Raw genomic sequence first — 56801 nt, 5'->3', positions numbered from 1 at the left:
GAAAAGGCAGCTCAGTACACCCAGAATAAAGGGCCAGGTACGTTTCAAATGGAATTGCTCAATGCACTCTCACACACAACTGGCGATGATGTGTTAACGCTAGGGAAAATAGGGGGAATGTCACATGACAAAGGCTGATCAACAGCAAATCAAACAGCAATTATCGGTTTATTTTATTATGGGAACAGTGAATACAAGCCGGCAACCGCTTGATGTTTTGAAAGAGGCGATTCAAGGCGGGATCACCATGTTTCAATTTCGAGAAAAGGGTGAGGGAGCCTTGCAAGGAGAAGAGAAGAAACAATTGGCTCGCCAACTTCAAGTACTTTGCCAAGAAGCGAATGTTCCGTTTATTGTAAATGATGATGTGCAGCTAGCGATAGATCTTGATGCAGATGGCGTTCATGTTGGCCAGGAAGATACAAATGCAGAAGACGTCAGACAAAAAATAGGGAATAAAATATTAGGTGTGTCTACGCATAACCTAGATGAAGTAAAACAAGCCATGAAGGACGGCGCAGATTATGTCGGCATGGGCCCAGTTTATCCAACAGAAACGAAAAAGGATACACGCAGTGTCCAAGGAGTATCATTGATCACGGAAGTGCGTCATCATGGTCTTCATATTCCGATTGTTGGCATCGGGGGCATCACATATGGCAATGCAGCACCAGTCATACAAGCAGGGGCAGATGGTATTAGCATCATCAGCGCCATTAGCCAGAGCGCTGATCCTAAAAAAGCAGCAGAAGAATTGAAAGCACTTGTTGCATCAGAAAAAGTATCTCTTTAATCTGGAGGAGACATGGATTGACTCAATTCATGTCTTTTCTGATTTCGGGGAAAATAGACAGGTGTGAAACAATTGTGTACAATCAAATTGTTCGATTATTGTCGAAATGACAGGTAAATAAAGGAGAATGAACAATGGAAGTGCTCGATACGTATTTTCGCCGCTACGATGAAGCTGGAAAAGGGCAAGAACAAATGGATGAATTGCTCGCATTGTTTTCTGACGATGTCATGATTGTCTTAAATGGTGCAGAGAAGCCTGGGATCCAAGCGTTTACACAGTTTTTAAACACATTTTTCCACGTGCATGAAGACATCAAGCATATGTGGGATGGATGGAAAAAAAGAGAAGACGGAAAGTATGAAACGAACTGGGCCGTTTGTGGAAAACTTTCGGATGGTCGTGTTTATACAGCAGAAGGAATTGATATTGCAGAACTGGACGACAAAGGAAAAATCATTTATTTAGAAAACGTTCCGAAAAATCCAGAGTTATTTCAGCGCTATTAAAAAGCCGGCTTCCAGCGTGTAGACAAACCCTCGCATTCGGTGTCAGTCCTGCGCGCCGGTACTCACGAATGTCAAATTCGCTCTGTTCCGGTGCTCGTCCTTCCTAGAATGCAAAGGTTTTCTATCACGCTGAAAAGAAGACAAAGGGCTAAAATCAAGATCATTTTAGCCCTTTGTCAACAATCTGAAAGCCGGCTCACCTGCCGGCTTCTTTTATTTGTCTAAAGAATAAGCCTCGATGGCTTCTTTCACCGAAGTTTCTTTATCAAAAATAAGGTGGCGGCTGTACACTTCACTTAAATGCAGTGGTTCTTGATCTAAGTCATCTACAAGCTCAAAGACATCTAATATAGCTGCTAATTTTTTGGTCGTTTGTCCACCTGCCGCATTATCAAAGGTTTCTTCTAGAAAGCTCTTTTGGATGATATCTTTTACTTTACGATGGTTTTTTGCACGCACCAAAATGATCCGTTCTTCAAATATTTTATCGGGCATACTGCTTGGTGATGAGATGGATTCAAATAATAACTTGGCAGAATATATCTGACGCATCAGTAATGTCACTTCTTTCTTGCAGCTTTTTCATTGTACAAATATGAGTTCCTCAACGTGTGAATTGATTTCCAGTATGTGTATATCATGATAACATATGAGTGATGTGGTGTAGGAGAAATAGATCTATAACGGGGGGATAAGCATGAAGAAAGTGATTGATAATAGAGGAGAAGTGCATGAAATTTTGTTGATCATCGTCACCTTATGCTCTCTTATCACGTGTAGAAAATTGGCCAGGTTAGAAAAGTATAAAAATAAGTTGAAGGGTCAATTTATACCTTACTAAGGAAAAGAAGAACACAAAAAAAGCCGGCTCATCAGCCGGCTTTTCCTTAAGAATCAGTATCCATATGCATCCCTGTATGTGCCTTTACTTGTATTTCCGTAAAGGTGTCTTCATCTGCTTTTTCAGAGGAGAAGATCGTGCCTAAGTAAGCGGCAAGAAATCCGAGTGGGATCGAGATAATTCCAGGGTTCGACAGCGGGATGAGCGGATCTCCTGTAAAGATGGCTGCTCCCGATGGGTCCCAGACGCTTGGGCTGAGCGAGACGATAATCAGTGCGCTCAGCAGTCCTACTAAGCTCCCTGCAATGGCACCTGTAGAATTAAATCGTTTCCAAAAGACAGTGAAGATAATCAATGGTAAATTTGCACTTGCTGCCACTGCGAAGGCAAGTGACACAAGGAAAGCAACGTTTAACGATTGGGCAAATAATGCGAGAATGATAGAAAGAATGGCCACGCCGATGGAAGCAAAGCGTGCCGCTTTTACCTGTTCCCGTTCACTCGCTTTCCCTTTGCGGATGATCTGACTATAAAAGTCATGCGCAAAGGCAGACGCGGCGGATAGGACGAGACCAGTTACCACTGCCAAAATGGTCGCAAAGGCAATAGCGGAAACAAAGGCAAATAACAAATCTCCTCCAAGGGCTTGGGCAAGCAGTGGAGCGGCCATATTTCCTGCTGCATCTGCTGCTGTGATCGCTTCTGTTCCAACAAAGGCAGCAGCACCGAAGCCAAGGAAAACTGTCATTAGATAAAAAATACCGATGATCCACGTAGCGGATAGAACAGATTTACGCGCAGAAATGGCATCCTTCACCGTATAAAACCGGATCAAAATGTGCGGCAAACCTGCTGTCCCAAGCACTAGAGCAAGGTTCAAAGACAGGGTCTCTAAAGGCACATCATATTTATTTCCCGGGTGAAGAAATGCCCCACCGAGCGGGGTCGCTGTTTTCATCTCCTCAAACATCTTCAGCAGGCTAAAATCAAACTTTGCAAATACAAGCAGTGAAATAATCAGTGTCCCAAGCATGAGAAGTACAGCCTTTGTAATCTGTACCCAGCTGGTTGCGATCATGCCACCAAACACGACATAAATGGTCATCAAGACACCTACGATCAGTACCGCAATCCAGTAATCAATGCCAAGAAGCAGCTTGATTAATGCACCTGCCCCAACAAGCTGTGCAATCATATAAAAAGTAGAGACTGTGATTGTGTTAAACGCAGCAACTCCTCGAATGGCAGGACGCTTAAATCGTGCAGCAATCATATCGGCCATCGTATATTTCCCTAGATTTCGAAGCGGTTCGGCTACAACGTAAAGTACGACAAGATACGCTACTAGAAAGCCAATGCTATAGAAAAAGCCATCAAATCCATTTAACGCGATCATTCCAGCGATTCCTAAAAATGATGCGGCAGACATATAGTCCCCAGCGATGGCAAGTCCGTTCTGAAATCCAGTCAGACCTCCACCTGCTGTGTAAAAATCGCTCGCATTGCTCGTTTTTTTCGCAGCAAAATACGTGATGACCAATGTGAGCCCTACGATCGCTATGAATAAAATAAAAGCGGTCATGCTCATTCGTCATCACCTCTCGATTCAATTTTTAAAGCGCTTACATATTTGTCGAACTGAGCTGCTTTCCTCGCATAAAGTCCACATAATACCCAAGTCATCACAAATTGTGTGAGGGCGAATAACCAAGCCCATGAGATCGCGCCAATTGCCGGCTTGTTCAAAAAGGTGAAGTAGGATGTAGCAACCGGAAGTGAAAAGTAAAAGAGAAAAAAGAAAATCGTCATCGGTACGATAAATCTGCGTTTTTCCTCGAGAGGTTTTCGAAAATCCTCTGAAGCGGCAACCTTCTTATAATGAACTTTTTTGTCTGCCATTGTTTCCTCCTTTGTACGAATTAGGGACAAGGTACTCCAATGCATATGAGACGATCTGGCTGTTTATGACAGTATATCATAAAAAAGGCACCCGAAAAGGGTGATGAGCCTGATTAAAACATGACTTTATCTTGAGGTATTGTGTTAAGTCGAGAAGGGGCAAGCATTCTATTATATGAAATATCGGCCTTGGAAGAGTGACATATGGAAAGGTTACTGACCGTCTTGCAGGCGCAAGATGGTATTTTTTGCTTCGTACTGGCTTAGTAATCTATGATAAATTGTTTAGGAAATTAATGGGTTGATCCTGTTGTTAGAGGGGGAAAGGCAAATGGTTAAGGCAATCTCAAGAAATGACCCGTGTTTCTGTGGTAGCGGTAAGAAATATAAAAAGTATCATAAGGACATTCATCCTGAATCAAGGGCTGCACGGCTTATCGAAACACAAAAAAAGTACGAACGAAAAATAGAAGATTATCAAAAATCAACAGGTAATATTCCTCAATGTCAAGAGGGGTGTTATAACTGCTACTATGAGGATTTTTCTATAACTGAAATTGAGTTTGAATTTATTATGCATGAGTTGAAGACTTGGAGCAAAGATCGAGTAGAAAAAATATATGATACTGCTTTGGATCAGTGTGAAACAATTAAAAATGAAAGACCTGACACCTGGAGAAATTTAGAGATATATAAACCGAAAGACGATGGCACAATACTTGCTGAACAAATGAAGAAGCACATGACAGTTAGACTGAATAGCTTTCCTTGTCCACTACTTGATCCAGAAACAAAATTATGTTCAGTTTACGATTCTCGTCCGCTAGTTTGCCGTTCTTATGGTTCAACTCATCATAGAATCAATCAAGCTACTCGTGTTCAGGTATGCGAGTATATACCTCATTCTGTAGAACACGCTGCAATAACTCCTACTGTTGATGCAGTATAATCATTATGATAGCCCAATCAATTTTAATCAGTCACTTGAACAGGCAAACTTATACACTTTAAAAGGATTTAATCTGATTTAAACGAGATAAAAGACAATATTCGTGAAATCGTTTCGCTTGTATAGTTGGCCACACTTTTTCATTCGTGTTTTAGCTCATTTTGGATCTTCCAGGGCAGCTGTTTTGTTCGCATTCTCTCCACACAACAAAAAACTGAAATTCGTTATTTTAACATGAAACTTAAAGGAGGATTTAGACATGGCAACTATTAAAGAACAATATTTAGAGCAGCATACAGAATTTAAACCACCATTTCAAAAGGAAGAAGCAACAATCATTATTCAGGAACAGAGTAGCCAACCGACTTTAGACTTTGCTTTAGCATTGTTGCCGACATTAGGAAAGGTCACACGTATTACGCATTTTAGAAATGGTCAAAAAGTGAGATATTATACGTATGTGGAGACTGTTGCCTATAAATTATTTATTGACCAAGGTTTAGCCAGTAATTATAACGGCGAAGGCAGCCACGCTTTTCAGTCATTTTTAATAAATGTGGGAATTCCAGAAGAAGAGGTTTCTTTCATAACAAAGTCCAATGGTGAAGATGTGGCCGTAATTGAAATAGCTTTATAAAAAGGGTATTTTGAAGTCGAGGATCAAGGAGAAAATCGTATTATGGAATATAAATTAGTACCGGTACACGCCGGCATACCCGAAATGGAATAGTCGCGCGCTATAATCTTTATTGAAACATACAAGGATGGTATGTTAGATAAAGATGATAAAAATTCATTCCAGAGAGGTTTTCAACTGTGCCTTATAGATTTCGGATATAAAATAGTGGAAAAGTGAAAATCAACATAAGAAGCCGTTAATGGCTTCTTTTTTATGTAAAAAGGGTTGTTTTACTAGGAGAAGAATGTGAGGGCTTACCGATCGTCTGCACGCTGCAACACTTTCTATACGCTTACCACTAATTAATGCAGAACCAAAATATTTTCAGGAATTCCAAAAATTTTGTGTTGAAGTCTTATATTAAGAGTAAGCAGGCTCTTACTGGAGCCTGCTTATTTTATTTATTGTTGCTTAACAGTTATTTTTAAGGTATTTTTACAGTATATGCTAAATTAACAAACATAATATTTACGCCTACATCAACTTTCTTATATTTGTTTTTAACTGCCCATGCAACAGCACCAGAAGTTCCAGCAGTAATAGCCGCAGCTGCTCCAGCACCCCATGGTCCGGCAGCAGCAATTCGACTTGTGTACCAACCGATATATCCGGCTGCAAATCCACCTGCTACTATGGCATTCATGCTTCTAACTTTCGGTCCTAATTTGAGGTGTAAACCTACAAAACCTAAAGTCTGCATGTCACCTTTTTTCTCATTCTCTTCAAAGCTAAATTCTTCTGATTTCATTGAAGTCATTAGTAGACTGTCGTGTTCTGAAATTCCCATTTCCATAAGGGTTTCTTTATCAGCTGTAAAATGAATATTTCCATCCTTATCTAATTCGAAGTAATTAGATAGTTTCTCTGCTAATTCCAATTGTTTTTTATCTACACTGACTGGAGGGGTCTCATTATTACCTTGACTGGCATGACTAATCATTGGAGAAGAGAAACCAAATGTAATAGTAAGCACACATAACACTACTAGAAATTTTTTAAACATACGTACCACTCCTATTTGTTTTTTGGGGTAACGCATACATGATATTTCCTTCTATTGGGGTGGAATACTTAGAGGTTAAGGAGAGTAATAAAATGTATTTATTCTTATTCACTTTGATTTATTGTGTAATCACACAGATGTTGAGTTTTTCCTTTGAGATGTCTTTTGGTGTGTACTTGATAGGTTTAGCTTTAATCAAAGGACTTTCTAGTGTGGAAATTAAAGACATCTTTAATTTCAAAAAGACAAGGGACGTGTTCAAAGAAAACAGATTTATAGATTCTTTGATGGAATTGTTTTCTTTGGTAATAGTGTTTATTAATGCATACATAATTGATTATGAACCATTCTCTCCCTTTGAGTTTGTTTATACTTTTTTCTTGCTTGTAATTCTGTACAGGTTCCTATTTTGGGGGATCATAAGAGAGTCAAAAAAATGGTTGCATAAAGAAGCATAGGAGACATGGATTTATAAGAATCACTCACTTTCTTTGATATATTTCCATGCTACCATTTATTTCTTGATAATTGGTAATGTGATGGAAAGTTTCTTTTTGGGTTGCGGTGACCGCAATATAGGTTCTTTTATTAGGGAGGATAATTTATGATGACTGTAATACCAGTATTGATGATGTTAATTGGTGCTTCTTATTTTGCTGTTTATATGAAAAAACGTAAGAATAATAAAGAAAAAGAGATGGGTTATAAAGTTGTTTTTGCCGTTGTTTACTTTTTACTGAGTGTCCCATTCATCAATATGGTCATCACTGGATAATAAAGAACAGGCTAAAGAGCCTGTTTTTTTGTTTCTTAAAAAACATGGCACCTATTTTAAAAACACCACCAAGAGCGTTCATATTCGTTTCTAAGCATCTTTATTTATGCTCGGGTTTTTCATAGTGTGATGCTTCAAGAACGCTTATATGGGATTTAAATGCGTTAACTGCTGTGATAGCATCTAAAAACCGATATGTCTTGTGTCCTACTTGCTTAAAAAGTGTTTGCGTCATGCCGAAAATTTTACATATTAATGGATAAATAGGGTTTTATTAGGAATTCTTGTGCTAACATTTATTAAAAATTGGTTTTCTAGGGGGGGATTGTAGATGGCGTCTATACCGTCTCCAGTTGTAGCGATCAAGATAAATGAATGGTATAAGCATATAAAAAGATTCAATGTTAAAGAGGCCCAGATGCTAAGGAAAGAGGTTAGAAAAGATATCGATGTCATGGAAGAAGATGAACAGGCGGTTCTTTATTTTCAGTTGATGGAGTTTCGTCATCAATTGATGACAGACTATGTGCAGCCTTCTAAAGAACCACTTGAAAAATCGGATTACTTGAAAGCTGTAGAAGGACAAGGAAAAAAGATGTCAGCCATTCTTGAATACTATTTTAATTTTTTTCAAGGCATGTATGAATTCAAAAATGGTGAGTTTATTAGAGCTATTGTGTTCTATAAGCGCTCGGAAAAGCGCCTGGAGCAAGTAGGGGATGAGTTAGAAAGAGCGGAATTTTATTACAAATTATCTGAAGTGTTTTATCACATGAAACAGACACATGTGTCTATGTATTACGTTGGTCTTTCTTATGATACTTATAAGGCGCATAAGAGCAATTCCCTTTATATGATTCGAGAAATTAATTGTCTAACTGTTATGGCAGGTAATTTCATTGATTTTGAATGCAGAGAAAAGGCGCTTCCTCATTTATTGTCAGCTTTAGAAAAATCTAAGGCAATTTCTAATAAGCCAATGATTGTGAAGTCATTATTTAATATTGGGTGTTGTTATAAAGGATTAGGTGATTTTAATAGGGCACTAGCTTATTTTAATCAGGTTATTCTAGAAGGAGAGCCTATTAATGCTACAGAGTTGCTTTTGGTTTTTTATGAATTATCGTTATTTCATTTGAGTCAAAAGGAATTTATTGAGGGTGAAAGATTTTTCAAAAGAGGCTTGGAAGAAGCGAAGAATAGAAAAAATGATCTGTTTTTATCGTTGCTGATGGTATTGGAAATTTTATTTTTAAAAACAGCAAACCTAAGTGAAGTCTTGAGCTCGTTGGAAAAATTAGAGAATGAGAGGGGTTATCCATACAGGGAAGACCTAGCGCTCGAAGCGGCTCGGTACTATAATGAGAATGGGCGTATGGATGAATCTGTAAAAATGTATGAAAAAGTGATGTACGCCCGAAAACAAATCCAAAGGGGCGACTGTTCATATGAATTTTAAAACGGTTCTTACTGGTTTTTTGAGTGCTTCAGCATTGCTAGGTATGATCTCATTATCATCTGTCGATTTTGATGTGAATTCAAGAAATGCTACTTCTCCAGAATCCACTGATCTGACTGTAAGGAATGCTACAGGCAGTAGCGTTACTACTGAGGATTTTGCTGTGAGGAATGGAACCCGTTCTAGTGAAAATCCTGATGTTCGTTTTGGAACACGTGATTCTAGATTATCTACTTGATGAATCAAACAGACCTTTAGGGTCTGTCAGGCTGTCGAGAAAATCTCGACAGCCTTATTTTCTCGGAAAGGTTATCGGTTCAACAAATCAGATCCGAAAGCATGTGCTCCGTGACCTTTTCTTGAAAGCTGCACAAGATCTCAAAAGCACCAAAAGACCCATTCTCACCTAACATCATGATGTGGAAAATAAAAAAGAATGTAGAAAAACATGAGTTTCTCTACATTCTGGACACCCGAAAAGGGTGCTTTCTACCGATAATTTGCAAGAAATGTTTGTCTCGCTTTTTCATACGCTTCCGCATCAAAATGATCTCCGCATTTGTGGATGCACCAAGGCTCTTCTTGCCTCGCAATTCCAACCTCATAGCCCTGCTGGACGAATTCAAAGGACTGCGAAACATCATAAAAATGAAAGCCATCAAAGAGGTCCTCACGCCACTTCACATCATATTGCGTCGCCATGAAAAGACCATCAATCGCCGAAGCGTTCATATAATCTTGCGCTTCTGCCTGTTGACGACCACTTTCAAACGAAAGCAGCTGATAGGTGTTGTGACGATATTCAATGACTTTCCCCCTGCAATCAGAACTCTCCCACCAAATCCCATTGTCAGGCACGCTTTCTGCACCTATGACCCCAATCATCCCAAGTGATGGATGCTGTAAAAAAAGCGGGATCAACTCAAGCAGCATATGCTGTTTGACAATCAAGGTATCTTGATGAAGATAAATTTTAAACTGAGCTGGATGAGTGATGGCTTCATTATAAGCAGAGGTCATACTGGATGCATGTCTAATTGGCAGTACCTCCACATGATATCCATGGGGAGCAGGAAGTGAAGCGAGCTGCCGAAAGCAAGCCTGAAACATGGCCTCATCATTTACACATAAAACAAACAGGATGGTGGGGTTACTCATGAAGCTGAACCGCCTCAACCACATACTGATAGGCGGTAGCGGCCTCATGAAAATCTGAACGAATGCCATGCTTCATGAGTAATTCATGTAAATCAATCATTACGCTCTCATAGGAAGGATGCTGTACGCGAATGGTTTCGAGTTCGCGAATACGGAAGCCTGCTGAATGAAAGAGTGCATGAATTTCATGGAGGGTGAAGAAACGTAAATGAGTTTGATCCATTAATCCTGCATCTGTATAAGTGAATCTGCCGGCTAATAATTCTAAAACGGTTGATATGTGACCGATATTCGGAATGGATGACAGGATGGCTCCTTCTTTTTTAAGGAAAGGTTTGACCTTCTTTAAAACGGCCCACGGGTCCAATAAATGTTCAAGGACATCTCCGAATATAATGCAGTCAAATTGTTCCTGTTCGTAAGGGAGCGTCATCTGTTCAATATTTCCGCATAGCACATGATCTAGCTCTTGCTCAGCCTCTTTTGCTGCACTCTCAAACGATTCAATTCCATAAATGTTCCGGCCCTTTTGTTTCAGGACTTTTCCAAGCTTGCCTGTGCCGCATCCGATATCCAATAAAGACGTCCATTCCTCACGAATACGGCTGACAATGACCGGGTTCACGCCATGATAATACTGATCCTTTTTTTGGTGATAATAGGAAAGGGAATCTGAACTCACGCTCTACCCACCTTTCTGCTTTCTCATTGTTTTCATGCTTAATATATGGGTGGAGAGCTTGGTTTTATAACGAGAGAAGAACAATTTTTATGAATGGTGGCTAAAAAGGGATCATATAAAGAACGGGAAACGGACTGTCCTCCTAATATAGAAAGACAGAACCCCATGAGTGGAAGGGATTGGTATGAAGGGGTGTTCTACTGTAGCGTATCGTCATGAAAGGATTTTTAAAAGGTCAATTGACAAGTCAGAACTTTTAGCCAAAGCAGTCTGAAAGACAAAGGATAACGGCGTTGATTTACGGTTTGTTTATCATCTTCTGATCACCGTTGGATGTTAAAAAAGCTTGTATTTCTTCGATGGCTAGTCCAATTTTTTTCGCTTCCTGAATCAAATAAACCCACTCTTCGTCAACTCTTCTTTTCACTTGCGTATCCATAATATCCTCCAGTTCAATAAGACATATTCATCTGCAACCAATGACTTGAACAAACCGTCTAGTAACTGTACGTGTGGATGAAAACAGCGCAAAATAGATTTTGTCGAAAAATGATGACATTTAACCTATTTTGTAAAATCTATCACCTACCACGTTCCTAAAAAAATGACTAAAAAACCCATAAATATTGATTTCTTACTTCTAATAATAAACAATTGTAAAGTCAGTTAAAAGATTATAAATTAAAATAATGAAAAAGACCTAAATCATTTGGCTTATATAAACCAATTAGGTTGACATTTGCCATCGAGTAGAACAAATTTCATCTGTGCAGGACGTACATATTGTTCGTTTGGGAAGTTCTTCTCAAGATGGTATTCTAAAAGAAACAGAAACCACCAAGAAGGAATGAAGAAAGACATGTATAGCCTTTTTCAAAAGTATCAAGAAGTTGTCATGTATCTTGTGATGGGTGTGTGTACAACCATTGTCAACATAGTCAGCTTCTACTTATTCGTTGAGATGTTTTCCATGGATTATAAAACAGCTACAGTTGTTTCATGGGTATTTGCTGTTCTCTTTGCTTATATCACCAATAAGAAGTATGTCTTCAAACAAAAGGCTCGTGATACGAAAAGCCTTATTCGTGAGCTTTCTTCATTTTTTAGTGTTCGTCTCATGTCTCTAGGTGTAGATCTAGGGCTGATGATTTTATTTGTGACCCAAATGGCGCTCAATGAAACTGTCGCAAAAATTCTTGTCAACTTTGTGATTGTGGTCGTGAATTATGTCGCCAGTAAATGGTTCGTCTTCAAGAAAACAAAAGAAGATGCGATTTAACACATGAAAAAAGATAGGTGATGTGAAATGAGCAGCAGGCCAGACGAATTATATGATGTCATATATCAACAAACAGAAAAGCAGCATGAACAAGTGCTGAGGCTAGTCAAAGAAATGACCGCACATCCTGAAGCGTTTTCGGAACAAGAAAAGGAAAAGATCAACCGAATGGACATTGCGCTTCAAACAGCAACGGACATTTTGGAAAACTTAATGACACCTGACACGCAAATGACCATTGTTTTAAGACAAGGGAGAATTCATGTTGACCTGACGAAAGCGTAAAAGAAGCAGCCAATTGTGAAAGCGGCTGCTTTTTATTATGCATCGCTTGTTTCCCGCAGTTGCTTTGGAGACATGCCGATTTTCTTTCGAAAGACTTTATTCAAGTAATTCGCATTTCTGTAGCCGCACTGTATGGCGATTTCTTCAATCGAGTATTTTGTTGTTTTCAGTAACGTTTCCGCCTTTTCTAACCGAATATTGGTTAGATAGTGAATAGGTGTGAAGCCAGTGGCCTTTTTGAATTCCCTCGTAAAATGACTTTTGGATAAACGTGCCGCAGCTGCCATATCGTCCGGGCCAATTTCCTCGTGAAAATGATGGCTGGCAAACAAGGCCGCTTGAACGATGGGCTCGGGCCATTTCTCCATTTGTCCCTCAAGCTTTGGCAAATATGAATACAGTTCCATGACAAATTGATAAGCAAGGCTAGACCCCTCAAATGGATTGGTAATCCGTCTTTCACTGGCTTCATCATAAATGGTCTTGAGCAGGCGGATCGGTCTGGAATTCGGATGAAAACGCATGACCTGCTTTCCTTGGTCAATAAATTGGTCAAAGCAAAGATCGCAGGCTTCCCCGTAAAGCGTTAAATAGAGAAATTCCCAATGCTCACTGTCTTCTGGAAAATAATATTGGTAGGCACTTGGGCTTTTCACGAGAAAGGCCTGACCCGGCAATACTTTGAAACGTTTCTCTCCGATTTCAATCATGCCATGTCCAGACAGTGTGAGCTGAAAGATGCACTTGCCCTGATCCTTCCGCTCCACGCCATTCCAGCTATATAACGAAGAAGATTGAACTTCCCAGCCAACAGACCAGATTTGTGCTGGCAATGTCACATCAGAATGGTGAAAACGAAATGCAAATGCTTCTTTCTTCAAATTGGAAACCCTCCTTCACAGCAAAAAACAACCTTTTTCTATTTAGAATCATGTTACACCTCATATCACATCGTACCATTCACAGCAAAAAAAGGGTATTTTTTAACGATTTTTTTACCATTGAACTGATGCTGCTGGGACAACTAAAATAAAAAGTATCAGAAGAGAAAAGGGGAATGGATATGATCGATACGTTACGTGCGGCATTTCACCAGCAATTTGGAGATAGAGAAGAACTTCGCTATTTTTTTGCCCCAGGAAGAGTGAACTTGATTGGTGAACATACAGATTACAATGGAGGACATGTGTTTCCATGCGCGCTTACTCTCGGGACGTATGCTGCTTGTGCAAAGCGGTCAGATGGTCGCGTGAGAATGTATTCCTTGAACTTTGATCGTGATGGTGTGAAAGAATTCAATCTTTTTGAAATCGCTTACGTAGAATCGGACGGCTGGGCAAATTATCCGAAGGGTGTGTTCAAACAGTTTATAGAAGCAGGAATGAAGATAGAAGAAGGCTTTGACATTGTGTACAGCGGCAATATTCCAAATGGCGCAGGTCTGTCTTCCTCTGCCTCCATAGAGCTTGTCACCGCTGTTCTCATCAATGAATGGTATTCATTCAGCGTTTCAAATGTCCGTCTTGCCCTTCTTTCACAGCGTGCAGAGAATGAATTTATTGGTGTCAATTGCGGGATCATGGATCAGTTTTCGATTGCCCTTGGAAAAGAAGATCACGCCATTTTGCTCAATTGTGACACCCTTGCCTTTGAATATAGTCCGTTTCGGCAAGAGGGGCTAGCGCTTGTGATTGCGAATACAAACAAAAAGCGGGCGCTGGCTGACTCCAAATACAATGAACGCCGGTCAGAGTGTCAATCTGCTTTAAACGACCTTAGAAAAGAAATCGACATTGCGCATTTATGTGAGCTCACTGCGGAAAAATTTGCACAGCATGCCCACTTGATTATAGAGGACACGTGCCGTAAACGTGCAAGACATGTGGTGACGGAAAACGAGCGGACCATGAAAGCAGTAAATTTTCTGAAAGATGATAAAATGGAAGAACTAGGTGCTCTCATGAAGGCCTCTCACCTTTCTTTAAAGAATGATTATGAAGTGACTGGACTTGAACTAGATGCACTTGCTGAAGCTGCTTGGCTTCATCCTGGGACGATAGGCTCTCGTATGACAGGTGCAGGCTTTGGTGGCTGCACGATCAGCATTGTGAAAGAAGAGCTGCTGGACTCATTTATAGAAGAAACAGGTGCGATTTATCAGGAGAAAACAGGTATTCAAGCCTCTTTTTACACAGCTGGAATTGGAGGCGGCGCAAGAGAACTCACAAAGGGGGAAGTGTGATGACAATTTTAGTTTGTGGAGGAGCAGGGTACATAGGCAGTCATGCGGTGGCGGCTCTTCTAGCGAAAGGCGAACGAGTAGTGGTAGTAGATAATTTGCAGACAGGCCACAAAGAAGCTGTTTTGGAAGGAGCTGTCTTAGAGGAGGGTGATTTACGAGATCACGCCTTTTTAAGACAGGTGTTCAAATCGCATCAAATAGAAGCGGTCATGCACTTTGCGGCAGATTCACTCGTCGGGGAGAGTGTGACAGATCCGCTTAAGTACTATGACAACAACGTCGGCGGAGCAACTGCTTTACTACATGTCATGAATGAATTTGATGTGAAACACATCGTCTTTTCTTCAACTGCTGCTGCATACGGTGAACCGAAGCGGGTGCCGATCGTTGAAACGGATGAAACGAACCCAACGAATCCTTATGGAGAAACGAAACTAGCGATTGAAAAAATGCTGAAGTGGTCTGAGCAAGCGTATGGAATAGAGTACGTGGTACTTCGCTACTTTAATGTAGCTGGTGCCCATACAGAAGGACTTGTCGGAGAGGATCATCAGCCTGAGACGCATCTCATTCCAATTATTCTGCAAGTTGCTTTAGGAAAACGGGATCAAATGATGATTTATGGTGATGATTATGAGACAGAGGATGGCACATGTATTAGAGATTACATTCATGTGATGGATTTAGTAGAGGCACACATCTTAGCTGTTGACCGGCTGCGTGCTGGAAAAGGCAGTGCGACCTACAACTTAGGGAATGGAACAGGGTTCTCCGTGAAGCAGGTCGTAGAAGCTGTTAGAAAAGTCACGGGGCATACCATCCCGGCACAAGTGGCAAAAAGACGCGCGGGAGATCCAGCAAAGCTGATTGCTTCTTCTGAAAAAGCACTGCAAGAATTGGGATGGACACCTCAAAATGCTGACCTTCACACGATCATTCAGAGTGCGTGGGATTGGTTTCAGAAGCATCCAGATGGTTACCAAAGTGAATAAAACGTAAAGGCAGGCAAGAGAGGGGACAGAGGGAATGGCGATTGATATTTTTGAAAAGCTGGAACAGCTGATTCAATATGGGATCAATAAAGAGCTAATGACATCACTAGATATCGAATATACGAGAAATCGACTGCTTGAGGTACTCAGGCTCGATGAAGCGGAAGCAAGAACAGTCTCAGGAGAAGAAGACCTTGAAAACATCTTAATGCCGATGCTCGATTGGGCAGTAGAAACAGGACTTATTCCTGAGGGGACGGATACGTATCGTGATTTACTAGATGCGAAAATCATGGGCTGCTTGGTGGCACCTCCAAGTGTCATCAATGCGAAGTTTGAGGAAAAACGTCAGCAGGGAGGACCGAAGGCAGCTACAAGCTGGTTCTATGAGATGCAACAGCATGCCCACTACATTCATACAGGCAGGATCGCCAAAAATGTACAGTGGTTTACACCAACAGATGATGGTGTGCTGGAGATCACCATTAATCTATCGAAGCCGGAAAAGGACCCCAAAGCCATCGCTGAAAGGAAGAAGCTCAGTCAAAAGCAATACCCTCTTTGTCTCCTTTGTAAAGAAAACGTTGGGTTCGAGGGGCGGATCAACCATCCAGCGAGACAGAATCACCGGATTATTCCTGTGACACTCTCAGATGAATCGTGGTTTCTGCAATTTTCACCTTATGTGTATTACAACGAGCACTGTATAGTGTTCAAAGGCAAACATGAGCCAATGAGCATCACCAAAAAGACCTTTGAACGACTGCTTTCCTTCATATCTATATACCCGCACTATTTCATTGGATCGAACGCCGACCTTCCGATTGTTGGAGGCAGTATATTAAGTCATGACCATTTTCAGGGCGGTGCGCATGAATTTCCGATGGCGAAAGCAGAGATGGAAGAAGTCTTTTCTCTCAAAGCCTTTCCAAATGTGCGAGCTGGCATTGTGAAATGGCCGATGTCTGTGATCCGCCTTCGAAGCAGTGAGCGGAAGTCGCTCGCAGACGCAGCAGACTTTATCTTACATGAGTGGAAACTGTATTCAGATGAAGAGGTGGGGGTCATCGCTCATACAGGAGAGACACCTCACAACACCATTACACCTATTGCGAGGCGCCACGGGGATGACTATGAATTAGATTTAGTGCTTCGTAATAACCGTACAAACAAGCAGCACCCGGACGGCATTTTCCATCCGCACGAAGAAGTCCACCATATTAAAAAAGAGAATATCGGATTAATTGAAGTCATGGGCCTTGCTGTGCTTCCTGGTAGATTAGCAGAGGAAATAAGCCAATTAAAAGAGGCTTTGCTATCTGAAAGTCCACTTGAAGAAATCAAAGCCCGTCCTGCTATCATGAAGCACGAGGCTTGGGCGAAGCGGCTGCTTGAAGAGAACACCTTTACAGAGGACAATACCGAAACCATTTTACAAAAAGAAATTGGCTTTATTTTTTCTCGAATTCTCTCGCAGGCAGGTGTGTTTAAAAGAACTGAGCAAGGGAAAACAGCTTTTAACCGTTTTATTCAAACACTTCAAACAGGCAGGTGATTAGATGATTGAACAAGTAAGAGAATTAATGGAAGAAAAGCAGCTTGATGGTGTTTTGATTCAAAAGCGAAATAACTTCTCCTGGCTGACAGGCGGAAGAAGGAATCATATTGTGTTAAATACGCCAGAGGGCGTGTGCCAGCTGCTCGTCTTAAAAGACGACCTCGTCCTCATTGTGAATCAAATGGAAGAAAAGCGGATCATTGAAGAGGAAATGGCATACGTCGATCATCCGTTTCAAGTGGTCACAATGGATTGGTATGAGGATGAGACCCCATACATTCAAGAACTCACAAAAGGTAAACGAATTGGGACGGACATTCAAATGGATGGATTCGAATGGATCGAACCGGATTTGTCGCATGTTCGCTCGATCCTAACTGCCTCACAGCTCAGACAATATGAAACACTGTGTCATGAAACAGCGGTCATTGTAGAAAGTGTCTGTCAAGAAATCGTTCCAGGGCAGACCGAGCACGAGATTGCTTCGCTTGTTGCTCAAAGAGCCATTACACAAGGGATGACGATAGAAGTCCTGCTTGTGGCAACGGATGACCGGATCCATCAATACCGTCACCCGATTCCAACAGATAAAGCTCTTCAAAAGCACGCGCTTGTTGTTCTCTGCGCGGAGCGGCACGGGCTCGTTGCGAATGTCACAAGGTCTGTTTACTTTGGTCAGCTTCCGAAGGAGCTTGAAGAGAATAAAGAGCGTCTAGCACGAATTGACACGGTCATGAATGCCGCCACACGTCCTGGGGGAACATTAGGAGATGTTCTGAAAGCAGGTATTGCTCAGTACGAAAAAGAGGGCTTCCCTGATAGCTGGAAAAAGCTTCATCAAGGGGGAAAGACGGGATTTGTATCTAGGGAAATCATTGCTGTTCCCTCATCGAAGGAAGAAATTCAGCTTCATCAAGTGTTTACATGGAACCCTTCATTGCCTGGACTGAAATCAGAGGATACGATTGTTGTAGAAAAAGAGGGCAACCGATTTTTAACGTATACAGGCAAGTGGACGTACATGGACATTGAACATGAAGGGAAGATCTATAGACGACCTGACATCTTAGTGAGAGATGAATAAATGCAGAGTGCCGGCGCTGAGCCGGTTTTTTGCTGGAAGTCTTTAGCGAGATTCCACTAATTCAGCATCATTACCAATTCTTACAGCGTATACACAGAGGATCGATACTTTCTTTTCTTGTGAACTTGCGTTAAAATGAGTAAGGTTTTTGTTAAATGTAGGGATACCTATTTTGAAATTGTTTACCTAGATAAAATTTCATTAAGTTAAATTGAAATTTGACCAAACTTTTTTATTGTGGTAAACCTAAATTTGACAAAGTTCTTGATTGTTTGTCCTTTGCCTTCAACTCTCAACTTTTCAAAATCCTAGAAATTTATTGTGTGTGCAATAATATAAATTTATGTCGAATTTATGACATTTTAATAGAAATCTGTTGAAAAATAAATGAACTTTTGAAAAAAGGGAAGCTAACTGTAACAGATTTTGATAGCATTACAAAGGGAAGAAAAGTTTTCGAAGGCAGATGGCTTTTCACAATTATTCAGCAATTTATACATTATCTAAGGAAGGATGGTGATCTTCTTGTTCAGAGCCATTAAACCTATGCTTTTATTAGCGATGCTCGTGAGTGTTTTTGTATTAGGAGGTTGCAGCAATATCGCTGTTTTAGATCCTAAAGGACCTGTCGCAGCACAACAAAAAGACTTAATCCTTTTATCCATCGGATTCATGCTCTTTATCGTTGGTGCGGTATTTGTACTGTTTACCATCATTTTGGTTAAATACCGCGAGCGTAAGGACGTTGGAAACGCCTCTTATAACCCAGAAATACACGGGAATACGCTTCTAGAAGTTGTCTGGACAGTGATCCCAATATTAATCGTTGCTGCCCTTTCAGTTCCAACTGTAAAAACAATTTACTCTTTGGAAGAGGCACCTCAAGCAACAAGCCATAAAGATCCTCTTGTCGTTTATGCTACAGCTGTTGATTGGAAATGGATCTTTAGCTATCCAGAGGAAAATATTGAGACAGTGAACTACTTAAACATTCCAAAAGATCAGCCGGTTTTATTCAAAATCACTTCTGCTGATACAATGGCATCACTATGGATTCCTCAGCTAGGCGGGGAGAAGTATGCGATGGCTGGAATGGAGATGGAACAATATCTTCAAGCTGATCAAGTTGGCACATATGAAGGAAGAAACGCCAACTTCACAGGCGAGGGCTTTGCTCAGCAAAAATTCAAAGTCAATGCGATGACGCAGTCTGACTATGATAAATGGGTAAGCAAAACGAAAAAAGAAGCACCAAAGTTAACGAAGAAAACGTATGACTACTTGATGCTTCCTGATGCTGCAGATGTGCAGACATTCTCATCAACACATTTATCCTTTGCGAAGCATGGAGAGGATTCTGAATACGCACTCCAAGCACGCAAACGTTTAGGTTACAAATCAGTTTCTCCGCATTCCAAAACAGATCCTTTCGAGAATGTGAAGAACTATAAAAGAAAACTAGATAATGAATAAACTGACTAAGGAAAGGAGGAGGCCGTTATGCATTTGAAATGGGATGAGTTTTTTGTAACTGGAGACCCATTAATTCTTGGTGCGCAAATATCTATCGCTCTTACTTCCATTGCTATCGTGTTTGTTTTAACCTACTTTAAAAAGTGGAAATGGCTCTGGAAAGAATGGCTAACATCAGTTGATCATAAAAAGCTTGGGATCATGTATATCCTTGCTGCTGTGATTATGTTCTTCCGCGGTGGGGTAGACGGACTGATGATGCGCGCACAGCTGGCGCTTCCTAATAATACGTTTTTAGATTCCAACCACTATAATGAAATTTTCACAACGCATGGTACGATCATGATTCTATTCATGGCGATGCCATTTTTAATTGGTTTAATCAACGTCGTTGTACCTCTTCAAATTGGTGCACGTGACGTTGCATTCCCTTATTTGAACAACCTGAGCTTCTGGACATTTATGGTCGGAGCGATGCTGTTCAACATTTCCTTCGTCATTGGAGGATCACCAAGTGCAGGCTGGACGAGTTACATGCCGCTCGCCGGAAATGATTTCTCACCAGGACCTGGACAGAACTATTACTTGCTCGGGCTCCAAATTGCAGGTATTGGTACACTTATGACTGGTATTAACTTCATGGTGACCATTTTAAAAATGCGTACAAAAGGTATGACGCTTATGCGTATGCCAATGTTTACATGGACAACGTTGATCACGTCTGTCATCATCGTATTCGCATTCCCTGTACTAACAGTTGCTTTAGCACTTATGACATTTGATCGTTTATTCGGTTCTGCATTCTTTACACTCGAAGCAGGCGGTATGCCAATGCTTTGGGCGAACCTTTTCTGGATTTGGGGACATCCTGAGGTATATATCGTGATCCTGCCGGCTTTCGGTATTTTCTCAGAAATCTTTGCGACGTTCTCAAGAAAACAGTTGTTTGGTTACAAAGCGATGGTTGTATCGATTGTGGCAATCTCTGTTCTTAGTTTCCTTGTGTGGGTTCACCACTTCTTTACAATGGGGAACAGTGCAGCGGTTAACTCATTTTTCTCGATTACAACAATGGCAATTTCTGTACCAACAGGTGTGAAAATCTTTAACTGGCTCTTTACGATGTATCGAGGCCGTATCAGCTTTACTTCACCAATGCTTTGGGCACTTGGTTTCATCCCGAACTTCGTTATCGGTGGTGTCACTGGGGTTATGCTTGCGATGGCAGCTGCGGATTACCAGTACCATAACACGTACTTCCTTGTATCCCATTTCCACTATGTATTAATCGCAGGTACTGTATTTGCATGTTTTGCTGGTCTTGTTTTCTGGTATCCAAAAATGTTTGGTTACAAGTTAAACGAAAGAATCGGCAAATGGTTCTTCTGGGTATTCATGATCGGATTTAACATCTGTTTCTTCCCGCAGTACTTCTTAGGACTGCAAGGAATGCCAAGACGTATTTATACGTATGGACCAGAAGATGGCTGGACTGCACTAAACTTTATTTCAACAATTGGTGCATTTATGATGGGTGTCGGATTCATCATCCTGTGCTACAACATTTACTACAGCTGGAGACACGCGAAACGTGAAGTGTCTGGCGACAGCTGGGGAGAGGGACGTACTCTTGACTGGGCGACATCTTCTGCAATTCCGCCGCATTATAACTTTGCAGCACTTCCAGAAGTGACAACACCAGATGCATTCCATCATTGGAAGCAAAACAATGTAGACGTTCATCCTGAAAAAGAATTCAAGAAAATTCACATGCCGCACAATTCAGGCAGACCACTTATCATGTCTGCATTCTTCGGACTTGGTGCATTCGGCCTTGTATTTGAATGGTACTGGATTGGCGTTATTGGTTTAATCGGTGTATTCGCAACAATGATTTTACGCTCATTTGAATATGACGATGGCTACTATATTCCTGTTGAAGAAGTGATTGAAACAGAGAAAAAGAATAAGGAGGCGCAGAAGTAATGGGACATAATGATAGCAGCTATGCAAATGCACCGCTTGAATATCAGTCTGAAACGGGACGTTTAAACATCCTTGGTTTCTGGATATTCCTTGGCGCGGAAATCGTGTTATTCTCAACACTTTTTGCGACCTACTTTGTTCTTCATGGCAGAACAGCTGGCGGCGTTTTACCAGCTGAGCTGTTTGATATGAAGCTTGTATTGATCATGACATTCCTGCTATTGGTTAGTTCATTTACATGCGGGATTGCCGTTCATGAAATGCGCCGTGGAAGTACAAAAGGGGTTGTCATTTGGACGATCCTCACACTGCTTCTAGGTGCAGGCTTCGTTGGGTTTGAGATTTACGAGTTCTTCCATTATGTACATGAGGGTGCGAGCATTCATACAAGTGCGTATTGGTCTGCATTCTTTGTACTCTTAGGAACTCACGGATTACACGTATCCATCGGTATCTTCTGGATTACCGGGGTCTTGTTCCAAATTAAAAAACGTGGATTAACTCCACAAACAGCATCGAAGATTTTTATCTCAAGTCTATACTGGCATTTCCTTGATGTTGTATGGATTTTCATCTTCACAGCTGTTTACTTGATCGGATTAGGGGGGCTTTTGTGATATGGCTGGAAAAACACATTCCTCAGCAGAGCACGAACACTTCCCTTGGAAACACGTAGTTGGCTTCATCCTATCCATCGTGCTAACCATCTTAGCATTCTGGATTGCCATTGGAGCTGAAATTGGCAGTTCTGCAAAACTATGGATTATCTTTGGTTTTGCCTTCATTCAAGCGTTCTTGCAGCTATTCATGTTTATGCACATGACAGAAAGCGAGAACGGAACTGTTCAAGTCGGAAATACATTGTTTGGTCTGTTTTGTGCGATTATCTTCGTTATCGGATCTGTTTGGATCTTTGCGGCTCACTACAGCCACGGAGAGAACAGCAAAGACGGTTATTCACCTTCTGCACCAAAGCAATCTGAGCATTCAGAGAAATAATAAAAAACCACTCATCTCTCAAAGGTGAGTGGTTTTTATCATGATGTTGTGTTATTTATCTGGTGCTGCTGAATCTTTTGCGAATGAATGGAAGTCCATAAATGAGGAACGCTGCAATGTGTGCCAAAATGACATTAATGGCAAAGAATGCGATCATGAAGGTATGTCCTGCTGGAGATAAACTGCTTGTCATGTAAAGACCGAAGAAAATCCACATAATCATAATGGGTGGAATAGAAGCTAGTGCAATTTTTCTGTTTTCAAGCCATAAAAACAGGGGTGTAGCCGTTGCAATACATAGGTACGCAAAGAACATATCCATCGTATCCAACTCCTTTGTAAGTTGATGTTCAATTCAAATGAGAGGTCAGGATGCAATTGTGTCTGTTTTTAGGAGATATTGTGAACATTTTGTTACAAGTATTATACCACAATTGACTTTGAAGTAAACTCAATAATTGGAAAATGGGCCTTATTCCGTAGAAAGTGGCTTTTTCCTTTTCACTCCGTACAGCTTATGCTGGCTTAATAATTGCTTGTCATATCGCCACATAGGTCATTGAATTTTCCCCTTAATATCTGTAAAATAATCTTTTTAAAGGACTCATGATCGGTTGAATGGTAAGAGTATAGAGGGATTTTTTCCTATTGTTAGGATGAAAAGTATTTCATTTTTTGAAAAATGGTTGGAACCTTTCGGATGTATCTTCCGTCATATTTAAGGTGAGTTGCTTTTGTGAAAAATTCAATCTAATATAAATAAGGGCTTTTATGTTTTGTAATAAGGGTGGTTAGTTCATGAACAAGCAGAATACATCTCCGTACTATCAAGGGGATTTAATTTTTATATTTTTAGCCTTCTTTGCCATCAGTGTCATTGCAATTTATGCTGCGGGTCAATTTGGGCAATATGGATCTAATGCATGGACCAGACAGATCATTTACTACATGGTCGGAGTCATATTTATTGTAGCCATAAATTACTTTGATTTGGAGCAATTAGAGAAGCTAAGTCTCTATATTTTTATAGGCGGCATCCTGTTGTTACTTTTTCTGAAAGTTGCTCCTGCAAAAATTGGAAGTCATGATTTTGCTCCAATTAAAAATGGTGCAAAAAGCTGGTTTGTGATACCAGGGGTTGGAACACTTCAGCCTTCAGAGTTCATGAAAATTGGTTTGATTATGATGCTCGCGTCTGTCATTGGAAAGTCTACACCTAGGGGAAAAAGGACATTAGAAGATGATATTATTCTATTATTAAAAATTGCCGGTGTAGCAGCTGTTCCAGTTGGACTGATTTTCTTACAGGATGCAGGTACGGCAGCTGTCTGTATGTTTATTGTCGTTGTGATGGTGTTTTTATCAGGGGTCAATTGGAAGCTGATTTCTCTCATCGGTTCTGTGGTTGTGCTTTTAGTTGCCGCTGTGTTAGCCGTGATCATACTTTTCCCTGATGTTGCAAAAACAATCGGCATTCAGCAGTATCAGATTAACCGGATTACCGCTTGGCTACCTGATAGTTCTACGTCAGCCAACCAAGCGCAGACTCAGGATGCGTCTGGGTCTGATAAATATCAAGTAGACCAGGCCATTATGGCTATTGGTGCTGGACAGATTTTTGGGAATGGGGTTAAAAACTTAAAAGTCTATGTCCCAGAAGCACAAACAGATATGATTTTCTCCATTATAGGAGAAGCCTTTGGTTTTATTGGCTGTGCGTTTGTTGTGATCATGTTCTTCTTCTTGATCTACCGGCTTGTCGTGCTGATTGATCGTATCCATCCTTATAGCCGATTTGCGTCATTCTTTTGTGTAGGATATACAGCACTTATTGTGATCCATACGTTCCAGAACATTGGAATGAACATAGGTGTGATGCCTGTAACAGGGATTCCGCTCCTATTTATCAGCTTCGGAGGAAGCTCTGTTTTATCTGTTCTCATTGGATTCGGGATTGCTTATAATGCAAGTGTTCAATTAACGAAATACCAAAGTTATTTATTTAAATAAAACGGGTAAGGGCAGTCTAAGCATAGACTGTCTTTTTCCATTCGAATTTTAATTTTTGAAAAGCCATATGTTTTTGTCTTATGATAGTAGAAGTGAAGGAGGTCTTCGAATTGAACAAAACAATAGAAACGATATTAAATCATCGGTCCATCCGTTCGTTTACAGACGAGCGTTTGTCCGAAGAAGAGGTGCTGACACTCATTAAAAGTGCACAGGCTGCTTCGACATCAAGCTATGTACAGGCGTACAGTATTATTGGTGTGACAGATCAAGAGAAGAAGGCCAAGCTTGCTGAACTGGCTGGGAATCAGCCATACGTTGAGAAGAATGGGCATTTCTTTGTCTTCTGTGCAGACTTGAAACGCCATGATGATATTGCAAAAAAAGCAGGGAAGAATCATCAGGAGGCGCTTGAGAATACGGAAGCCTTTCTCATTAGCGTCATTGATACGGCGCTCGCTGCGCAAAATATGAGTATAGCAGCAGAATCAATGGGACTTGGGATCTGCTATATTGGCGGCCTGCGCAATCAACTGAGAGAAGTCTCTAATTTGCTTGAAACGCCATCATATGTGCTGCCGTTATTTGGTCTGGTTGTCGGACATCCAGCGAGTCAATCGTCACAAAAGGAACGACTGCCAGTTGAACTCATTTATCATGAAAATTCATATCAGCAAGATGAAGCACATGTGGATCGTTATATAAAAGAATACGATGACCGTATTTCATCTTATTATGAAGAACGAACAAACGGAGAGAGAACAGATACTTGGTCTAAGCAGATGCTTCGCGGCTTTAGTCAGCCAAAGCGTGCCTTCCTTGGAGAATTTGTGAAAGAGAAGGGCTTTAATCGAAAATAAATAAGACATCCCCCTTTCAATGGAGAGAGGGGGATGTCTGTAAGAGGTGCAGTAAGATGAAATTAAGTATACTGGATCAATCTCCTTTAATTGGAGATGCAACACCTGCTGAAGCCTTGATGCAAACGGTTGAATTGGCAAAGCAGGCAGAGAATTGAGGCTATCACCGTTTTTGGGTATCAGAGCATCACTTTTCAAATCGGCTTGCAGGGTCGAGTCCAGAGGTGCTTCTCGGTCATTTATCAGCCGTTACGTCACATATACGTATTGGCTCAGGCGGTGTGATGCTGCCCCACTACAGCGCCTATAAAGTAGCAGAGAACTTCAGGGTTCTTGAAGCCCTCGCTCCTGGCAGAATCGATCTTGGAATTGGACGTGCTCCTGGTGGTATGCCCATTTCCTCCATAGCTCTTCATCATGGTGAACGAAAACGTCTAGGTGATCAATATCCTGAGCAGGTAGAAGAGTTGAAGGTCTATTTACACGACCTAGCGGATGAATTTTACCCGCTGCCCCATTTAACCGCTTCTCCGAAGGTAGAGACTGCACCAGAGGTATGGATGCTTGGTTCCTCTGGAGGAAGTGCAAGACTTGCGGCGAAATCAGGTGCAGGCTATACGTTTGCTCTATTTATCAATGGCGAAGGCGGAGAAGATTCTGTAGAGCAATATATCAACCGGTTTGAACCTTCAGCATTCGGTGATGAGCCGCGCGTCAGTCTGGCGGTCTTCGTTTTATGTGCTGAAACAGAGGAACAGGCAGAAAAACTGGCAGTCAGCTTAGATTTATCCTTACTTGCCAATGAACAGGGGCAAAACCTCGGGGGCTTTCCTTCATATGAAAAGGCACAGGCTTATTCCTATAGTCCATATGAACAAAAACGAGTGGCTGCCAATCGTCAAAGGATGGTGGTTGGGACGCCATCTTCTGTGAAAAAGCAGTTGACGGCACTAACGAAGGCTTATCGTACAAATGAAGTGATCGCCGTGACCATCACTCACCGCATGCAAGACCGGCTCACATCGTATCGTTTATTAAAAGAAGCCTTTGATGCATAACGTATGTATGTCTGTTTACCGTCCACGCAGCCAGTAGAGAGGGAAGAGGAGCATCATGATGAAAATAAACGCGGCTGTCACCAGCAAACTAAGCGGGTAAATGAAGGACACATAGACCGTTAGCTCGCATGCTTGATGAAAAGGACGAGGATGTTTCGCGTGGAAAAGGGTGAGAAAATACACCAAGGTGATCGTTAGAAAAAAAGCAGTAAAAAAAGAAACGATCCATAGCAATATCAACATCAGTCTCTCTTTCCTCCATATATGATCGAAAAGCCTTGATGAGCATATCCGCTCATGCAAGGCTTTTCTTGTGATTCACGTTTATTCAGGGTGAATTTCGAAAGGTTCCTTCGTTTGAACAGTGTCGGATTTCCCTTTCAAACTGGCATACGCAAGCATTGTATACTCACCAGGTTCGAGCTTTTGACCTTGATTGATCGTGCCATTCCATTTTACGCGGTATTCTCCTTTATCAACATGTTGATAAACACCTGCTTCACCTAAATATTCTCCATCTGTCGAGTAGACGAGGAATGCAAGGTTTTCAGCTCCGCCAGGAAGATAGCTGCTAATGACATAGCTTCCAGCACGGTTATCCGGCTCTACAGAAACCGAAGTGACGCGAGGATAATCAGGCTCTTTTACAATCAATAAAGTCGGAATCTCTGTGACCTTTCTGCCATTTTCGCGAAGGGTAATGCTGCCTTGGTACGTTCCTTTTTTCGTTTTACCGTATTTCACTTGTACCGCGGAAGTAAAGGACCCAGTGGAATTCCCTTTGACAGTGATTTTTTTCGTTCCATTTGTGCTGATGCCGCTGCCATCGAATTTGTAATCAATGGTATACGTTTTCGGTGCTTTTGAAAGGTTTTCTACCTTGAATTTCTTCGTTTTGATTTGAACGCCTTTTTCTTTCAAGAAAGTGCCGTAAGAATAACTCGCATCAGAAACGATAGATGACGCTTGGAGTGATTCGATGATGCGAACACTGCCTGTCCCTTGTGTGTTGTGAGGGAATGGGCTGCCGTTTGCGTCAAATAGTTTTTCTGCTGTATTCATCAGCAATGCTTTGATTTGTTCTGTTGAGTACGATGGTTTTGCTTGCTTCATGATCGCTGCAACCCCAGCCACATGCGGTGAAGCCATGCTTGTCCCTTGCTTTGAGCCATATCCGTAAGGCTGAGAAGGATCATGCGTTGGGATTGTACTCACAATGCTGACGCCTGGCGCTGATAAATCAGGCTTAATCATCCACGTATCCACAACTGGTCCGCGAGAGGAGAAGTCAGCGACTTGCTCACTAAGTTCTTTGACAAATTGAATGGAGAAAGTTGTTGTATTGTTTCCAGCCTCAATGGCTTTGACAAGCGCCGCTCCTTCAGCTTTTGAAAGCTTAATCGTTGGAAGAGCAAGTCCCGGTACATCGACTGGAATTTCTCCATCGGTGTTGTTATACATCACAACGCCGATTGCACCAGCAGCTTTTGCATTGTCGACTTTATCAACAAAGGCAATGGCTCCTCGTTCGATCACGGCAACCTTTCCTTTCACGTCGATGTCTTCAAATGCTTTTTCGTCACCGATACCTGAATGGACGAGTGTGACTTGTTTTTGGTCAAGTGCTTTTAAATCACTCTCTTGGTAGTAGCCCATTACTTTTGCAGTAGAATAGTTCGGGAATTTCACATTGTAAAGGCTGTACGGAAGCTGAGTTGCTCCGACAGAAATGGCATCTCTTGACGTGCCGGGAGAACCGACTGTCCAGCTGTTCGGACCACTGTTTCCATTCGATGTGACAGCGACAACGCCTTCAGACATGGCCCAATCGAGTGCGATGCTTGTGGCATAATCAGGGTTATTCACACTGTTTCCGAGAGAGAGGTTCATGACATCTGCTCCATCAGTAACAGCCCGGTCGATGCCTGCAAGGACGTTCTCAGTTGTCCCAGACCCGCCTGGTCCAAGTACACGGTAGGCAAGAAGCGTGGCATCTTTTGCGACACCTTTAATTTGTCCATTGGCAGCAATTGTCCCTGCGACGTGTGTACCATGGTCTGTTGATTCGCCTCTAGGGTCTCCTTTAGGAGTCTCTTGCGGAGAATAATCGTTATCAACAAAATCATAGCCTTTGTATAAACCGAAGTTTCCTTTTAAATCAGGGTGGGTATAGTCTACTCCAGTATCAATGACAGCGACTTTTACCCCTTTTCCAGAGTAGCCGGCATCCCAAGCCTTTGGAGCACCGATAAATGGAGCGCTTTTATCCATAAGAGGGGAGACATCTTCATTTGGAAGCTGAATGCTTTCCTTTTTCACTTCATCTGTTTGATATGTAACATCCGGATAAACGGCTTTTACTCCGTCAACTGCGAGCAGCTTCGGAATTTCGTTTGCAGGAAGTTTCATAGAGAAACCAGAGAAGACTTTTTCATATTCTTGACGAACACTCGCTTTATCAATTTCTTTGAGTGCTTCATTTTTTACTTTTGTTCGAGATTTTTTGAGGGAGGCTTTCGTTTGTGCTTTGCCTTCTTGTTTGGCTTCAACTAAGGATTTTTCCTTTAATTCAACAATGACAGTGGTGTGTTTTCTAGATTTGACATTGATTTCACCGAAGATTTCTGCTTTTTCCAGTTCCACCTGTTTGTTCGATGGAGCGGCACTAGCCTGTTGACCTGTAAAGAATGTGGATAAAATAAAAATAGTGGAGAACAATAGAGCAGAAGAACGAGAGATGACCTTTTTCATTAATTTTCCCCTTTCTAGCTGTGTTTTTAGGGAGATAGCCTTTCTTTTTGTGGATAAATAGGAAAGATTCACTGCCCGTTATTAAGTATTCAATATGTTGAAAACAATTCCTTTACTAAAATGGTCTTATTTTACATAGTCACAAAGAACTATTTTGTTTATAAAGTCTCACTTATGCACAAACTCCTGTTGATAACTCAATTATTTAGATACATATATGGAAAATAAAAAAATCTCATACACAAAATCTAGTAATGGGGTGTTGATATGTGGATAAACCCTGTTGATAAGGTGTGCTTATCTTTTGGATATAGTGTGTATAAAATTTTTATTCAAACATCCACTTACATGATGAACTTCTGCACTTTTCAACAAAACTTCTGAAAACTAGTTTGTTTTTTCACCCAGATTGTGACAAATCTCTCTTTTTTCTCGGGATATGATAGGAGCAGTTGTTTTGCTAGAACTGCTAGATTCTAAGAAAAGCGGAGGGATGTTCAGTGAGGAAATTCAAAAACTGGTTGAGTGTATGGTTTGGTTTCATGATGAATGTGCTTGTGAATCCTGGTGTGATGATGAAGCAGCAACGTTTTCAGGCGGCCGCGGTGGATGAACGTTTCTTTCAAGTGGTGAAAGAGAGAGAGCTAGAGAAGCTGGCAGAAGAAAAGAACAAGAAGCGCAGGTCAGAGAAACCGTTTAAGCAAAGTCTGATGATGCTTGATGAGAAGACGACGAGAGAGGCGCGTGCTGGTCCGCTCTTACCTTTACATGAGAGATGAAACAGGGTAAAATCCCACATAAGAAACGTTATCTGGTGGGAGAGGATACCCCTTGAAGATATATAAGATATTGAATAACAATGCAGTGATTGTAAAGGAGGGTGATCAGGAGAAAATTGTGATGGGTCCCGGAATTGCTTTTCAGAAGGGGAAAAATGACGTCGTTCCCGTTCAAAAAATAGAGAAAATCTTTGTTGTGCGTGAAGAAAATGAGAAATTCAAACAAATTCTTGCGACATTGCCCGAAGCGCATATTGAGGTGGCAGAGCATATCATCAGTTATGCGGAGGGTGAACTGATGATGCCGCTTAGTGATCATATCCATATATCACTGACTGACCATTTATCCTTTGCCATTGAGCGTATTCAAAAGGGCATTGTGCTATATAATAAATTGCTTGGTGAGATCAAAGTCTTATATAAGCAGGAATATGACATTGGGAAGTATGCCATTCGTTATGTAAAGGAGCGGCTCGGGGTTGAACTGCCGGACGATGAGGCAGGGTATGTGGCACTCCATATTCATACGGCCAAAATGAATACGGAGTCTATGAAAAAGACCGTGAAATATACAACGATGATCAAAGAAATGATCGAGCATATAGAAAGCTATTTTCAGCATTCAATTGATGAGGATAGTATTTCCTATCAGCGACTTGTGACACATTTGAGGTATGCATTAGGCAGGTTGGAATCAAATGAGGCATTTCAAATCATGGACGATGACATGCTGAGTTTTATCCAAACAAAGTATGATTTGGCTTACCGGTGTGCACGTGGACTCGCTGATTTGTTGAAAAACGAATATGAACTTCATCTCCCTGAATCGGAGATCGGCTACATCACGCTGCATGTCCAGCGTCTGCAGGATGCCGAATTGGTTTAGTGTTTGTGCCTGCATGCAGGCTTTTTTTTATGCACACTACTCTAAATAGTGTATATGGGTCAATAGATTCGAAAAAAAGAGGTTGACGCAGGTCACGCTCTTATACTATGATGAAAGCGTAATCAAAACTTGATATCGTGGGATTGTGACTGTCAGGCAGGCAAGACCTAAAATTTGCGTAACGAGGGGACGTGTATGTCCTTTTATCGTTAGTGAATTTTAGGTCTTTTTTGCTTTAAAAAAGGAGGAGACAACATGGATTATCAAAAAACAGCCAAAGAATTAACAGAACTATTAGGCGGCAAAGAAAATGTCATCAGTGCCACGCATTGTGCAACAAGACTCAGATTGGTGATGAAAGATGAGGAACTAATTGACAAAGATGCCATTGAGGAACTTGAAGGGGTAAAAGGGGCTTTCTCAAGCTCGGGGCAATTCCAAATCATTTTTGGAACGGGAGCGGTCAACAAAGTATATGAACCATTTGCTCGTGAGACCGGCCTTGAGACAGACGACGAGAAAGAAAAACCTGTCAGCCATGATGAAGCAGTGAAACAAAAAATGAATCCACTTGCACGTTTTGCAAAGACGTTATCAAATATTTTTGTACCGATCATTCCAGCCATTGTTGCAAGCGGTTTATTAATGGGGCTTTTAGGTATGATGAAAGCCTTCAAATGGGCTGACCCAAGCTCCGCGATTTTTCAAATGCTTGATATGTTCTCAAGTGCAGCCTTTATCATTTTGCCCATTTTAATTGGTGTCAGTGCAGCGAAAGAGTTTGGTGGAAATCCGTATTTAGGAGCCGTTATTGGGGGGATTATGATTCACCCGAACCTGCTCAACCCGTGGGGACTGACGGATGCGAAACCAGAGTATATGCATTTATTCAATTTTGATATTGCTCTGCTTGGTTACCAAGGAACAGTCATTCCAGTATTATTGACTGTGTACATCATGTGTATTGTTGAAAAAAATTTAAGAAAAGTGGTTCCGAACAGTATTGATTTACTTGTGACCCCATTTGTGACGGTAATTGTGACTGGATTTGTGACGTTTATTGCTGTTGGACCGCTTGGAAGAATGCTCGGTACAGGAATTTCGAATGCACTGACATTTATTTATGATCACGCAGGGTTCTTAGCAGGGCTCATTTTCGGAGGAGCCTACTCTCTCATTGTGCTCACAGGGGTCCATCATAGCTTCCATGCGATTGAAGCAGGATTGCTGAATGATATTGGGCGTAACTATTTGCTGCCAATTTGGGCGATGTCCAACGTAGCGCAAGGCGGAGCAGGCTTGGCGGTCTTTTTCTTAGCGAAACGCGCGAAAACAAAAGAAATCGCACTTCCTGCAGCCTTCTCAGCTTTCCTAGGGATTACCGAGCCTGTTATATTCGGTGTCAACCTCCGCTATCGTAAGCCGTTTATTGCCGCGATGATCGGAGGCGCATTAGGCGGGGCATTTGTTGTCTTCACAAAGGTAGCAGCCAACGCCTATGGTTTAACGGGTATTCCGATGATTGCGATTGCAGCGCCATTTGGTGTGCAAAATGTGGTAAATTATGTGATTGGTATGTTAATCGCTGTTGCTGTTTCATTTACTCTCACCATCATCTTCAAAGTAAAAGAAATCGAAAAATAATCAAGGAGTGGTCACAGTCATGACAACAACTGACGCAGCACTTCGTCAAAAGGTAGCAGAACGTATTCGAAACTATGAGCATTTGGTGAAAAAAGATGTGTATCGCCAGCATTTTCATTTAATGCCGCCAGTTGGTCTTTTAAATGACCCGAATGGGTTGATTCAATGGAAAGGGGTCTACCACGTTTTTTATCAGTGGCAGCCATTCAAAACGGGACACGGCGCAAAATTTTGGGGACATTACACATCGACAGATTTAGTGAATTGGCAGCACGAGGAAGCCGCCCTTGCGCCAAGTGATTGGTTTGATCAAAATGGCTGTTATTCTGGCAGTGCAGTCATTGATGATGGACATATGTATGTGATGTACACTGGCAACGTTCGCGATGAACAAGGGAACCGCGAGACGTATCAATGTTTAGCTGTTTCAGAGGATGGCATTCATTTTCATAAAAAAGGTGTCGTGGCGGCGCTGCCAGAAGGATTCACCGCCCATTTTCGTGATCCGAAAGTATGGAAGCGAAATGGCAAGTGGTACATGGTTCTAGGTGCACAAAGCTTGAACCTGAAAGGTAATCTTGTCTTGTTTACCTCTGATACTTTAGACAATTGGACGTTTCAAGGCATCATTGCAGGCAGTGGGAAAAATGGATTAGAGGATTTCGGCTATATGTGGGAATGTCCAGATCTATTTGAATTAGATGGCCGAGATGTATTGATTGTGTCGCCACAGGGATTAAAGCCAGATGGCTTAAAATATCATAATACACATCAATCAGGCTATTTTGTTGGGAGATTGGATGACCATACATATCAATATACGCACGGAGCGTTTGAGGAGCTGGACCGAGGCTTTGACTTCTATGCGCAGCAAACCTTTCTAGACGAATCAGGCAGACGCATTTTAATTGGATGGATGGGAGTGCCTGATCAAGGAGAAGAGCATCACCCAACGATTTCGTATCAATGGATACACTGCCTCACCATTCCGAGAGAGCTGCGTTTAGATGATGACGGACATCTGATTCAAAAGCCAGTCACTGAGCTTCAGGCGATGAGAACCAACGAACAAGAGCATATTTTCCATATCAAACGCTCCGTTCAATCGATTCCTGTAGATGATATTACGAGCGCAGAGTTATTCATTGATCAGATTGATACACAAAAAGGGTTTGAATGCTGTATTCGAGCTGCAGCCCGTATCATTTATGATAAAGGTGAGGGCAAACTGACACTAGAACGAGATCGATTTGAAGATCGATCAAAAGAAGTTCGAGAAGTAGCAATAGAGGAATTACACGACCTTCACATCTTTATCGATGCATCGTCAATTGAGATTTTTGTAAACGGAGGCCGAAAAGTATTGACTGCTCGTTACTTTCCTTCCCCGGGAAATAAATCAATCTCGATCAGTGGCAGAAATGAAACAAAGCTTAAACTAAAAACATGGCATTTACAAAGAGAAGCAGGTCAATGATCTGCTCAACAAGTAGAGAAAACGTCTACGTCTCCTACAAGTGATGATCAGTATGATGTGAAATTGAATTTTCCGGTTGATAAGTACAAGAAACAGCGCAATGCTATAAATAAGGGAGCTCTTCAGCCGCCTGCACAATTGATAGAGAAGATGTCGATTAAAAATAGGAAATGTCAAACAAGAAAAAAGAGATGAATCATGAGGTTGTATAGGTAGAAATCAACCTGTTGAAATATTACTACTAAAGCTAAAGAAGAGCGAAAAAGAAGCAGGAAGGGATAGCCTGCTTCTTTTTATTTTGTGCAGTGAGTAAACCTCTATTTTCCTTAAAAGCGCAGAGGAAGTGTTTGTACATGCCCAATGAAAGAAATACAATAACAGCGTTCCATTGTTGGAAAAGGAACGGGGAATTGAAGGTTAAACCCAAACCTTTCAAGAGACATATTCTAAAAAGACTAATAGGATATATGCTACAGGGTGATATTGTCTTGGTTTTCTAAGACAAAAAGAAGCCATACAATTTGAACTTCTTTGACAAGAAAACTACAAAAAAATTCTATTGCTCTCAATTAGCTTGGAGGGCTTGGAAAAATCAAGGTCATGATATTGACAATAATAAAAAAGATTCAGTTGTGTCACCGATGGAATTAGTTAGCTCTAACAACACGAAGGTCTTTTATCATAAAAAGTAAGTTAATAAGCAGTCGGGGATTTCCCCGATTGCTTTGCTTGTTTAAAATTAAAAGGAGATGATTGAATGAAATACTTTAAGTTGCTTTTATCAGCTTGTGCCATAGCATTAATATGTACAGCATGTTCAAAGAAAGAGGAGGCTGTGGGAGACTCTTCTAAGGGAGAATTGAGCAATATGAAAGATAGTAAATTTGCTGTAATTCATTCAAAGATGATGAATAGGGGATGCGAGATAGTAAACTATAACGATATAGGGAGTAAGCTATCAAGCGTGTCATTAAAAGACTGCGTGGGATTTACTTCGTCTACTCAGAGTGATAATAATATGTACTTCTCATCTAATAGGTCTAATTATCATGTCTCGATAGATAAGAATAATGGCAAGGTAAACCATCTACAAACAAAATCACTTTCAAAATCTACAGAAGACGAGGGAGCATTTTTTATTAACTACTCTAATGGCTATGTTCTACATGATATAAACGTTGGCTATGTAGAAGGTGGATTAGCAGGAGAGTTAGTTTATTGGGAAGAAGACAGCGGAAGTAAAGAGCAACTCAAATTCAACGGAGAATTGAGGACAGCTATATTTGACCATAAAAAAATATATGCCATTTTGAACAATGATGAACATATCATATTATCCTCTATAGACCCAAAAAGTCATAAGACTAAAAGAAAGAAACTGGACATTGACTCTGTTTTTTATCCTGACAACAATGAATCATTAAATAATTTAAACAATAAAGAATTAATGATTGCTGTAAATGATGATGTCGATAGTAAGAAAAATTCTATGTTAATTATAATCAACAAAGAAACTCTCGATAAGAAAAGAGAAATCGTAATGGATAAGGGGTTCAATATCTACAAGATTCATGTAGATAAAGATAAAATTACGATAATATCCCATGAAGGAGAAGTTAAAATGTTTAACAGAGACTTCAAAGAGATATCTTCTGAAAAAATTCCACTTAATTTTAAATCAGATGACGAACGTTTAGAAGAGGTCAAGATTTTAGACGGCAAAATTTATGCATTGGTAAGAATGTTTGATAGAGATAAGGATGGAGTTATTGGCAGAATTATTGAATATAATATTGAAAGCAAAGACTCTAAAGAGATATCTCTAAAATCTGATAGAGATTGGGAAATGACAAGCTTGGAAGTTGTAAAATAACTGACGAGGAGCGTGGAGTAAATCAACTTACATTATCTTGAACCCATGAGGCTTGTGTTATTCACATTGCCATTGTTGTATTTGGCTTGGGGGATTATTGGCTATTTAATCTTTAAGAAGGTTCATGTGGTTTTAACTATCACATTATAACTTCAACCATTTTTATATTTGCCTATACTGGGTTTGACATGTCAAATATGTATTGGGTAGGGGTGGTGACTTTTTTATGCATGTGCACCTCTGTAATTACAAAAATTATTCGAGACATGTATATTCGCTATAAAAAAGCATAATCAACAAGCTTATGTCCACAAACATAAGCTTTATTTTTGTTTCATACCACTAAAATAACTCAAAATGCTTGTAATAATTAAAGTGATAACTGATGAAACTAACAAAGAAACGCTGATCGCTCCTAACCCTAAACCTTCCCATCCTCCCACAAAAAAGCTTATGAGCAATAAGATGATACTTACCATCATTAAAACTGCTGGAATTCCATACTGGAAAGATGACTGGTTTTTTTTAAAGATTAAAGAAACGCCTAGTATAATAACTGTAAGGATAGTTGTCAGTAGCCAGAAAGACATTTGTTTTTCCCCCTTGAAAGAGATGATGAAAGAACCCTAATGAATAACCAGGGTTCTTTTCAATATCGTACCACTGATTTAAGCTGTTTACCAAAGCAGCCAGTCACAGAACCTTTTCTTTGATCTTATATTTTATTTCCAGCTTCTTTCCCTACACTCGATGTAATTACTTTGTCAGCCACTTCATGTGAGACAGCAACAGAATGAAAAATTGGTAACGCTAATGCTACAGTTACAAGCATGATGGGAACAAAAATTTTACTCTTCAACATATAACAATTCCCCTCCTTGAATTAACGACTTTGCTTCAAGAGCTCTTTCATAAAAAACGACAGCAATTTCCAACTGCCCACTTCTATTATAGTATCGTGCAGCTTCAAAAGCTAGTTGATACACATCTTCGTAAAGATTTTTGCTTTGTAGAGTATCAAGCCAATGTTTTAACTCTGTGATCGCATTTGGTGTCTTAGATTGAAAATAAAGGAAATATAAAAATTTCATTTCTGCTTCATAAATTATGTCATCCAGTTGTTGGGCCGCCGAGACCCCTTTCTCAAAAGTTTCGGCTGCTGGAACAACCTGTCCTAATTTCAAGAGAGTGTATAACTTGTTAAAATAGGATTTTGGAACATGTGATGTTTCATTCTTTTCAAAAAGTTCACAAGAAGTATCAAAATGGGACAAGGCTTCTGTATATTTTTCTAAGTGGAAATAACACTTGCCTAAGTTAAAGATCGTAGAGGATATAAGGTATTCGTTTTTCGTCTGCTGTGCAAAAGAATGGGATTTTTCAAAGTAAGTAAGTGCATCAGCATATTGTAGCTTAGATAGATAATTTCCAGCGATGACTGAATAACACCAGGCTATTTTTTCTTGCATTAATGGTTGTTCTGTAAATAGACTCAATGCTTTATGTGCAAACATGACAGAAATTTGATACTGGTCTATATGGTAGTACACTTCTGATAACTTGTAGTAAAATTCAGCCTTTTCAATAGGGTCTTCAACATCCACAAGAATTTTTTCAGCACTTTTATAAGAACTGATCGCCTCGTCAAATTGTTTTTTCCTAAATTCGTGCATTCCTTTAAAAAACCAGAAATAAAAATCTAACATCTTTTCAATTTGATCTTTGTCTTCGTGAAGTGATTGATCAATCTTATGTTTCTGCTCATTTATCTGAACCATATATTCATCTAACTCTTGGCTAGATAACTTAGGCTTGAGGTAGCTTAGCATTAAGTCATGTCGAAATTCTAGAAGACTAAAATATAATAAAACAGTTTGATTTTCCTCCATACTGTCAAAGAGTCGTTTAACATCCGCTTTTAAAAATTCAGCATCAGTTATTTGATCTTTTTTGATGGCTGAATACCATTCATTCAGTTTGATCGCAACCTCGTCATAAGTGATAGAACCACCCATATATACTCCCCCTTCATATTCCTATAAAACCAATTATATACAATACTTTAACATGTCTAACTATTCTAAAATCGAACAGATGCGCTATTTATGTAAATTTTCGGTATACCGCAAAATCAAGCCGACTCTAAGAGGGAAAATGAGTAATTCATATAACATATGACAAGCTACATATTACTTATTTTTACACAAATGTTGGAAAATAAATCGTCATCTGCGATAATAAGTCTAAATTGTGTGAATAGAAAGGGGCAGGTAATTTATGAATCACTTTAAAGTTATGATATTGAGCCTTACCTTATTAATGGGGATCACAACTACTGTACATATAAATTCCTCAAATGATTTTCAAACCGCAGAAAACGGATACTTTGGATAAGTATTAGGAGAAGTAGACTCTCCACAAGTTTACTTTTTCTATTGGGTTTTCTAGTGTTAGCAAAAAGGCGTACTGGAATAAAAAGCAACTCCATTAATGATTGATTGAAAAAAGAACAAAGAAAAAGCCCTGTCCGCAGGGCTTTTTTGTTCGTCTTTATTCAGTTCGATGCTTCATTTTATGAATTGTTCTATAAGCCGATTCAACGCCAATGAAAACGACAAAGAATATAACTATCCAACTGAACAGGTCAGCCCAAACATTGGACATGTTTAGCTGGGGTTAGCCCATTCCATTATACCGCTCTGGTTTTAATAGTGAAATCAACCTGTATCTTATAGCCTATAACATGTATATACAAGGTTGGCTGGAAGCGGTTTGATGACGTTTTACATATATGATAACAGGTGGAATTATGGTATCATTTTAAAATATATACAGCTGAGGCTGACGTTTATCCAAATGCGGTAGGACAAAAAGGGGTTGTTTATTTGAATTCAAAACAGCAGCCGACGACTAGAAAACGCTTGGAGACAATGGCAGATCATGTTGAAGATAAACGTGAAGAATATAAAGAATTGCTCATTCAAGTCCAATCTATTCTCGGTGAACCTTCTCTAGAGCAGGAAGAATTAAAAGAGAAGCTGTCAGATACGTATAAACAAATGAAAGAATATGCCTTATTTGTTGAATCCATTGAAGCCTTTATTCGAAAAATGGCGAAAGAATCTGATCAGCAAAAGTAGGTATCCTTTATGGATAAAAGAGTGTACCCAGACGCGGGTATGCTTTTTTTCATGAAATAAAAATGAAAAGTGTCGTCAATTGAAGATAGAAACGTATATTTATTTGGAGGACAAGAAGAAGTTTGTACCCATTGATGATATTGAAAAGATCAAAACATTCGTTGCTACGAAAGAAGATTTTATGGAACAAGGGTTTACAAACCTTGAAGGCACAATTACGTTCGATCATGAGGAAAAGGGGAAAATAGAGGATTTCGAAAATCCAGATTCTATTGAAGAGTTGTGGCATTATTACACAAACATTTTTGAGAAATATGTGGAAGAAGGGTATGGAAAAATATATTATACAAGTGTTCCATTAGAGATACAGTTAGAAAAAAGATCTGATCATGAAGTGATGTTATCGCTTGATAATCAAACCTTAATTGCAGAGTATAAAGAACTTGTGCGTCATTTTATTGAATCTGGTCGTGAGTTCATTCGCTTTCTAGAAAACATAGCACCGCAGGTAGATCATTCTGGTTTCACCAATCAATTGAACGATTTAGAAAAAACATGTTAAAAACAAAAACCGATTCACCCAAAAGGCGAATCGGTTTTTTCTACTCTACTTATCAAAACGATGAGCAGAGTGCTTTGTTGGTCCGATGTATTCATTTAGCTGGAAAGAGCCTTTGATGGCAGCTGTGATGAATTCTTTTGCTGCATAAATGGCTTCTTTCACATCTGAGCCGTTTGCTAGTTCAGCTGTGACTGCTGCTGAGAATGTGCAGCCTGCGCCGTGTGTGTATTCTGTGTCGATCTTCTCTGTTTCAAGTCGTTCGAAGGTTTGTCCATCATAAAGCAAATCGATCGCTTTATCTGGGCTTAGCTTACCGCCTCCAGTGATGACCACATACTTGGCACCAAGTTCGTGAATGCGTTTTGCTGCTTCTTCCATTTGTTCGATCGTTTTGATCTCACCGATTCCGCTTAATTGACCTGCTTCGAAAAGGTTAGGCGTAATGACGGTTGCCAGTGGCGTGAGCTTTTCGCGCAGTGCTTCCGCATGCTCCGGATATAGCACTTCGTTCGCACCCTTACAAACCATAACAGGATCAATGACGACATTTTTTAGGTCATATGTTTTGATGGTGTCCGCTGCAAGTTCGATCACGTCGACTGTTGGGAGCATACCCGTTTTCAGTGCATCTACCCCAATGCCTTCTACAATGGTAGAGAGTTGCGCACGAATCGTCGCCGTATCAATTGGAAACACCTGATGATCCCAATGGTTATGTGGGTCCATTGCAACGACAACGGTTAAAGCTGTCATCCCGTAGACGTTTTTTTCTTGAAACGTTTTTAAATCTGCTTGGATACCTGCACCGCCGCTTGAATCCGAGCCTGCGATGGTGAGTGCTTTATTCATAGACATAGTTGCTGAACCTCCAATGTGATGTGTAACAGTTACTGTTCTATCCCTTATTATAATCAGCTTTTCCGTTTATCACAATGAAACGACATAAAAAAGCGTTCCACCTTAGGAAGAACGCCTTTCCCCTTACCTTTTACAAATCACCAATTTCCCCTTTTTCAGTTCGTCTAAAAGTGTTAAAGCTAATTCCTGATCGGCGCCAACCGACATCATTTTGGCCATGAGCTCGTCATCCCGGGTGCGGATGACATTGGCAATTTGATCTAAAATCCCTTGATCGACCGCTGTCATGCTTTTGGCATTCGTATGCTCTGTGACGGTATCAGAGCGTTCTGGATCGTACGCAAAAACAAAAATATCATCCTTTGGTGAACGTATTTGTTCAATGGTCTGTTTCGCTTCTTTGCTATTTTCTACTGTGAAATATTCCATCGTGATCACTCCTTTTCATCAAAAATTCCCATTTTCCCGTCACATCAAACCGCCTTTTATATCATGAGAAGAACGTCATTTTATGTTTTAATGGAAAAAGACGAATCTATTAAAGGAGTTAGCTGAATATGAAGATTTCCTTATTAATTGTGACACATAACCGGCTCAGCGCACTGTGTGAGCTGCTTGAATCTATTACGAGACAAACCGTACAGCCTTTTGAAATTGTGGTTGTGAATGATGCAGGAGAGCGCGTCGAGATCATTCAGGAACTCTACCCCGAACTTCCGATCCGCTTGATCCATTTAGATGAGAACGTCCAGCATGTGAATGCTAGAAACGTGGGGGTGCGGGAGCTGACAGGCGATGTGATCATGCTGAGTGACGATGATGATTACTTTACACCTTGTCATATTGAACGTATGAGTAAGGCGCTGGAGGACGCCGATTTTGTTTTTTCTGATGCTGAAATTGTGTCATTTGAAGAAAAAGATGCGACCCGCTTCCCGGTGTCAAGACGTCTGTTTGCGTATACAGCTGCTATTGAGGATATGCGTGTCTTTTCTACATACGTTCCTTCCGGCAGTATGTATAAACGCTGTATACACGATGAGATTGGCTATTTTGATCCAGCGATGCATCATTACTGGGATTGGGACTTTTTCTTACGTGTCACGCAGCACGCCCGGGTCAAACGAGTGCCGGCTGCCAGCGTGATCTATGCGTTTTTTGATGGCGGAGGGAATCAGTCTAGTGATCTTGGTGAGACAAGGAAGAACTACTTAGATGATCTAAGTGAAAAGCATGGGCTGGGTGACCTTCCGACAGCGAACTTTGCTGTCTTATTAGAAGAACCAGCGATGAAAAAACGAGAATCAGAGAGTGAGATTGTGTGGGACGGAAAACCGATGATCTCAAGACTAACGCAGCAGACACAAGGAGGAGAACCCCAATGAAGCCATTTTTAAATGATAGCTGGTGGGCTGTGATGAAAAGTGAATTTGAACAGCCATATTATCAGGAATTACGTGAATGGATGAAGGAAGAATATCGTACGCAGACCGTTTTTCCGAAACCGGATGACGTTTATCGTGCGCTTCATTTGACGTCATATGAAGAGGTCAAAGTGGTGATTTTGGGACAAGACCCGTATCATGGCCCAGGTCAGGCACATGGATTAAGCTTTTCTGTTCAGCCTGGTGTGAAGCATCCGCCATCGTTGAGAAATATTTTTCAGGAGCTAAAGGATGATCTTGGCTGTCCTGTTCCAAATCACGGCTCACTTATGAGCTGGGCAGAGCAAGGTGTGCTGCTCTTAAACACTGTGCTGACCGTAAGAAAGGGCGAGGCGAATTCTCATAAAGGCAAGGGCTGGGAACGTGTGACAGACCGCGTGATTGATGTGCTGAATGAACGTGATCAGCCCGTCGTTTTTGTGCTGTGGGGAAGACATGCTCAAAATAAGAAAGAACGGATTGATCAAAACAAGCATTTCATCATTGAGTCCCCTCATCCAAGTCCTTTTTCTGCAAGATACGGCTTTTTTGGCAGTCGTCCGTTTTCAAAGGTAAACGCGTATTTAAAGCAAATGGGGACAGAAGAAATTAACTGGTGTATCCAAGATATTGAATAAAAAGAGGACGAGGGGAGAGACCCTTCGTCCTGTTTATTTTAAAAATTTACGAACCAAGTCGAGTCCGTTTTTCGCATTTGGATAACGGAAGGAAAAATCGAAGCGATTGGTTTGGCGCAGGACGCTTATTTCATGCGTAAACGTAAAGAAGCTTTCTTTCCCATGATATCGTCCCATGCCGCTTTCACCCACGCCTCCGAATGGCAGGTAAGGAGTAGCGACATGCATGAGCGTGTCATTGATACATCCTCCACCAAATGAGAGATGGTCTAGAATATAGGCTTCTGTTTCTTTACTTGTTGTAAATAAGTAAAGCGCAAGCGGCTTCGGTCTAGCTTTGACCATATGAGCTGCCTCGTGCAGAGAATCGAAGGTCATGACAGGCAGAATCGGTCCGAAAATTTCCTCCTGCATGACAGGATCTTCCCATGTGATGTGGTCTAATATGGTCGGAGCGATTTTGAGCTCGTGTTCATTGCGCTGTCCACCTGTAACGATCGTTCCATTTGAGAGGAATTGTGAGAGCCTGTCAAAGTGACGCTGGCTGACATTTTTCCCAAAGTGCGGATGTGTTTCCGGTTGTTCGCCATAAAAGTCACGGATACAAGCTGTCATTTCCCGCAAAAGTTCTTCTTTAATGGATTCATGAACAAGCAAATAGTCTGGTGCAATACACGTTTGGCCAGCATTGGTGAATTTGCCGAACGTGATTCGCTTTGCCGCTAATTTGATATCTGCATCAGGCGTGACGATGCAAGGGCTTTTTCCGCCAAGCTCAAGTGTGACAGGGGTCAAATGCTTTGCGGCGGCTTCCATGACGACTTTGCCAACTGCCACACTTCCTGTAAAGAAGATATAATCAAAGGGCAGTTTCAACAGCTCTGTACTCACATCTACACCGCCTTCTACGACAGCTGCATGGTCTTCTTGAAATACACGTTCCACCATTGCACTGATTACTTCTGAAACTTGCGGCGTCAGCTCAGACGGTTTTAAAATAACGGCATTACCCGCAGCAATGGCACCAACTAATGGAGAAAGGGCCAATTGGAAAGGATAGTTCCAAGGGGCAATGATGAGCACACTCCCATAAGGTTCCTTCATAATCATACTTTTCGACCCGATATGAGTGAGGGGCGTTCGCACGCGTGTTGGCTTTGCCCATTTGTGGATGTGCTTGATGGTATGATTGATTTCTTCATACACCATCCCGACCTCTGTTGTGTAGGCTTCCTGTTCGGATTTATGTAAATCATGGGCCAAGGCTTGTAAAATATCCTTCTCATGCTGTTTGATGGCTGCTTTTAAGTCTTTAAGAAGACGGATGCGTTCTTCCACCGGCGGCTTTTGAAAGACTTTTTGTTTCTGAAAAAGTGTTGTGAGTTTGTCCATTATTCAATCCTTTCATAAACGATGTTGTTGCTTTTATTATGTGTGAAGGGCTATGTCGGGTCAAATAAGAGAGGCGGGAGCAGACTGCTTTAAAAAAATGAACCCATTTCGTTTGTTCATTTGGTAAAATAATGTTGAAAAGAGACTTTTTTAGATTGGAGGGTCTACCCTTGAATATTCATATATCAAGCCTGCTCCAAAAAATGGAGGAAGCGGTTCAAAAGGCGAAACAAAGTGGAAATGATGAAGAGGTGAAACGTCAAGTGGCGGCGATTTCTTCACTATGTGATGTCATTCTCGATGCACCATCACAGGTGCAAATGCCGCAAACGCCGATTATCTCGCCACCTTCTTCGATACAGACACCGCCCGCGCCGCCCGTATCCTCAGATCAAGCCATGCTTGAGAAACTGATGGGTGCGAGTGGTGCGAAGAAATTTCAGCATCAAGAAGAGGGGCAAAAAGAGAAGGATGGGAACGGCGACTCTATCTTTGATTTTTAATGGTCTTGTCACGACAAAGGGAAGGTGATCGGTTTGAAACTATTTTTGGGCGCCATTCAGTGGATGGCATTTTTTATCGCAGCTTCTATTGCTGTACCAATTGCGATTGCACAAGCATTTGAATTGAACCAAGTGCAGTCAGCAGAGCTGATTCAAAGTACATTCTTTTCACTTGGTCTTGTGGCGATGGTGCAATGTTTATGCGGCCATATGCTGCCGATCAATGAAAGTCCAGCAGGGCTTTGGTGGGGTGTGTATACCCTTTATGCAGGTATGACAGGAACCATCTTTGCGACGTATCCTGAAACTCTGCAAGCACTACAAGGGGCTTTAATTTTTAGTGCCGCTTTCTTTTTTATTTTTAGTTTATTTAAAATCATTAATTGGCTCGCGTCTTTATTTACGCCAGTCGTCACAGGCATTTACTTGCTATTATTAGTTGTCCAGTTAAGTCAGCCGATCATGAAAGGGCTGATGGGCATCGGCTATCGGGGAAATCAGGTGGATGGGCTTGTCTTTTGCTTGTCGATCTTGATTATTGTTCTGACCTTCATGATCAGCCGCTCAAAATGGCATTACTTAAGACAGTTTTCTGTGTTATTTGCCCTTGCAGGAGGCTGGTTGTTATTCGCTCTACTCGGGTTGGCAAAGCCGGTTCGAATTCCAGAAAAAATCATCGAGTTTCCGAAGCTTTTCCCATTCGGCATGCCAGTCTTTGACAGTGGATTGCTTGTCACGTCCTTTTTCATTACGATATTACTCATTGTGAACATGCTGGCAAGTATTCGAATTGTGGAAAGTTCAGTGAAGGCATTTGGTGAACTGCGTGAGCGGAAGAGAGCTCGTCCGGCTGGTTTTGTCGCAGCATTTGGCCACTTACTGAGCGGATTGATCGGAGCGATTGCGCCTGTACCTATTTCCGGGGCAGCAGGATTTATCCAGACAACGAAAATTCCATCGAGAAAGCCATTTTTCATAGGAAGTCTGCTCATTGTACTCATTAGCTTGTTCCCGCTGCTCATGAGCTTTTTCTCCGCATTGCCATCACCTGTGGGGCTTGCTGTAAACTTTGTGGTGTTCTCCTCGATGATTGGAATTGCGATGTCTGAGTTTGATCAGTATGAGAAAGAAGAAATTCCGCGGATTCGCTTTGTCCTAGGGATTGCCGTTTTAGCAGGTGTAGGGGCGATGTTTGTACCGCAGGAGGCCTTGAAAGGCATGCATCCTGTGCTCATTTCATTATTAAGCAATGGACTTGTTCTAGGTACACTCATTGCGATCGCGGTCGATCAAGTTCTGTTACGAAAGAAAAAGAAATCCGACAATCTCGTGTCAACGTAAAGGGAAAGTTGAATATCGTCTGTCACCCGCGCTATGATAAATATAATTGACGAGATAAGGAGAATGACGAATGAAACTATTTTTCATTTTAGGTGCGATTAATGCGATGCTAGCTGTTGGACTCGGAGCCTTCGGTGCGCACGGTCTGGAAGGAAAAATCCCTGAAAAGTATATAGAGATTTGGAACAAAGGGGTTCAATATCAGATGTTCCATGCGATTGGACTATTTATTGTCGCCTTTCTTGCAGATAAGCTGTCAGGTGTTTCTCTAGTCCCAACCGCTGGCTGGGTGATGCTTGCAGGTATCCTTTTCTTCTCAGGAAGCCTTTATGTCCTAGCATTGACTCAGGTGAAGATTCTAGGTGCCATTACCCCAATTGGCGGAGTGGCGTTTATTGCTTCTTGGATCATGCTTGTCATTGCAGCAGCAAAAAATTTATAAGCCAAAAAACCGATGCTCTGTGAGGGGCATCGGTTTTTTTCTTAATTCCAGTAAGGGGCGTAGTTTGGCGGTGCTTGATAATAAGGGATGTAGTGAGACGGAGGGACAGGGTTCGTTTGTGCTTCCTCTTCTCTGTGGCAAAATGGTCCGATAAACGCACTTGGCTTCACAGGCTGAGTCGCCTGTTTCCACTGTGTTTCGTTCATGCAATACGTATGTGCCATGATGTGAGCAGGGGTGAGGGTGAGAAGGTCTGAGCCTAGGATCACTTCTGGCGTAGATGCGTTAAAAATGGCTAACAAATGAGTTCTGTCTTGAAGGGCAACTTCGTAGTGCCACCAGCCTTGAGGTACGTTTGCCACCTGTCCTGGGGTGATGGTATAGGTGTGCAGTTTTTTTGTAAAAGGATTCAGCATCGAGACGGCAGCAGAACCGGCTATACAATAAACAAGCTCTGCGGCATTTTGATGATAATGAGGCTCTACGACTTTGCTTTTACTCAAATATATATCCAACAGAGATACTTGATCCAACGAATTTAATTGTTTTTTCCCTAAAACGTTAATCAGGTTATGCTGATCGTATTTCACAAGTGGACTTTGATTCAGGTCGTATGAATATTTAACATTTGGTGATGTATAATCCAGCTCAACAGTCATGAATGTCACCTCTAGGTGTTTGATAAAAACTACTAGGCATCTTATGAGCAGCACCCTAGAGTTGTGACAAAAACCTAGTCAAAAGAAAAAAGCAAGGGCGCCTGCTCCTTGCTTTTGCGATATGTGGCGTTATCTACCTCGGAGAGTACGTGGACATGGAGTATGGATAGTCGTATTGAATTTCCCCATCAAACGTAATGTAATCAAGATAGATCGTTAATAGTAAGTATCGTGTTCCTGTCTTGTTATCACTAATGATAATGTGGTCACGTCCTGCAGCTTCAATGACGCCTCTGAAAATCTTCGAGTTCCATTCCTTACTTGCCTCAAACGTCATATAAATCGTGGCTACCTTGCCGCGGTTCAATCGTAAAATATTTTCAATATAGGACTGCTCGATTGGCAGTTGACCAGTGACATTCTGCTGATAAATCGGTCCAGAAGGAATTTGATACGGCTGCCCGCCGCTCTGCGTGCCCTGCCCCCCTTGTGAAGAACCAGTAGACGGCATTGGTGAAAATCCCTGCTGCATTTGTCCTTGCATTTGACCCTGCGTTTGGGGAGGGACTGAATAACCCATCTGCTGCGCAGGATACGGATTTGCTCCATATTGTTGCTGGCGAAAATCTTGACCTTCGAAACCCGAACCTTGCCCAAATTGATTTTTCAATTTCATAACGTTCCTCCTCTTTCCTCATGGTGTTCTAAACAGAAGGCGCTTGAGCACCTGTTGTTTCCATAGCATTCTTTCTCTCTTTCACACTATGAGACAGGAGGGGAGAATATGTACATTGAACGAAAAAAAGGAACTGTGGTGCAGTTCCTTAGGCGCGGGCAAACCTTCGCATTCTTTGTCAGGTCTGCGCTTCGTTGCTTACGAATATGATGTGCAACCTTCCTTACATCATCCAATTTACAGCGCGCTGGACACCAAATAAAAGAGTAATGATAAGAAAACATGTAGCAAGCGGTGTGATCACAATGAGAAAGGCTTGCCATAATCTGAGCTTCATCACAGCGGCAATGCCTAAAACAGCCATTCCCAATATCCACGTCTTTGCATAAGCATCAATCAGTGTTAAAAGATCGAGATAATACCAAACCTCATAATGCTGATCTAAATAGGGTGAGATTTTGACAAACGTATACGGACCGAGCATTCCAATCGTGAAAATCCAACTGAGTGCAAATAAAGCAGAAGGGAAAAAGACCGACAGCGTGCAGGCTTTCAGTACATCTCGATACGCGGTTTGACTGCCGAAAAAAAGACGACCTAACCACTTTAGGATGAGTACACCGAAAAATAGACAGAGATTGCCTGCGAGAATACCATATCCCGCACCTTGTAACAGAATAAAAGGAAATGGAATATGATTGCCCATATACTCGCTAAAATACCCTTCGTAGACCCAGCCTGTACCAGCGATACTTGCAAGGAGCATCATCAGCCAAATGGGAATAGAGGAATGTTGATATGAGCGAATAATCGTTTTTGTCGCCACGAAAATTTTGAAAAATCGAAAAAAACCTTTTACTTCCTCTTGTTGGGAGTGATCATTCTTCATAGCTTCCAATGTTCTTTACTCCTTTAATACATATAAATGATTACTTATATTACCAAAAAGTTCGCGTTTTTCAAAGATAGATCATTAAAAAGATACAATTTTATAAAAAATAGGTCACTCTACAGTCTCTTTAAGAGGAGACACATATGATAAACATAGTTTGAAAGAGACCGAGGTGAAAACTTTGACAAAAGTAACTGTCATTATGACGAGCTTCAACAAGGCGGCTTACGTCGGCAGATCGATTGAAGCGATTTTGCAGCAGACGCTGTCAAATTTTGAACTATTTATCATGGACGATGGTTCAAACGAAAAAACCCTTGCCGCGATTGAGCCCTTTCGCAAAGATCCCCGTGTTCATTTTATCCAAAGTGGTGTCAAATCGCTGGAGGAGAGAACAGCGAAAACCCGATACGCCGTCCTCATTAATCAAGCATTAGAACTAGCAAAGGGCGAGTATATTTCCTATGCCACAGATGACAATGTCTATGCCCCGGACCGTTTAGAGAAGCTCACACATTATCTAGATGCTCGACCAAGTGAAGATATTGTCTATTCTGCATCGAAAGTAATCTATTTAAATAGCAATAAAGAGCCAGTAAAGGAAACGATTCGACCTGCGCAAACGGTGCAATGGAATGCACCTTGTGCCATAGATCATTGCTCGGTCGTTCATCGTGCTTCTATTTTAACAAAAATTCATACTGAATTTGGGTCTTACTGGGACGAGAGTCCGCATTTTTATCGAATAGGGGATGCCCGGTTCTTTTTTCGATTAAATCATTTTTATCCGTTCTATCCCTATGATGAAGTTTTAGATACAAATTACATCACAGAACAGTCGATTCACTATCAATTGGCGGAAGAAGAGAAAAGTGCCTTTATTCAAGCACTTCCTGAGCAGTCTACCTGCTGGGAGCTCCGCCATATATTAAAACAAAGACATGGGAGGTGACCTTAAGTGTCGTACTATATTCATCATTATTGGCAGGTGTACTTTGAGTATGTGAATCTTATGAAGGATTTGTCCTATCAACAAATTCCTCTTGGGTTGATCAGCAATTTCTATCAATATATCAGTCCTGAGGTAAGGGAACGTATGGAGGATGAAGCATTCGGTCAAGAATTGACAACCGATTGTCCGTTGCCGGAAGAGATTCAGCCATTTTTTGATCAACATAAGCAGCAGATCAAGCGTATTGCTTATCGTCCGGCGAATGGAAAGGTCTTGCTTCACTTTGAACATCTGCGTTTTACTGAACAAAATTACATGCGGTTCCATCCGAGTCAAACGGTGGTGCTTGCTCGCTGGAAGAAGGCAGATTATTTCGGTTTACCGGTCATCAGCAAGCCGGAATTAGCAGGAGAGGTTAATAAAGAAGCCCATGCTGAATATATTGAGAAAGCAAATGCTCTCCTTAAACCTTACGCAAAGCATCCGGTCTTTGGCAATGTCTTTTTTAGAGAAAAGCTTCGGAAGGACATTGTGCAATTTATTGATGTGATTGACCAGACAGAAGTGCTATTTCAGATGGAGCCAATTGCAGCCATCATTGTGGGGACAACGGAGGATGCTTACAGCCGCGTACTTGCACTGCAAACTGTGAAACGCCAGCTCACGAGTATCTGTCTTCAGCACGGCGCACTGATGGGAGACGAAGCCTTTTTGCCGATTTTCACGACGTGCCACGGGGTGTTTGGAAAGTATGAAAAAGACTGGTATGTAGACAAAGGCTGTCAGCTGGAACAGGTGGAGATCACAGGTCATCCGAGGTTTGATTTGGTGAAGGATCGAACGCCGCTTCAGCAGGAACTCATCTTTCGTAAATTGAACTTCAATCCTGCCAAAAAGACCGTGCTTGTGGCAACGCAGCCGTTTTCAGAAGCCTTCTATGGTGATGTGCTTAAAACGATTGCAAAACGGAAAGACATTCAGTTGATCATGAAGCCGCATCCGTGGGAAATTGCCCGCAACCGATTAAATGAGTATGTGTCCATTGAACGAGCAGGAAATCATGTGAGATTGATTAAAAAAGAGATCGACTTGTATGACCTATTGCCATATATGGATATGGTCATTACGCTCACATCAACCGTCGGTCTTGAAGCGATGCTCTTTGAAAAGAGTGTGCTGATCGGGAAAATGACAGAAGGCAGAAGATACCCTTATTACGAGTCGCTTGGCAGCTATCATATGAAAAACCCTGTTGAACTGGCTGAGAAAGCCATTCGTATTTTGTCGGATGATCAAGAGATGAAGCTGGCAAAGAGGCAAGGAGCTGAGTTCATTAAACAACATTATCCGCATGCGCGATCGACCGATGTTCTGCTTTCTCTGCTTCAAACAAAAACAGGTGTGGATTTTCAGAGATGAAGATAGGGGTGTGCAAGCGATATGGAAAAAAAGAGAGAACAATTTCTTCCTTATGCCCTGCCGTTGATTGAGCAGGAAGAAATTGACGAAGTCATTGGAACATTAAAATCCGGCTGGCTGTCAACCGGACCAAAAGTCAGACAGTTTGAAGAAGAGTTTCGGCAGCTGACCGGTGCAAAACATGCGATCGCTGTCAATTCATGTACGGCTGCTTTATTTTTAGCCTTAAAAGCTAAAGGGATTGGGAATGGGGATGAGGTGATCACAACGCCTCTGACATTCTGCGCAACAGCCAATACGATCATTCATACAGGGGCAGCACCTGTATTTGTCGATATTGACCCAGCGACACTCAACCTCGATGTAGAGAAACTAGAAGCGGCGATTACACCACACACAAAAGCGATTGTCCCTGTTCATTTTGCTGGTCAATCGTGCGATATGGAACGGATTTTAGCCATTGCCAAAAAGTACGATCTCTTTGTGCTTGAGGATGCCGCTCATGCTCTGCATACAACGTATCACGGGCAGCCGATTGGTTCGATTGGTGATGCGACTGCCTTTAGTTTTTATGCGACGAAAAATATAGCGACCGGAGAAGGCGGCATGCTGACGACAAATGATGATGCACTTGCCGCTCGGATCAGAAGACTAGCACTCCATGGGATGAGCAAGGGAGCATGGAATCGTTATGGAGAAAAAGGAACGTGGTACTACGAGGTCGAGGAACCTGGCTATAAAATGAACATGTTTGATGTGCAGGCATCGTTAGGGCTTGTTCAGCTAAGCCGTTTAGATGATATGCAGGCACGGAGAGAACAAATTGCGAAAGCATACAATCAAGCATTTCAAAAGGAAGCAGGGCTGATCCTGCCGCCAGTCCATCAGGAGGGAAGACATGCATGGCATTTATATGTACTGCAAGTGGACCCGAAAGAAGCATTCATCACACGCAATGAGCTGATTGATCAGCTGCAAAAGGACTATAAAATCGGCACGAGTGTTCACTTTATCCCTGTTCATGTGCATCCATACTATCAACAAACCTACCACTATTCACCAGAGGATTTCCCTGAGTCACTCGCGTACTACAAGCGGACCCTCTCACTGCCTCTTTATCCCAGTATGACAGATGAAGATGTGCAGGATGTCATCACTGCGGTGCTGTCTATTTTAAAAGAACAGAAGGCATCTTCATGAAGACCGTTCATGCAATAGACGATCAGGTGCTGTCCGCTTGGATTGAGAAATACGGTCAACAAATTGAACAAATGAAAGGCTTCAAACAGTTTGGTCTTGTCAGTGGCGCCCAGCTCAAAGCAGTGCTGTTATACGACTGGTCAAAATGGGAAAGCGGCATATTTGATCAGCATATTTTTCATGTGAAGTTTGCGGAAGCTGAGTCAGCATCTGCTTTTCTGGAATTGATGGAGCGCTTCATCAATTGGATGAGAACAGAAAAATGCGATTTTTTCTTTTTACGTCTTGAAGCGGCGGATGTTGAAAAAAACCGCATCGTCCAAAAGCTGTCACATGTGTACTATGTGGGCGGTCTCACTCGTCTTGAAGCGCCGCCTGTTCACTTGGAAATGCCATCAACAGGTGAAGATGTGATCATCAGTCTGCCGAATGAAAAGGAATACGATGAGGCGGTGTCACTCGCTTATCAGGCTTTTGTGAAAAGCCGGTATGCCCTCGATCCATTTTTAGACCAGAATGTCGTCCAGCATTTCTATCAAGAATGGATGAGAAATAATGTGCTCGGACGTGCAGATATCAATATCGTAGCAAAGGTGAACGATGAAGTCGTGGGCTTGATACAAGGGATGACCAAGGGCGATGAACTGGCGCTTGAGCTGTTTGCGATTAGACCGGATGTACAAGGAAAAGGGATCGGGAAAAAGCTGTTTATTGAGATGATGAAGGTCTCTTATGAGAGAGGGCATCGTTTTATTTCTGCCGGAACACAGCTGCATAACACAACCGCCATTCAGCTGTATGAAAAGATGGGATTTAGAACAACAAATGCCTTCTTGTATTACCATGTATGGCCGAAAAAAGGAGAGAGGTAAGATGGCGCATTTCTACATTGGAGATCGCAAAGTGGGGGATGGTGCGCCTGTCTTTATCATTGCAGAGGCAGGCATTAACCATGATGGAAAGCTGGATCAGGCGCTTGCTTTAATTGATGTGGCAAAAGAAGCAGGTGCCGATGCAGTGAAGTTTCAAATGTTCCAGGCTGATCGGATGTATCAAAAGGAACCAGGTTTATACGAAACAGCCAAGGGAGAAGAGGTGTCCATTTTTTCCTTAGTCGAACAAATGGAGCTGCCGCCAGAATGGCTGCCGGTGTTATTAACCCGCTGTGAGGAAAAAGGGCTAATATTTTTAAGCACAGTGTGTGACGAAGAATCTGCGGATTTATTAAATCAAACCGATCCACCAGCTTTCAAACTGGCATCCTATGAAATCAATCATTTGCCTCTTTTGCGTCACACAGCTTCTTTTCAAAAGCCCATCATTTTCTCAACTGCCGGGGCCACTATTGCAGATGTTCATGAAGCATATGAGGCGATTACAAGCGAGCAAAACGATCAGGTCGCCATCATGCATTGCGTCGCAAAGTATCCAGCACCTAGAGCTTACACGAATCTTCGTGTGCTCCAAACCTTAGCTTCCGCTTTTCCTGAGGCAGTCATCGGTTTTTCCGATCATAGTGAGCATCCTACTGAAGCCCCTGTTGCTGCTGTGAAGCTTGGGGCAGCCATGGTTGAAAAGCATTTTACGATAGATAAGACGCTGCCTGGCGCCGATCATTCCTTTGCGCTCGATCCCGAAGAATTAAAGGAAATGGTTCAGCATATTCGAGCGGCAGAAAAGGACCGAAATCAATCAGAAACAGACGCTCATTCTGTGTCAGAGGAGCTCCTTGGCAGTTCTTTTAAAACGACAACAGCCATTGAAGGGCAGATTCGTGAATTTGCGTATCGAGGGATTTTTACGACAAAAGGTATTGCAAAGGGCGAGACATTGACCGAAGAAAATCTAGCCGTATTACGTCCAGGACAAAAAAGCCAAGGTCTGCATCCGCGGTACATGGAGATTTTACTTGGCGTCAAGGCTGTCAGAGACATTCCAGCCCATACAGGGGTTTCGTGGAAAGATGTGCTCATGCAGGAGTCTACAAATGATCAATGATGTGCTCTTTGTCATACAGGCTAGAATGGGCTCAACAAGACTGCCAAAAAAGGTGATGAAACCAATCGGTGGTATGGCGTTGATCGATTTTATCGTTGAACGGGTAAAGCAATCAACTTATTATAATCACAAAACGCAGAACCTCATGATCGCCACAACAGTCGAAGCAGAAGATGATCTATTGGCTCATTATTGTTTATCAAAGGGCTATAAGGTATTTCGTGGCAGTGAGATGGATGTATTGCAGCGATTCGCAAAGATAGCTCAACATTTTGAACCACAAACCATTGTACGTTTAACGGGAGATAATCCATTTATAGATCCAGCGCTTTTGTCGAAAATGCTTGAAGAACATAGACGGAAGAAGGCTGATTACACGTATACGACTGGAACGCCACTCGGTATTTCCGGGGAAATGATCGACGCATCCATTTTACGTGAAATCGACAATTTTCCCCTTACGCAACCGGAGCGTGAGCATGTCACACTGTATATCCGAAAGCATCCTGATCGATTTCAACTGCAATTATTCACACCGCCCAAAGAACTCGCATATCCTGCTTATCGATTCACGATTGATACAGAAGAAGACTATGTATTTGCTACCCGTTTACTTGAGAAAGCCGGTGGATCTATTACTGTGCCTACGGCTGAGCTTATCGTCATTTGTGAACAAGACCCTAATATCGTTCGGTTGAATCAATTTGTGAGACAGAAGGATGCTGAATGAATAAAAAAATCATGATTGTTGTGTACGGTGGTTTTTTAAGAGGAATGGGGCATATCGTTAGAATGAAACGTCTGGCAAAGGAACTGATTCAAGAAGGAAACGACTTATATTTCTATACAAATGAACAGATTTGTGTAGAAATGCTCTCGCATCCAGCATGGCACGTTCATTTGGTGCAGGAATCAAACGTATTCCTTCAAATGGATCAGGACATAAAAGAGCTAAATCCTAATCTTCTGCTAATCGATGTCCTTGATTGTGACCTTCAGTTCCTTCGATCGATCAAAGCGTCCTCCAGAAATGCAAAACTGGTCTTATTTGAAGAAGAAAGAACAGAAGCTTGCCAGCTTGCTGATGCTGTCGTAAACGGCATTTATGGTGGACTAGATGAAAAGCACCTGCAAGTAAATGGAACGGACTACTTTTATGGAACACCTTATTTATTGTTAGATCACGAGATCAGCAAATTAAAAGACACATATGAGGTTCGCAAAGAATGTAAGAAGGTGGTGATCAGCCTTGGGGGCAGTGATCCAGGCGGATTATTATTAAAGGCTGTATCAGCCCTTCTCGAAGCAGGCCATTTACACATTCTAGCGGTTACAGGAAAAGCCTCTCGCATCGAAGAAGAAATCGAGGCTGCACATATTCAATTCATTCGTCATACGGATCAATTACCTATCCGTCTTGCAGAAGCCGATCTAGCGATTGTTGCTGGCGGGATGACGTTATATGAGGCCGTTTGTATCGGGGTGCCCAGCATTGTCCTTTCACAAGTAGACCACCAAGCAGTAACAGCCACTCGTTTTGCACAAAAGGGAGCCTGTCACCATCTTGGATTAGGTAGCCTTGTGGATGAAAAGGATATATGGCGTGCTGTTCGAAGGCTGTCCGGCAGCTACTTTCTCCGCAGGAGCATTCATCTCAATGGACGGTCACTCATTGATGGAAAAGGAACCGAACGAGTGAAAAACATTCTTATATACCTCATGAATCATCACCAAAAAGAACATAAGGATGTGTAGATGTGAAGGGAGTTATTTTAGCAGGAGGAAAGGGATCACGACTGGCACCTTTAACAAAGATTTTCAATAAGCATTTATTGCCGGTTGGCCCATATCCGATGATTTATTGTTCATTGTTCAAATTGAAAGAAGCGGGAATTTTAGAAGTAATGGTCATATCACAAGCAGAACAAATCCCGCTGTTTCAAAAGCTACTTGAAGGCGATCAGGAATTAGGGATGAACATCGTGTATCAGGTCCAGCCCGAAGCTTCTGGAATTTCAGACGGCTTATCCTACGCAAAGCCCTTTGTAGAAGGGGAAAAGTTTGTGCTCATGCTTGGTGATAATGTATTTGAGGATTCGCTAACCCCTTTTGTTGAAGCCTTTCAGCAGCAAGAAAGTGGTGCGAAGGTTCTGTTGAAAGAAGTGGCAGATCCAAAGCGGTTTGGCATTGCAGAAATTGATGCCACCCACCACCGAATTGTATCAATTGAGGAAAAACCGGAGTATCCGCGTTCATCCTACTGCGTCACGGGCATCTATTTTTATGATCAAGAAGTCTTTCAATATATTGAGAAAATCTCGCCGTCAGATCGAGGCGAATTAGAGATTACAGATGTAAACAATCTCTATATCTCAAATAGCCAGCTGACCTATGATATGTTAAAAGGGTGGTGGATTGATGCAGGAACACATGAATCTCTCCACCAAGCATCGACGAAAATGTTTGAAACGATGAAGAAAAAAGAGGGATACGAATGACGAAGTCTTATTTCATTACAGGCGGAGCGGGATTTATTGGACTGAATTTTGTGAAGCTGCTGCTTCAGGAGACAGATGTCCGGCTCACTGTTTTTGACAAGTTAACATATGCTAGTCATCCAGAGGAGATGGATGAATTATTAAAGCTGTCTCATTTTCGTTTTATTCAAGGGGATATCACCCTTCAACATGAGCTGGATCAAGCGTTTGATGAAGTCTATGAT

At 41.5% G+C, this 56801-nt stretch carries 60 protein-coding genes and 2 pseudogenes (2 of these 62 cut by a window edge); 43 read left to right on the top strand and 19 right to left on the bottom strand.

Going from position 1 to position 56801, the window contains the following annotated elements; genetic code table 11:
* The 3 genes from thiM to MHI33_RS20470 all read left to right on the top strand — a co-directional run.
* Positions 1 to 138, top strand: the 3' portion of a protein-coding gene (thiM, locus tag MHI33_RS20480; protein ID WP_217012703.1) for a hydroxyethylthiazole kinase. Its footprint begins 687 nt before the window's first position; 138 of the gene's 825 nt are visible here — the last part of the coding sequence; the start codon falls outside the window, past its left edge; it ends in the stop codon at positions 136 to 138.
* Positions 125 to 793: a thiamine phosphate synthase gene (gene thiE, locus MHI33_RS20475; protein ID WP_340913455.1), complete on the top strand. Its 669-nt coding sequence runs from the start codon at positions 125 to 127 to the stop codon at positions 791 to 793. The genes thiM and thiE overlap by 14 nt, the downstream gene beginning before the upstream one ends.
* Before the next feature lie 134 nt (positions 794 to 927).
* Complete coding sequence (locus MHI33_RS20470; RefSeq protein ID WP_217012702.1) at positions 928 to 1302, top strand: nuclear transport factor 2 family protein; 375 nt, start codon at positions 928 to 930, stop codon at positions 1300 to 1302.
* A 213-nt stretch (positions 1303 to 1515) separates the two neighbouring features.
* Here MHI33_RS20470 and MHI33_RS20465 read toward each other — a convergent pair whose 3' ends face one another.
* The 3 genes from MHI33_RS20465 to MHI33_RS20455 form a co-directional block, all read right to left on the bottom strand.
* Positions 1516 to 1854, bottom strand: a complete 339-nt coding sequence (locus MHI33_RS20465; RefSeq protein WP_106066974.1) for a DUF4288 domain-containing protein — start codon at positions 1852 to 1854, stop codon at positions 1516 to 1518.
* 335 nt (positions 1855 to 2189) lie between these two features.
* On the bottom strand, positions 2190 to 3731 hold the full coding sequence (locus MHI33_RS20460; RefSeq protein ID WP_003214799.1) for a solute symporter family protein: 1542 nt from the start codon (positions 3729 to 3731) through the stop codon (positions 2190 to 2192).
* Entirely contained in the window at positions 3728 to 4042 is a 315-nt protein-coding gene (locus MHI33_RS20455) for a DUF485 domain-containing protein (protein WP_340913450.1), read from the bottom strand. The genes MHI33_RS20460 and MHI33_RS20455 overlap by 4 nt, the downstream gene beginning before the upstream one ends.
* 331 nt (positions 4043 to 4373) lie before the next feature.
* Here MHI33_RS20455 and MHI33_RS20450 point away from each other — a divergent pair, with 331 nt between their 5' ends.
* Both MHI33_RS20450 and MHI33_RS20445 read left to right on the top strand, forming a co-directional pair.
* Positions 4374 to 4991, top strand: coding sequence for a YkgJ family cysteine cluster protein (locus MHI33_RS20450; protein ID WP_044140259.1), 618 nt, complete (start codon positions 4374 to 4376; stop codon positions 4989 to 4991).
* A gap of 259 nt (positions 4992 to 5250) precedes the next feature.
* Positions 5251 to 5628 (top strand): hypothetical protein, encoded by a 378-nt coding sequence (locus tag MHI33_RS20445; protein WP_044140257.1) that lies wholly within the window; start codon positions 5251 to 5253, stop codon positions 5626 to 5628.
* A gap of 466 nt (positions 5629 to 6094) precedes the next feature.
* Here the strand turns inward: MHI33_RS20445 and MHI33_RS20440 are convergent, their stop codons facing one another.
* The gene (locus MHI33_RS20440; protein ID WP_126268974.1) at positions 6095 to 6673 is read right to left on the bottom strand and encodes a hypothetical protein; all 579 of its coding nucleotides are present in this window, start codon (positions 6671 to 6673) and stop codon (positions 6095 to 6097) included.
* A 604-nt stretch (positions 6674 to 7277) separates the two neighbouring features.
* Between MHI33_RS20440 and MHI33_RS20435 the strand changes: the two genes are divergently transcribed.
* The 3 genes from MHI33_RS20435 to MHI33_RS20425 all read left to right on the top strand — a co-directional run bounded on the left by MHI33_RS20435 (position 7278) and on the right by MHI33_RS20425 (position 9145).
* A complete protein-coding gene (locus tag MHI33_RS20435; RefSeq protein WP_161792787.1) occupies positions 7278 to 7448 on the top strand; it encodes a hypothetical protein in 171 nt (56 codons plus the stop codon).
* Positions 7449 to 7779: 331 nt separating this feature from the next.
* Positions 7780 to 8907: a Rap family tetratricopeptide repeat protein gene (locus MHI33_RS20430; protein ID WP_340913446.1), complete on the top strand. Its 1128-nt coding sequence runs from the start codon at positions 7780 to 7782 to the stop codon at positions 8905 to 8907.
* A complete protein-coding gene (locus tag MHI33_RS20425; RefSeq protein ID WP_268508514.1) occupies positions 8897 to 9145 on the top strand; it encodes a hypothetical protein in 249 nt (82 codons plus the stop codon). The genes MHI33_RS20430 and MHI33_RS20425 overlap by 11 nt, the downstream gene beginning before the upstream one ends.
* A gap of 251 nt (positions 9146 to 9396) precedes the next feature.
* On the opposite strand, the gene MHI33_RS20420 is transcribed toward MHI33_RS20425, so the two are convergent.
* The 3 genes from MHI33_RS20420 to MHI33_RS20410 all read right to left on the bottom strand — a co-directional run bounded on the left by MHI33_RS20420 (position 9397) and on the right by MHI33_RS20410 (position 11186).
* Entirely contained in the window at positions 9397 to 10065 is a 669-nt protein-coding gene (locus MHI33_RS20420) for a glycosyltransferase family protein (RefSeq protein WP_340913444.1), read from the bottom strand.
* A complete protein-coding gene (locus MHI33_RS20415; protein ID WP_340913442.1) occupies positions 10058 to 10747 on the bottom strand; it encodes a class I SAM-dependent methyltransferase in 690 nt (229 codons plus the stop codon). Before MHI33_RS20415 ends, MHI33_RS20420 begins: the two co-directional genes overlap by 8 nt.
* 298 nt (positions 10748 to 11045) lie before the next feature.
* Positions 11046 to 11186: an anti-repressor SinI family protein gene (locus MHI33_RS20410; protein WP_003215413.1), complete on the bottom strand. Its 141-nt coding sequence runs from the start codon at positions 11184 to 11186 to the stop codon at positions 11046 to 11048.
* A 456-nt stretch (positions 11187 to 11642) separates the two neighbouring features.
* Here MHI33_RS20410 and MHI33_RS20405 point away from each other — a divergent pair, with 456 nt between their 5' ends.
* Complete coding sequence (locus MHI33_RS20405) at positions 11643 to 12026, top strand: GtrA family protein (RefSeq protein ID WP_243632592.1); 384 nt, start codon at positions 11643 to 11645, stop codon at positions 12024 to 12026.
* Positions 12027 to 12053: 27 nt separating this feature from the next.
* The gene (locus MHI33_RS20400) at positions 12054 to 12311 is read left to right on the top strand and encodes a hypothetical protein (RefSeq protein WP_003215318.1); all 258 of its coding nucleotides are present in this window, start codon (positions 12054 to 12056) and stop codon (positions 12309 to 12311) included.
* Between the two features lie 35 nt (positions 12312 to 12346).
* Here the strand turns inward: MHI33_RS20400 and MHI33_RS20395 are convergent, their stop codons facing one another.
* Positions 12347 to 13192: an AraC family transcriptional regulator gene (locus MHI33_RS20395; protein WP_003214606.1), complete on the bottom strand. Its 846-nt coding sequence runs from the start codon at positions 13190 to 13192 to the stop codon at positions 12347 to 12349.
* A gap of 182 nt (positions 13193 to 13374) precedes the next feature.
* On the opposite strand from MHI33_RS20395, the gene MHI33_RS20390 reads away from it, so the two are divergent.
* From MHI33_RS20390 to qoxD, 8 genes are all read left to right on the top strand, one after another.
* A complete protein-coding gene (locus tag MHI33_RS20390; protein ID WP_445661782.1) occupies positions 13375 to 14553 on the top strand; it encodes a galactokinase in 1179 nt (392 codons plus the stop codon).
* A complete protein-coding gene (gene galE / locus MHI33_RS20385; protein ID WP_340913439.1) occupies positions 14553 to 15545 on the top strand; it encodes a UDP-glucose 4-epimerase GalE in 993 nt (330 codons plus the stop codon). The genes MHI33_RS20390 and galE overlap by 1 nt, the downstream gene beginning before the upstream one ends.
* 34 nt (positions 15546 to 15579) lie before the next feature.
* A complete protein-coding gene (gene galT / locus MHI33_RS20380; protein WP_113767857.1) occupies positions 15580 to 17100 on the top strand; it encodes a UDP-glucose--hexose-1-phosphate uridylyltransferase in 1521 nt (506 codons plus the stop codon).
* A 4-nt stretch (positions 17101 to 17104) separates the two neighbouring features.
* The gene (locus MHI33_RS20375) at positions 17105 to 18187 is read left to right on the top strand and encodes a M24 family metallopeptidase (RefSeq protein ID WP_268484308.1); all 1083 of its coding nucleotides are present in this window, start codon (positions 17105 to 17107) and stop codon (positions 18185 to 18187) included.
* A gap of 516 nt (positions 18188 to 18703) precedes the next feature.
* Positions 18704 to 19660, top strand: coding sequence for a cytochrome aa3 quinol oxidase subunit II (qoxA, locus tag MHI33_RS20370; protein WP_106066372.1), 957 nt, complete (start codon positions 18704 to 18706; stop codon positions 19658 to 19660).
* 27 nt (positions 19661 to 19687) lie between these two features.
* A complete protein-coding gene (qoxB, locus tag MHI33_RS20365) occupies positions 19688 to 21646 on the top strand; it encodes a cytochrome aa3 quinol oxidase subunit I (protein WP_003215069.1) in 1959 nt (652 codons plus the stop codon).
* A complete protein-coding gene (qoxC, locus tag MHI33_RS20360) occupies positions 21646 to 22263 on the top strand; it encodes a cytochrome aa3 quinol oxidase subunit III (protein ID WP_034321973.1) in 618 nt (205 codons plus the stop codon). Before qoxB ends, qoxC begins: the two co-directional genes overlap by 1 nt.
* Position 22264: 1 nt before the next feature.
* A complete protein-coding gene (gene qoxD, locus MHI33_RS20355; RefSeq protein ID WP_007497818.1) occupies positions 22265 to 22645 on the top strand; it encodes a cytochrome aa3 quinol oxidase subunit IV in 381 nt (126 codons plus the stop codon).
* Between the two features lie 55 nt (positions 22646 to 22700).
* Here qoxD and MHI33_RS20350 read toward each other — a convergent pair whose 3' ends face one another.
* Entirely contained in the window at positions 22701 to 22967 is a 267-nt protein-coding gene (locus tag MHI33_RS20350; protein ID WP_003215279.1) for a spore morphogenesis/germination protein YwcE, read from the bottom strand.
* Positions 22968 to 23443: 476 nt separating this feature from the next.
* Between MHI33_RS20350 and MHI33_RS20345 the strand changes: the two genes are divergently transcribed.
* The 3 genes and pseudogenes from MHI33_RS20345 to MHI33_RS20335 all read left to right on the top strand — a co-directional run bounded on the left by MHI33_RS20345 (position 23444) and on the right by MHI33_RS20335 (position 26573).
* Positions 23444 to 24655, top strand: coding sequence for an FtsW/RodA/SpoVE family cell cycle protein (locus MHI33_RS20345; protein WP_340913433.1), 1212 nt, complete (start codon positions 23444 to 23446; stop codon positions 24653 to 24655).
* A gap of 110 nt (positions 24656 to 24765) precedes the next feature.
* Positions 24766 to 25515, top strand: a complete 750-nt coding sequence (gene nfsA, locus MHI33_RS20340; protein WP_065097787.1) for an oxygen-insensitive NADPH nitroreductase — start codon at positions 24766 to 24768, stop codon at positions 25513 to 25515.
* Positions 25516 to 25571: 56 nt separating this feature from the next.
* Positions 25572 to 26573: pseudogene (locus MHI33_RS20335) on the top strand (LLM class flavin-dependent oxidoreductase).
* Positions 26574 to 26897: 324 nt separating this feature from the next.
* On the opposite strand, the gene MHI33_RS20330 reads toward MHI33_RS20335, so the two are convergent.
* Positions 26898 to 29324, bottom strand: a complete 2427-nt coding sequence (locus tag MHI33_RS20330; protein ID WP_340913430.1) for a S8 family peptidase — start codon at positions 29322 to 29324, stop codon at positions 26898 to 26900.
* Positions 29325 to 29824: 500 nt separating this feature from the next.
* On the opposite strand from MHI33_RS20330, the gene MHI33_RS20325 reads away from it, so the two are divergent.
* From MHI33_RS20325 to MHI33_RS20300, 6 genes and pseudogenes are all read left to right on the top strand, one after another.
* Complete coding sequence (locus MHI33_RS20325) at positions 29825 to 30103, top strand: hypothetical protein (protein ID WP_044140240.1); 279 nt, start codon at positions 29825 to 29827, stop codon at positions 30101 to 30103.
* Positions 30104 to 30155: 52 nt separating this feature from the next.
* Complete coding sequence (locus tag MHI33_RS20320; RefSeq protein WP_185108036.1) at positions 30156 to 30989, top strand: PRD domain-containing protein; 834 nt, start codon at positions 30156 to 30158, stop codon at positions 30987 to 30989.
* A gap of 255 nt (positions 30990 to 31244) precedes the next feature.
* Complete coding sequence (locus MHI33_RS20315; protein ID WP_319610116.1) at positions 31245 to 32633, top strand: sucrose-specific PTS transporter subunit IIBC; 1389 nt, start codon at positions 31245 to 31247, stop codon at positions 32631 to 32633.
* Positions 32634 to 32652: 19 nt separating this feature from the next.
* Entirely contained in the window at positions 32653 to 34110 is a 1458-nt protein-coding gene (locus MHI33_RS20310; protein WP_340913426.1) for a glycoside hydrolase family 32 protein, read from the top strand.
* A gap of 500 nt (positions 34111 to 34610) precedes the next feature.
* Positions 34611 to 34802, top strand: a pseudogene (locus MHI33_RS20305) (septation ring formation regulator EzrA); the annotation flags it as partial.
* 65 nt (positions 34803 to 34867) lie between these two features.
* Positions 34868 to 35983, top strand: a complete 1116-nt coding sequence (locus tag MHI33_RS20300) for a hypothetical protein (protein ID WP_106066986.1) — start codon at positions 34868 to 34870, stop codon at positions 35981 to 35983.
* A gap of 323 nt (positions 35984 to 36306) precedes the next feature.
* On the opposite strand, the gene MHI33_RS20290 is transcribed toward MHI33_RS20300, so the two are convergent.
* From MHI33_RS20290 to MHI33_RS20280, 3 genes are all read right to left on the bottom strand, one after another.
* Positions 36307 to 36573: a YesK family protein gene (locus MHI33_RS20290; protein WP_340913423.1), complete on the bottom strand. Its 267-nt coding sequence runs from the start codon at positions 36571 to 36573 to the stop codon at positions 36307 to 36309.
* A 125-nt stretch (positions 36574 to 36698) separates the two neighbouring features.
* The gene (locus tag MHI33_RS20285; protein WP_340913421.1) at positions 36699 to 36845 is read right to left on the bottom strand and encodes a hypothetical protein; all 147 of its coding nucleotides are present in this window, start codon (positions 36843 to 36845) and stop codon (positions 36699 to 36701) included.
* A complete protein-coding gene (locus MHI33_RS20280) occupies positions 36832 to 37998 on the bottom strand; it encodes a Rap family tetratricopeptide repeat protein (protein WP_106066987.1) in 1167 nt (388 codons plus the stop codon). Before MHI33_RS20280 ends, MHI33_RS20285 begins: the two co-directional genes overlap by 14 nt.
* Before the next feature lie 870 nt (positions 37999 to 38868).
* Between MHI33_RS20280 and MHI33_RS20275 the strand changes: the two genes are divergently transcribed.
* Together MHI33_RS20275 and MHI33_RS20270 are read left to right on the top strand one after the other, a co-directional pair.
* The gene (locus MHI33_RS20275; protein ID WP_008359596.1) at positions 38869 to 39123 is read left to right on the top strand and encodes a hypothetical protein; all 255 of its coding nucleotides are present in this window, start codon (positions 38869 to 38871) and stop codon (positions 39121 to 39123) included.
* Positions 39124 to 39202: 79 nt separating this feature from the next.
* A complete protein-coding gene (locus MHI33_RS20270) occupies positions 39203 to 39685 on the top strand; it encodes a hypothetical protein (protein ID WP_340913419.1) in 483 nt (160 codons plus the stop codon).
* Positions 39686 to 39730: 45 nt separating this feature from the next.
* Here the strand turns inward: MHI33_RS20270 and MHI33_RS20265 are convergent, their stop codons facing one another.
* Together MHI33_RS20265 and MHI33_RS20260 are read right to left on the bottom strand one after the other, a co-directional pair.
* Entirely contained in the window at positions 39731 to 40540 is an 810-nt protein-coding gene (locus MHI33_RS20265; protein ID WP_044140232.1) for a bifunctional hydroxymethylpyrimidine kinase/phosphomethylpyrimidine kinase, read from the bottom strand.
* Positions 40541 to 40666: 126 nt separating this feature from the next.
* Complete coding sequence (locus MHI33_RS20260; RefSeq protein WP_065097796.1) at positions 40667 to 40972, bottom strand: general stress protein; 306 nt, start codon at positions 40970 to 40972, stop codon at positions 40667 to 40669.
* Between the two features lie 128 nt (positions 40973 to 41100).
* On the opposite strand from MHI33_RS20260, the gene MHI33_RS20255 reads away from it, so the two are divergent.
* Both MHI33_RS20255 and MHI33_RS20250 read left to right on the top strand, forming a co-directional pair.
* Positions 41101 to 41928, top strand: a complete 828-nt coding sequence (locus MHI33_RS20255; protein WP_217012691.1) for a glycosyltransferase family 2 protein — start codon at positions 41101 to 41103, stop codon at positions 41926 to 41928.
* Positions 41925 to 42605 (top strand): uracil-DNA glycosylase, encoded by a 681-nt coding sequence (locus tag MHI33_RS20250; protein WP_185107655.1) that lies wholly within the window; start codon positions 41925 to 41927, stop codon positions 42603 to 42605. The genes MHI33_RS20255 and MHI33_RS20250 overlap by 4 nt, the downstream gene beginning before the upstream one ends.
* Before the next feature lie 33 nt (positions 42606 to 42638).
* On the opposite strand, the gene MHI33_RS20245 is transcribed toward MHI33_RS20250, so the two are convergent.
* Positions 42639 to 43997, bottom strand: coding sequence for an aldehyde dehydrogenase (locus MHI33_RS20245; protein WP_340913414.1), 1359 nt, complete (start codon positions 43995 to 43997; stop codon positions 42639 to 42641).
* A 170-nt stretch (positions 43998 to 44167) separates the two neighbouring features.
* Between MHI33_RS20245 and MHI33_RS20240 the strand changes: the two genes are divergently transcribed.
* The 3 genes from MHI33_RS20240 (at position 44168) to MHI33_RS20230 (ending at position 46283) form a co-directional block, all read left to right on the top strand.
* Complete coding sequence (locus MHI33_RS20240) at positions 44168 to 44500, top strand: YwdI family protein (RefSeq protein WP_113767843.1); 333 nt, start codon at positions 44168 to 44170, stop codon at positions 44498 to 44500.
* Positions 44501 to 44533: 33 nt separating this feature from the next.
* Positions 44534 to 45841 (top strand): purine/pyrimidine permease, encoded by a 1308-nt coding sequence (locus tag MHI33_RS20235; protein WP_065097801.1) that lies wholly within the window; start codon positions 44534 to 44536, stop codon positions 45839 to 45841.
* Between the two features lie 70 nt (positions 45842 to 45911).
* Positions 45912 to 46283, top strand: coding sequence for a DUF423 domain-containing protein (locus MHI33_RS20230; protein ID WP_003215282.1), 372 nt, complete (start codon positions 45912 to 45914; stop codon positions 46281 to 46283).
* 41 nt (positions 46284 to 46324) lie between these two features.
* Here the strand turns inward: MHI33_RS20230 and MHI33_RS20225 are convergent, their stop codons facing one another.
* From MHI33_RS20225 to MHI33_RS20215, 3 genes are all read right to left on the bottom strand, one after another.
* Complete coding sequence (locus MHI33_RS20225) at positions 46325 to 46942, bottom strand: cupin domain-containing protein (protein WP_044140224.1); 618 nt, start codon at positions 46940 to 46942, stop codon at positions 46325 to 46327.
* 133 nt (positions 46943 to 47075) lie between these two features.
* Positions 47076 to 47618 carry a spore coat protein GerQ gene (gene gerQ, locus MHI33_RS20220; RefSeq protein WP_065097803.1) on the bottom strand — a complete coding sequence of 181 codons (543 nt, stop codon included), beginning with the start codon at positions 47616 to 47618 and terminating at the stop codon, positions 47076 to 47078.
* 223 nt (positions 47619 to 47841) lie between these two features.
* Positions 47842 to 48507: a YIP1 family protein gene (locus MHI33_RS20215; protein WP_260406837.1), complete on the bottom strand. Its 666-nt coding sequence runs from the start codon at positions 48505 to 48507 to the stop codon at positions 47842 to 47844.
* Between the two features lie 184 nt (positions 48508 to 48691).
* On the opposite strand from MHI33_RS20215, the gene MHI33_RS20210 reads away from it, so the two are divergent.
* The 9 genes in view from MHI33_RS20210 to rfbB are tightly spaced (at most 21 nt apart) and all read left to right on the top strand, a layout consistent with a single transcriptional unit that may run on beyond the window.
* On the top strand, positions 48692 to 49462 hold the full coding sequence (locus MHI33_RS20210) for a glycosyltransferase family 2 protein (protein ID WP_217012689.1): 771 nt from the start codon (positions 48692 to 48694) through the stop codon (positions 49460 to 49462).
* Between the two features lie 6 nt (positions 49463 to 49468).
* Complete coding sequence (locus MHI33_RS20205; protein WP_340913412.1) at positions 49469 to 50881, top strand: capsular polysaccharide export protein, LipB/KpsS family; 1413 nt, start codon at positions 49469 to 49471, stop codon at positions 50879 to 50881.
* Positions 50882 to 50902: 21 nt separating this feature from the next.
* Positions 50903 to 52081 (top strand): DegT/DnrJ/EryC1/StrS family aminotransferase, encoded by a 1179-nt coding sequence (locus MHI33_RS20200; protein ID WP_126740948.1) that lies wholly within the window; start codon positions 50903 to 50905, stop codon positions 52079 to 52081.
* Positions 52078 to 52953 carry a GNAT family N-acetyltransferase gene (locus MHI33_RS20195; protein WP_113767840.1) on the top strand — a complete coding sequence of 292 codons (876 nt, stop codon included), beginning with the start codon at positions 52078 to 52080 and terminating at the stop codon, positions 52951 to 52953. The genes MHI33_RS20200 and MHI33_RS20195 overlap by 4 nt, the downstream gene beginning before the upstream one ends.
* A gap of 1 nt (position 52954) precedes the next feature.
* Positions 52955 to 54079, top strand: a complete 1125-nt coding sequence (locus tag MHI33_RS20190; protein ID WP_340913408.1) for an N-acetylneuraminate synthase family protein — start codon at positions 52955 to 52957, stop codon at positions 54077 to 54079.
* Positions 54069 to 54809: a glycosyltransferase family protein gene (locus MHI33_RS20185; RefSeq protein WP_340913406.1), complete on the top strand. Its 741-nt coding sequence runs from the start codon at positions 54069 to 54071 to the stop codon at positions 54807 to 54809. The genes MHI33_RS20190 and MHI33_RS20185 overlap by 11 nt, the downstream gene beginning before the upstream one ends.
* A complete protein-coding gene (locus MHI33_RS20180) occupies positions 54806 to 55834 on the top strand; it encodes a PseG/SpsG family protein (protein WP_340913403.1) in 1029 nt (342 codons plus the stop codon). Before MHI33_RS20185 ends, MHI33_RS20180 begins: the two co-directional genes overlap by 4 nt.
* Positions 55835 to 55836: 2 nt before the next feature.
* A complete protein-coding gene (locus MHI33_RS20175; protein ID WP_113767837.1) occupies positions 55837 to 56577 on the top strand; it encodes a sugar phosphate nucleotidyltransferase in 741 nt (246 codons plus the stop codon).
* A protein-coding gene (gene rfbB, locus MHI33_RS20170) for a dTDP-glucose 4,6-dehydratase (protein WP_065097812.1) crosses the window boundary here: on the top strand, positions 56574 to 56801 show its 5' end (the start). It continues 738 nt past the right edge of the window; the window shows 228 of its 966 coding nt (coding positions 1–228); it begins with the start codon at positions 56574 to 56576; its stop codon lies off the right edge, out of view. Before MHI33_RS20175 ends, rfbB begins: the two co-directional genes overlap by 4 nt.

This window comes from Bacillus sp. FSL K6-2971 (assembly GCF_038006405.1).
Lineage (GTDB): Bacteria > Bacillota > Bacilli > Bacillales > Bacillaceae > Bacillus > Bacillus pumilus.
Note: the sequence above shows the minus strand (reverse complement) of the source record. Positions and strands in the feature narration are given on the sequence as shown.

What these genes read in the sequence shown, in the direction of transcription:
- MHI33_RS20190 (WP_340913408.1), top strand. Translation starts at nt 52,955, where the DNA reads ATGGCGCATTTCTACATTGGAGATCGCAAAGTGGGGGATGGTGCGCCT.
- MHI33_RS20300 (WP_106066986.1), top strand. Translation starts at nt 34,868, where the DNA reads ATGAAATACTTTAAGTTGCTTTTATCAGCTTGTGCCATAGCATTAATA.
- MHI33_RS20405 (WP_243632592.1), top strand. Translation starts at nt 11,643, where the DNA reads ATGTATCTTGTGATGGGTGTGTGTACAACCATTGTCAACATAGTCAGC.
- qoxB (WP_003215069.1), top strand. Translation starts at nt 19,688, where the DNA reads ATGCATTTGAAATGGGATGAGTTTTTTGTAACTGGAGACCCATTAATT.
- MHI33_RS20460 (WP_003214799.1), bottom strand. Translation starts at nt 3,731, where the DNA reads ATGAGCATGACCGCTTTTATTTTATTCATAGCGATCGTAGGGCTCACA.
- MHI33_RS20450 (WP_044140259.1), top strand. Translation starts at nt 4,374, where the DNA reads ATGGTTAAGGCAATCTCAAGAAATGACCCGTGTTTCTGTGGTAGCGGT.
- MHI33_RS20285 (WP_340913421.1), bottom strand. Translation starts at nt 36,845, where the DNA reads ATGTTGAAGAGTAAAATTTTTGTTCCCATCATGCTTGTAACTGTAGCA.
- MHI33_RS20470 (WP_217012702.1), top strand. Translation starts at nt 928, where the DNA reads ATGGAAGTGCTCGATACGTATTTTCGCCGCTACGATGAAGCTGGAAAA.
- MHI33_RS20400 (WP_003215318.1), top strand. Translation starts at nt 12,054, where the DNA reads ATGAGCAGCAGGCCAGACGAATTATATGATGTCATATATCAACAAACA.
- MHI33_RS20265 (WP_044140232.1), bottom strand. Translation starts at nt 40,540, where the DNA reads ATGTCTATGAATAAAGCACTCACCATCGCAGGCTCGGATTCAAGCGGC.
- MHI33_RS20185 (WP_340913406.1), top strand. Translation starts at nt 54,069, where the DNA reads ATGATCAATGATGTGCTCTTTGTCATACAGGCTAGAATGGGCTCAACA.
- MHI33_RS20350 (WP_003215279.1), bottom strand. Translation starts at nt 22,967, where the DNA reads ATGGATATGTTCTTTGCGTACCTATGTATTGCAACGGCTACACCCCTG.
- galE (WP_340913439.1), top strand. Translation starts at nt 14,553, where the DNA reads ATGACAATTTTAGTTTGTGGAGGAGCAGGGTACATAGGCAGTCATGCG.
- MHI33_RS20280 (WP_106066987.1), bottom strand. Translation starts at nt 37,998, where the DNA reads ATGGGTGGTTCTATCACTTATGACGAGGTTGCGATCAAACTGAATGAA.
- MHI33_RS20420 (WP_340913444.1), bottom strand. Translation starts at nt 10,065, where the DNA reads ATGAGTAACCCCACCATCCTGTTTGTTTTATGTGTAAATGATGAGGCC.
- thiE (WP_340913455.1), top strand. Translation starts at nt 125, where the DNA reads ATGACAAAGGCTGATCAACAGCAAATCAAACAGCAATTATCGGTTTAT.
- MHI33_RS20200 (WP_126740948.1), top strand. Translation starts at nt 50,903, where the DNA reads ATGGAAAAAAAGAGAGAACAATTTCTTCCTTATGCCCTGCCGTTGATT.
- MHI33_RS20315 (WP_319610116.1), top strand. Translation starts at nt 31,245, where the DNA reads ATGGATTATCAAAAAACAGCCAAAGAATTAACAGAACTATTAGGCGGC.
- MHI33_RS20435 (WP_161792787.1), top strand. Translation starts at nt 7,278, where the DNA reads ATGATGACTGTAATACCAGTATTGATGATGTTAATTGGTGCTTCTTAT.
- MHI33_RS20345 (WP_340913433.1), top strand. Translation starts at nt 23,444, where the DNA reads ATGAACAAGCAGAATACATCTCCGTACTATCAAGGGGATTTAATTTTT.
- MHI33_RS20390 (WP_445661782.1), top strand. Translation starts at nt 13,375, where the DNA reads ATGATCGATACGTTACGTGCGGCATTTCACCAGCAATTTGGAGATAGA.
- MHI33_RS20455 (WP_340913450.1), bottom strand. Translation starts at nt 4,042, where the DNA reads ATGGCAGACAAAAAAGTTCATTATAAGAAGGTTGCCGCTTCAGAGGAT.
- MHI33_RS20255 (WP_217012691.1), top strand. Translation starts at nt 41,101, where the DNA reads ATGAAGATTTCCTTATTAATTGTGACACATAACCGGCTCAGCGCACTG.
- MHI33_RS20180 (WP_340913403.1), top strand. Translation starts at nt 54,806, where the DNA reads ATGAATAAAAAAATCATGATTGTTGTGTACGGTGGTTTTTTAAGAGGA.
- galT (WP_113767857.1), top strand. Translation starts at nt 15,580, where the DNA reads ATGGCGATTGATATTTTTGAAAAGCTGGAACAGCTGATTCAATATGGG.
- MHI33_RS20465 (WP_106066974.1), bottom strand. Translation starts at nt 1,854, where the DNA reads ATGCGTCAGATATATTCTGCCAAGTTATTATTTGAATCCATCTCATCA.
- MHI33_RS20250 (WP_185107655.1), top strand. Translation starts at nt 41,925, where the DNA reads ATGAAGCCATTTTTAAATGATAGCTGGTGGGCTGTGATGAAAAGTGAA.
- qoxC (WP_034321973.1), top strand. Translation starts at nt 21,646, where the DNA reads ATGGGACATAATGATAGCAGCTATGCAAATGCACCGCTTGAATATCAG.
- qoxD (WP_007497818.1), top strand. Translation starts at nt 22,265, where the DNA reads ATGGCTGGAAAAACACATTCCTCAGCAGAGCACGAACACTTCCCTTGG.
- MHI33_RS20375 (WP_268484308.1), top strand. Translation starts at nt 17,105, where the DNA reads ATGATTGAACAAGTAAGAGAATTAATGGAAGAAAAGCAGCTTGATGGT.
- MHI33_RS20225 (WP_044140224.1), bottom strand. Translation starts at nt 46,942, where the DNA reads ATGACTGTTGAGCTGGATTATACATCACCAAATGTTAAATATTCATAC.
- MHI33_RS20410 (WP_003215413.1), bottom strand. Translation starts at nt 11,186, where the DNA reads ATGGATACGCAAGTGAAAAGAAGAGTTGACGAAGAGTGGGTTTATTTG.
- MHI33_RS20260 (WP_065097796.1), bottom strand. Translation starts at nt 40,972, where the DNA reads ATGGAATATTTCACAGTAGAAAATAGCAAAGAAGCGAAACAGACCATT.
- MHI33_RS20215 (WP_260406837.1), bottom strand. Translation starts at nt 48,507, where the DNA reads ATGAAGAATGATCACTCCCAACAAGAGGAAGTAAAAGGTTTTTTTCGA.
- MHI33_RS20440 (WP_126268974.1), bottom strand. Translation starts at nt 6,673, where the DNA reads ATGTTTAAAAAATTTCTAGTAGTGTTATGTGTGCTTACTATTACATTT.
- MHI33_RS20310 (WP_340913426.1), top strand. Translation starts at nt 32,653, where the DNA reads ATGACAACAACTGACGCAGCACTTCGTCAAAAGGTAGCAGAACGTATT.
- gerQ (WP_065097803.1), bottom strand. Translation starts at nt 47,618, where the DNA reads ATGAAATTGAAAAATCAATTTGGGCAAGGTTCGGGTTTCGAAGGTCAA.
- MHI33_RS20425 (WP_268508514.1), top strand. Translation starts at nt 8,897, where the DNA reads ATGAATTTTAAAACGGTTCTTACTGGTTTTTTGAGTGCTTCAGCATTG.
- MHI33_RS20245 (WP_340913414.1), bottom strand. Translation starts at nt 43,997, where the DNA reads ATGGACAAACTCACAACACTTTTTCAGAAACAAAAAGTCTTTCAAAAG.
- MHI33_RS20430 (WP_340913446.1), top strand. Translation starts at nt 7,780, where the DNA reads ATGGCGTCTATACCGTCTCCAGTTGTAGCGATCAAGATAAATGAATGG.
- MHI33_RS20195 (WP_113767840.1), top strand. Translation starts at nt 52,078, where the DNA reads ATGAAGACCGTTCATGCAATAGACGATCAGGTGCTGTCCGCTTGGATT.
- MHI33_RS20445 (WP_044140257.1), top strand. Translation starts at nt 5,251, where the DNA reads ATGGCAACTATTAAAGAACAATATTTAGAGCAGCATACAGAATTTAAA.
- MHI33_RS20230 (WP_003215282.1), top strand. Translation starts at nt 45,912, where the DNA reads ATGAAACTATTTTTCATTTTAGGTGCGATTAATGCGATGCTAGCTGTT.
- MHI33_RS20290 (WP_340913423.1), bottom strand. Translation starts at nt 36,573, where the DNA reads ATGTCTTTCTGGCTACTGACAACTATCCTTACAGTTATTATACTAGGC.
- MHI33_RS20330 (WP_340913430.1), bottom strand. Translation starts at nt 29,324, where the DNA reads ATGAAAAAGGTCATCTCTCGTTCTTCTGCTCTATTGTTCTCCACTATT.